Raw genomic sequence first — 52,586 nt, 5'->3', positions numbered from 1 at the left:
ATGTTCCCCATTTCTCCGCACATTCTTTTCGCTTTCTGTTGCCTGCGAGGGCTTCCAGGTTGCGCTTTCTGATCGCGTAAATATCCATGCGCTAATTATTGCAGCTCTTAGCTAAATGATAAATATTCTCCGAGCTAAACTCTTGCTTGCTAAATAATTTAGCTGGAGGATAAACTCTGTGCGAGATAAACGGAGAATACCCATGACCACCCAAATGCAAGAGTGGCTCAAGAAGGCGGCCGCACCTGAGCGCGGTCGAGTTGCGGCAGCGGCAGGCACCAGCGTCGGCTACCTCTACCAAATTGCGGGCGGTCATCGGAAGCCTTCACTGGAGCTTTCGAAAAAGCTTCAAGCCGCAACAAGTGGAGATCTGACCATGTCCGGCCTGCGGCCCGATCTGTACGAGCTTCTCACCGAATCAAAACCCCAAGTAGCCGCCTGACAGCCAGCACCGTCGCTGACCCGTTGAAGCCAGATTAGAAGAGAGTAGTCCCCATGAAAACGTCGAACTTGCGACACGAAACACGCGATGCGGTTTTGGTCGCGATTGCGCGCGACATGATCGCTCGGACGAGCATGAGTCAGGACGGCTTTGCAGAGCAGCTCAACCATCAGCTCTTTGACCGTGCGCCGGAGCGCTGCAAGGAAAAGGGCTTTCCTGATCTGCAGGGGATGACCAAAACCGCAGACATGCAGGCTTACGGTCGCGCCTTCAAGGCGTGGAGTAAGCGTGTTGAGCGCTGGCTCGATGACAGTGGTGACCGCATTGAAATCCCTTCGTGGATTGAAGAGTCGTGGGTCGGCGCTCTCGATCAGCCTTGGCGCGACCGCGCACTTATCGAGCTATCGAGCCGTTATGGCCTTCTCGCTGTGAAGCAGATCGGGTCGAACATCGATGACGCCCTTCAGGTGTTTGCAGGAATATCGACAAGCTTCGGTCTTGTCGCTGGCCTGGGCGGAAAGGTTTTCGCGGACGGTGTGTTTGACCACAAAGACAAAGGCTACGCCGGATCTTTCGAATCCTTCTGCCGTTCACTTGCCGCGCACGCGGTTGCTATGGCTGATCGAGCAGCCATTGTGGGTTCGCAGGTTCACTAAATTCGAGGCACAAAAAAGCCGGGACGCAATCCCGGCTTTTTCAACAGCAACACAACTTGTGGAATCGAGTATGCACACACAACTCAACACCGGCAATACCCAGACCAATGTCGCGACACGTTTTGTTAATTCCAAAAACGTGTCGCGGACCGAAATCGTCAGCCTTGTAGATGGCGAGGCGGTGACAGCTACTCTCGCCATCGCGGCAGGGTGCGAAGTGGATCATGCCAGCGTCATCAAACTGGTCCGTACCTACCAGTCCGATCTTCAAGAGTTCGGACTTCTGGATTTCAAATCCGAAAGTACAGGAGGGCGCCCCACAGAATTCGCCTACCTCAACGAGCAGCAGTCGACGCTGATCCTTACCTATATGCGCAACAGCACGATTGTTCGCGAGTTCAAAAAACGCCTCGTTAAAGACTTCTGGCGCCTGGTTCACACCAAGCCAACCTTCGATTATGCCGCCGCTCTGAGCGACCCGCGCACTTTGCTGGCCTTGCTCACCGACAACGTGAAGAAGGTCGTCGCCCTAGAAGCGGACAACACCGAGCTTTCCCACGAAAATTTGATGCTCGAGCAGAAGGTCGCCGCCGACGCGCCGAAGACAGCTTTTTTCGACGTAGTGACCGTCACTCACGAAATCTACTCGGTGGCCGAGGCCGCAAAGCTGATCGGCACTGGTCAGAACCGCCTGATGGCGTTCCTGCGTCAGCGCCGCTGGGTCACCATCCGGAAAAACGAACCGATGCAAGGCCCGATTGAATCCGGCTACCTGACCGCGAAGCTCAGCACCTTCGAACACCCCGAGAACGGCAAGACGATCGTTTCCACTCCACGGGTAACCGGTAAGGGGCTGACCAAGCTCCAGACGCTGTGGGCGCGCCGTGAAGCCGATCTGCTCGGAGGTGCGCTGTGATTACTACTGAACGCCTTCAACTGTCCCTTCGCGTTGCCGATCGCGCAATGGCCCATCAGCGTGCCATTGACGATCTGGCTGAAGCCCATCGCCGCCTGGATCAAGGCTATGTCGACTTCTTCGAAGAGCACGGCCGCCCATTTGAAGATCGCCGCCCGATCAATCCCGAAATCGAAGAGTTCCTTCCGGTCATCGAAGCGACTCGCCACCTCTATATCGCCCGCTGCAACGCCCTCCAAACCGCCAACACAGCCAAGCGCAAGCTCAAACTGGCCGTTCGTGCTGTCGAGCGTTACGACGCGGCCACCATCCAACAGGAGGCCGCTTGAGCACCGTAATCATGAGTCTTTGCTGGCCTTTGCAGGGCATGACCTGCACGCAGAAGTCCGTACTGATTTCGCTGTCGGACAACGCGAACGATGAGGGAGTTTGTTGGCCGTCAGTAGCCAAGATTGCTATCCGCACCTGCCTTTCTGAGCGGGCAGTGCAGGGGGCCATCAAGTGGCTGTGCTCAGTTGGGATTCTGTCGGTGCGTGAACGCATGGGCCGGTCGACCATGTACACCATAACCCCCGCAGCATATGCACCCCCGCAGAAGATGCACCCCGCAGATAATGCTGAGGCACCCCCGCAAGTGATGCGCCACCCCCCCGCAGCAGCTGCACCCAGAACCGTAATAGAACCGCCACTGAACCCAAAGTAGAACCGCAATCTTCTTTGCCAGCCCTGATCGGGCAGCCCACCGGCGAACTGGTGAACCTGGACGATGCGAAGCGTGCCAAGCAGAAACTCGAGAATGAGCGGCAGGAGGCTTGTCGGGGGATTTGGACTTCCTACGCCGCGGCATACTTCGAGCGCTACAAGACCGAGCCTGTCCGCAACGCTCGAGTCAACACACAGATCAACGACCTGCTGAAGCGTCTCGGCGCCGAAGAGGCTCGCTACGTCGCGGCCTACTACGTTTCGATCAACGACTCGTACCTGATCCGCTCCTGCCACGACATTGGCTCGCTCCTGGCGAAGGCGGAGTCATACCGAACCCAGTGGGCCACGAACACACAGGTCAACAGTGTGACGGCCCGGCAGATGGAAAGCACTCAGGCGAACCTGAGCGCGGCCGATCAGGCCAAGGCAATTATCCTGAACGGAGGTACGCAGAATGCTTTCCTCCGTCGATAAATTGAGTCTTGTTGATGCTCTGTGTGCGACCGCTGAGGCAATGGGCACGGCGTTGAGCGGCCCGACTGCGGCGATGATGGCGGGTGATTTGGAAGTCTACGACGTAGGGCCACTGATTGATGCGCTTCAGGCCTGCCGCCGCGAACTGACAGGAAAACTGACCCTTGCTGCCATTCTCCAGCGCGTTCAGGCCGCCGATGGCCGTCCGGGGAAAGACGAGGCCTGGTCTATCGCACTGACCGCAGGCGACGAATCCGAAACAGTCGTGATGACCGCCGAGATTCGCCAAGCGATGGTCGCGGCACAGCCGGTCTTGAGTCGTCGGGATGTGGTCGGTGCCCGAATGGCATTCAACAGTGCTTACGAGCGTCTGGTGTCTGCTGCCCGGGCTGAAGCCAAACCGACCACTTGGAGCGTTTCCCTCGGCCTCGATCCTGCGCGCCGTGTTACAGCGATCGAGTCGGCAGTCCGTATGCAACTGATCACCCAGCAGGCCGGTACCCAGTACTTGGCTGACCTTCGCATCCCGCCCATCACCACGGATGGCCAGGCCATAGCCGGGCTCATCACAGGTTCCACCACGGAGCCGTCACCGCACTTGCGAGAGAAGCTCGCCGAAGTGCGCCAGATCGTTGATGCGGCAAAGGCGCGGCAGAAGCGCGAGCGACTCAAGAAGGCTCAGGCAGATCGGGTCGACACATATCTTCGCAAGCGCAAGTTCCGTGCGGCCATCGTTGCTGCGCAACGCAAGGAGGCATCCCATGGGTAACGTAATCCTTAAACCGCGCCACTTCTGGTCAGCCGGCTCAAATCGCATTCGTGAAGTGTTCAAGGTCGCCTATCTGTTCGCCACCGAGCTTTCCGCCGTCGGCGCCGTCGAGATCATCGTCCGGCCCGTGAAGTCCCGTCGCACGCTGGAACAGAACGCCAAGCTCTGGGCAATGCTCGGCGACATCTCGCGCCAGGTGGAGTGGCCGGTCAACGGCCTGATGCAGCGCCTGGACAGCGAGGACTGGAAAGCGCTGATGACGGCGGCGGCCCGCCAAGAAATCCGCATGGCCCAGGGCGTTAATGGCGGGGTGGTGATGCTCGGCGTCAGCACCAAGCGCATGAGCATTCAGGAACTGGGCGACGTCATCGAATGCATGTACGTGTTCGGCGCCGAGAAGGGCGTCACCTGGAGCGAGCCGAAAGGGCAGATGCCTGAGCAGTGGGAGGCAGCTGCGTGATCAAGAAGTCAGGCATCGCTAAATCCCCGCGTGTGTTCCGGAAGAAGAAGTGCAAAAACGCCGAATGCAGGACCGAGTTTGTTCCGGTTAGAGAATTGCAGGCCGCCTGTGGCGTCCCGTGCGCCATTGCGATCACCAACGCCAACAAGGAGAAGGCCCGTAAATCACTGGCGCGCCAGGAGCGGGCAGAGATCCGCGAGAAGCGGGTAAAGCTCAAGACCCGGGCTCAGTACTTGAAGGAAACGCAGACCGTGTTCAACGAGTGGGTGAGGGCGCGTGACGCAGCCCTGCCATGCGTGAGTTGCGGCCGACACCACCAGGGTCAATGGCACGCCGGGCACTATCGCACCGTAGGAGCGAATCCGGAGCTTCGCTTCGAGCCGCTCAATGTCTGGAAACAGTGCGCACCCTGCAACAACCACAAATCCGGCGACATCGTGAATTACCGAATCACCCTGGTCCGGCGTATCGGCCTTGAACGTGTTGAGTGGCTGGAAGGCCCTCACGAAGCCAAGCGTTACACCATCCAGGATCTCAAGGAAATGAAGGCCGAATACCGGGCCATGATCAGAGAACTGAAGGGGGTAGCATGAAGATAAATTCCGCGCGCCAGGCATGGCACGACTGCAACTACAACCCGGCCCCAGGCCAGACTTCGGATGCAGCAGAGTTGGGGGTTGTCGTACAGAAGACCGAGCGCGGCCCGACTGCAAATCCAGCGATCCACGGCGCACTGGCTGGTCATATTCAGTCAGCAATAGCGCGGCTCCACTTTCAGTTGCGCGCCTTCGGCAATGCCATGTACGCGGCCGAGCCGACCGGTGATGACAGGGAGGAGGCCGAAGAGGCCGTATTCAACCTGGCTTGCTCGTGGGTAGAGCGTATGACCGCCAGTAAGCGGGAGCGGGCCGAGTATGTCGCCAAGGGTGTGTTTCGTCGTTACCGGTACATGCACCAAGGAGGGCAGTCATCTAACCTTGATCCGCTGATCAAGCCAGAAGTGTTCCGCGCCTGGATGAAAGAGGAGTATGGGATCGAGCTTCCATCCGTTGCATGGGGCAGAGATTGGGCGCCTTTCGTGCAGCTTTGTTTCGATGCCTGTCACGACATTGATGCTCGTGCTTTAAGCCCAATTGGCGGTGTAATTTACAAGATGAAACAGGCTGCTTGACTTCCCGCACGGCTGAGGGCATGATTTCCCCATAGTTAGTATTTTGCCTTCGGCAAGTTACTCAAGAAGCCGGCCACTAAGCCGGTTTTTTTATGCCCGCCAGAAAGCCAAAGGCCCCGACAAGTTCGGGGCTTTTTGTTACCTAAATAAAGCAATTTGCAAAAGGAATTTGCAGATGTTGAAAGAATGCAGATGTGGAAATTGCAAACGACTTCTCGCCCGAGTGGGTGAGTTTACCGAGCTCCAGATCAAATGTTCCCGATGCGGGACGTTGAATCATGAGAAGGCCACGAGCCTCGAGCGATCGCCTTTGAGCGACATGAAAGCGGAATCCTCCGCGAACAATCATTCGACTCTATAGGTACAAACATGAAAGTAATCAAAAACAGTTTTGCTCCGGTTGCACTGGCTGCTGCCTTACTGGCTTCGGGTAGCGCCGCTTTCGGCGCAGAGATGGTAGTGAACGGCAGCTTTGAAGCCCCTGGCTGCAGCAACGACTGCATCCTGAATACTCCTGCCCAAGCCGACTTCATCAATGGCTGGACGACCTTTCTGTCTGGTGTGGAGTACATGAATGTCAGAGCTGCGATCGGTAGCTCCGTGGCCGCTGATGGTGCGATGAGCGTTGACCTCGCCAACTACACCTATCTGAACGGCGGCGGCATTCAACAGAACATCAACACCGTTGTTGGGGCCCGCTACCGCTTGACCTTCAGCGCAGGCAACTCCAAGTATGTGAATCGCAGTGGCAACGGCATCATCAACGTCAAAGTGGCCGGACAAACGACTAGCTTCGACACTCCTGTCGCGACCAGTGATGCGACCGTCTGGGAAACCAAGACCTACGATTTCACTGCAACCACGCCTCAAACCACTCTGAGCTTCTGGAACGATCAAGATCCAAATGCTCACTTCGCCTTCATCGACAAGGTCAGTGTTGTTCCGCTCTAACTTGTTCTGCTGATCTAAGCAGAACTGGGACCTTGGCATTCTTCGAGGTCCTTACTTTTTCGGCTCCAGCGTACCCATAGCTCCGTGCAGAGTGCGCTGCTGGAGCTATCCAAATCCGCAGGGTAAGCCTGCACAAATTCATGACTCCCTGAAGGGGAGGAACCGAGATGCCAAACATGCCAGACAAACCAGACACATGGGCGATTGCGCTTGCGTGGTTGAGCCAGCATTCGCCGATCCTCTATGCGGCTGCGCTGTCCTGCGCGATGGCGGTCCTGCGCATCACTTACGGCGGCGGGACTCGTCGCCAGATGCTGGTGGAGGGCGCCATCTGCGGCGGCCTGACCCTGACCATCATCAGTGGGTTGGATTTCTTCGGACTGCCCCAGAGCATGGCCACCTTTGCCGGTGGCTGGGTTGGCTTCCTGGGTGTGGAGAAGATCCGCAACATCGCGGACCGGGTGACTGACTTTAAGCTGCCGAGCCGCAAGCCTGAATAATCCGCGACACGTTTCGTGAATCAGTAAATCGTGTCGCGACATTGGAGAAGGGCATGAGCAACGTTACCCGCCTGCGCCACGCTCTACCGATGAGCCCGGACATCAACAAGGCCATAGCCGATCTGGATAGCGCCATCGCCAAGGCGGTGAGTGATGCCAAGTCTGCCGGCCTACCTCAGGGCTTGGTCGTATCACTCTTGCACGGGCACGCCCAGGTGCAGACGAACATCATGGTGAGCTGACACGGGAATGCTCAGCAATCACGCTTTGATGGCGCTCGTCGTTTAACCGGTTGCATTCTGCATTTGCTTCTATGCGAGTTGGGTAGTTGGCTGGCAGCCTGCATTTGTCCTCGTTGTCATAAATGTTGAAGCCGATACGGTCGGTTGTGCAGTAGAAGCGCGATCCGTTGCGCGATGATCCTGTTTCCTTTGGAACTGCAGGGACAACAACGAATCTCGGAATCATGTTCTTCCCCTGTACTCCTCGAGCAATGTTGACCTTAAGGGATAGCGGCTACTGGCCACTGGATCAAGTGTGCGCCTTGAAAAACCGACGAGCAGTTTGATGAAACGAAACAGCATTCAGATGCAGGGGGGGCGAATGACGTTGAAGGTTATTGAATTCAAGCGCGAAGACTGGCAAGACGCCGTGAACACGCTGCGCAAGATCGCCGATGACCTTAAGTCGGGTGAGCGAAAAGCCTGTTCGGTTGGTGTGATCGGTATGCGCGCCGAGAGCGGTTGCATCGACGTGTTCGGGTTTGGCCCAAAGGCGGGCGATATGCAGTCGCTAGTCCTGTTCCGGCTGGGTGAGCAGAAGCTGATCGAAATTATTCTGGAAGACGCGGAAGGGTAAATGCGCGGCAGAGAGTAAGGGGTTTGGGCTACTTGATGTTGAGAGCAGCCTGGAGCCTATCTTCGTAGAGTGCTAGCTGTGAATAATCCAGTTGGTGCGTGATGTCAAAGCCCACCGCTGACCTTGCAATCAGGTCCTCAAGAGCACTGGTAACGACGTCCGCCGTTACTTGCAAGACGGTCAGACCAAAGCTGCTGTCTGCGATGATGAGATTTGGTAAGTCGTACATTCAGAATTCCAATATCAGCCTTTCATGTCATTTTGATATCAATATGCCATCCGCGCAATGGCCATTTATCGAGCTATCTATGACAACCAAACAACCCGACTGTGAGGCAATCGAATGCGCCTATCGGGAAATGTCGCAGCACATCACAACCATTCCGATCTCGGTCTTGTCGGTGCTAAATGGGATCTCGCCTAGCACTTCGAAGTCGAAGCCCTCGTAGAAGCGCCTCGCACTGGCGTTGGTTTTTAGTACGTCGAGCCAAATGAAATGCTCTTTACGATCTTCGGCAAGTTGGCGGATGAATTTCAGAAGCTGTTTCCCATAGCCTTTACCTGCTTGGGTCTTTAGGAAGTAAATTTTTTGGAGCTCCGCACCGGCCTTGCCGGAAATAGGCATCGGCTTCGACCAGTTAACCTTTGAGAACCCTACCGCTCTGTCGTCTTCATCGACGGCTATGAGCCAACAGTGATGTGCGGGTGCCCCTATCGACTCCTGAAGCGCCAGGACTGAAAAGTCTTCACTCAAGAAATGCTGCATGCCTGAGGGGGTCCAGATGTCGGAGAAGTGGTCTCGATACGTCTCTATGCCGATATCACGAAGTGCGTGGATATCTTCAGTGGTTGCCTCTCGAATTTTGATCACTGTCTCGCTCCTTGCGTTGAGTTGATCCCGACCAATACCCACAACGCTCCAGTATTTCAAGTATTAGGTAGCCCATGGACAGGCCACACCCCCCTGCGTCACTGCTTGAACTGTCTGACCTATCTGACTTCGGTATCCGCCTGACCCCAGCCCCAGAGATGTGGGAGTGGCTCCAAGCCGAGATCCTTGCCGACACCGGCAGCATTCACAACGAAGACCACGCCCATCTACTGGATGCAGACATCAGGATCATGTGGGCGTCCTCACACTTCGAGAAGCAGGGGCGCACAGTCCTGGGCCAGGCCGAGCAAGTAGCGTTCCGCGCTGGTGGTTGGCAGAAGGCTCGGATGGAACAACAGATGCGTGATTGGTTCGGCGATGTGCCGGCCTTCATCATCACACTGGCTGCCGATTACTGCTCGACCTGCAGCGATGCCGACTTCTGCGCGCTCATTGAGCACGAGTGCTATCACATAGCCCAAGCGACCGATAAGTACGGTCAGCCAGCCTTCACCGAAGAGGGCGCTCCCAAGCTGAAGCTGCGTGGACACGACGTCGAAGAGTTCGTCGGTGTGGTCCGCCGCTATGGCGCAAGTCCTGACGTACAAGCGTTGGTGGATGCAGCAAACAGTCCTGCTGAGGTGGGGAAATTGAACATATCGAGGGCCTGCGGAACCTGTCTGCTCAGATCGGCCTGACCCCTGACAGACCTAAGACGGAATTTACCCTATGGCAGCCCTGAACAATGAGGTGAAAGGCTTCATGGTTCAGGCCTTGGCGTGCTTTGACACTCCTTCGCAGGTTGCAGCTGCTGTCCGAGAAGAATTCGGCATCGAGGTCACCCGCCAGCAGTGTGAAGCCCAAGACCCGACCAAGCGTGCCGGGAGAGATCTGGCAAAGAAGTGGGTGACGCTGTTTCACGACACTCGCAAGCGCTTCCGCGAAGAGACGGCAGAGATCCCGATCGCGAACCGTGCCTTCCGCCTCCGCGCCATGAATCGGTTCGTAGAACGTGCCGAGACGATGAAAAACATCGGTTTGGCCATGCAGATTCTGGAACAGGCTGCGAAAGAAACCGGCGACATGTACGTCAACCGCAACCGCAAGGATGAGCCTGACGACGAGCCGGCAATCCCGACCCGCATCCAGGTCGACGTAGTGGATGCGAGGAAGCCGAATGCCGAGCCTTAACGTTCCGCAGTCGAAGTTCCTCCTGTTGCCCCACAAATTCCGCGCATTCGTTGCAGGGTTTGGCTCAGGCAAGACCTGGGTTGGATGCTCGGCGCTGTGCAAGCACTTCATGGAGTGGCCGGGCGTCAACGCTGGCTACTTCGCACCGACCTACCCGCAGATCCGGGACATCTTCTACCCAACGGTGGAAGAGGTTGCCTATGACTGGGGGCTGAAGACCAAGATCAACCAGGCGAACCATGAGGTTCACATTTACAGCGGCCGGCAGTATCGCGGCACTGTGATCTGCCGGTCGATGGAGAAGCCGCAGACGATTGTCGGTTTCAAGATTGGCCACGCCCTGGTGGATGAGCTGGACGTGTTGACGTCGATCAAGGCGCAGCAGGCTTGGCGCAAGATCATCGCCCGGATGCGCTACAACTTGCCCGGGCTGAAGAATGGGGTGGACGTAACCACGACGCCGGAAGGCTTCAAGTTCGTCTTCCTGCAATTCGTGAAGCAGCTCCGCGACAAGCCGAAGCTGAATGAGATGTACGGCCTGGTGCAGGCCAGCACGTTCGACAACGAGCTGAACCTGCCAAGCGACTACATCGAATCGCTGATGGAGTCGTATCCACCACAGCTGATCCTCGCTTACCTGAACGGTCAGTTCGTCAACCTGACATCCGGTTCGATCTACCACACGTACAACCGCAAGCTGAACAGCTGCTTCGATACCGTGCAGCCAGGTGAGCCGCTGTTCATCGGCATGGACTTCAACGTCGGCAAGATGGCAGCAGTGACCCACGTCAAGCGTGACCAGGGTCTTCCCCGCGCAGTGGATGAGCTGATGGATGGCTACGACACGCCGGACATGATCCGCCGCATCAAGGAACGCTACTGGGAGCACACCGGCAACGACTACAAGAAGACCTGCGAGATCCGGATCTATCCGGACGCCTCGGGTGATTCGCGCAAGTCGGTCAATGCCAGCGTGACCGATATCGCCATGCTCAAGCAGGCTGGCTTCACAGTTATCGCTCCGGCGGCCAACCCGCCAGTCAAGGACCGAATCAACGCCATGAACGCCATGTTCTGCAATGCGCAGGGCGAGCGGCGTTACCTAGTCAACCCGTTCACATGCCCGACTTACGCCGACGGCCTTGAGCAGCAGATCTGGGCGCCCAACGGCGAGCCGGATAAGAGCCAGGGCAACGACCACGCCAACGACGGCGGTGGTTACTTCATTCACCGCGAGTACCCGATTATCAAACCGGTCACCGCTATCAAAATGGGATACGCCCGATGAGCAACGACGTCTCCTTCAAGCGGGCGGACTACATCGAAGTGCTGGACCGTTGGGCAACTGTGCGTGATGTTTGCGCCGGCCAGCACCGGGTTGTTTCTCGATTGCCGTACATCAACGCGCACGACAAGTCGCCGGAAAACGTCGATCGGAACAAGGCCTACCGTGAGCGGGCAGTGTTCAAGAACGCCACCGGCCACACACGCAACGGCTTGCTTGGCTTGGCCTTCCACAAAGACCCGACGCTCACCGCGCCAAAGAAGTTGGAGTACTTGCAGGACAACGCCAACGGCTCCGGGGTGAGCATCTACCAGCACTCGCAAGGCACGCTGGAAAAGGTGCTCGAGGCAGGTCGTCACGGCCTGTACGTCGATTACCATCAGGACAAAGGCGTCGGCGGCCATTCGGTGATCCTGTCGTACTGCGCCGAGGACATCATCAACTGGCGCACCGGCATGGTGGATGGTCACAACGTGCTGACTCTGGTCGTGCTGCGAGAGATGTTAGAGATCGAGGATGGCTTCGGGTTCAAGGCTATCGAGCAGTTCCGTGAGCTTGCGCTTGAGGTTGATGGCTTTGTCTGTCGAGTCTGGCGCCGCTCTGGCCCAAGAGGTGGCGGCCCACTTGAGGTTACGGACACATTCACCCCGGAAGGCATTACGGGGCGCCTCAAGGAAATCCCGTTCACCTTTGTCGGCGCACAGAACAACGATCCAACTATCGACGAATCGCCGCTGTACGACATCGCGATGATCAATCTGGGCCATTACCGCAACAGTGCTGACTACGAAGACAGCGTCTTCTGGTGTGGCCAGGCTCAACCGTGGATCTCCGGTTTGGATGAGCAGTGGCGCGACTGGATGGAGAAGAACGGCGTTTACGTCGGTTCTCGGGCGCCGATGATGCTTCCGGTCGGCGGCGCCTTCGGCTATGCGCAACCACTACCGAACACACTTGTCAGGGAGGCAATGAACGACAAGAACCAGATGATGATCGAGCTGGGCGCCCGCATGGTCGTTGCGTCCCTTGCAGCCAAAACGGCTACCGAGTCCCGCGGCGATCAGTCTGCGTCAACCTCGGTGCTGGCCGGTTGCGTGGCCAACGTCAGCGAGGCCTATACCCGGGCGATTATGTGGTGCGGCCTTTACATGGGCATCACCGACAAAGTCGCGTACCAGGTCAATCAGGAGTTCGTCGAGCTGACGGCTGATCCGCAGATGATCACGGCCTTGGTTGGCTTGTGGCAGAACGGTGGATTTGCGAAGGCGGACCTGCGGGCCTATTTGCGCAAGCTGGGCTTGATTGCCCCAGAGCGCACAGACCAGCAGATCGACGGCGAGCTTCAAGAGCAGAGCGATGGCCTGGGCCTGGATGACGAGGTAACACCAAATGGCGGCAAACCAAGCGATCCTTGACGCCACGATCCGGCATGCGGTCTTCCTTGAAAAGCTGAAGGCGGGGGAGGTCGGCAAGTTCGCGCCGTTTCTCAAGGAGATTGACCGCTCGATCCGGGACCGGCTCACTCAGTCGGACCTGACTGAGTACAACGTCAAACGGCTTGAAGCGCTGCTGAAGGAGGTCGACAGCCTGCTGCTGGGCATCTTCGATCGCTACAGCGTGCAGCTGAATCTCGATCTGATCGACATTGCCAACTACGAGGCTGAGTTCGAGGCGACGAGCCTAGCCAGGTCCGCGCCAGTTGGTGTGTCGCTGGACGTTGCGGCGCCGACGGCGGTAGCCATCAGGGCGGCGGTGCTGACGAACCCGCTCAGCGTGCGCGGCACTGGCGGCGGGAAGCTACTGAAGTCGTTCATCAAGGGTTGGACCACTGCGGAGCGGGAGCGCGTTATCGGCACGATCCGGCAGGGCTTCTTCGAAGGTCAGACGAACTTTCAGGTCATTCGCAACATTCGCGGCACCAAGGCGGCGGGGTACAAAGACGGCATCCTGGCAACGACCAATCGCAACGCCAGCACCGTTGTACACACGGCGATTCAGCATGTGTCCTCCCAAGCGCGCATGGAGGTGGCCAAAGCCAATACGGATATCGTTTCCGAAGTTGAAATGGTCGCCACGCTGGACAGCAAGACCAGCCAGCAATGTCGCTCGATGGATAAACGGCGGTTCCCGGTTGATTCCGGCCCTCGGCCACCGTTTCACCCGAACTGCCGCACCACGTTCGTTTTGCTCACCAAACTCAGCGAGATGTTCGCCAAGGGCGCTACACGGGCTTCGGTGGGAGCTGATGGCGCAGGCCAGGTCAGCGCGAGCCTCGACTATTACCACTGGCTTCAGCAGCAGCCTGCGTCCTTTCAGGATGTCGCGATCGGGCCTGTTCGGGCGAAGCTATTCCGCGAGGGCGGCCTGAGTGTTCAGCGTTTCGCCGAGCTTCAACTTGATCGCAACTTTGCACCGCTGACGCTGGTGGAAATGAAAGGGCTTGAGCCGCTGGCATTCGAGCGAGCAGGGATCTGAGTCACTCACATTTTTGGCGCTGTTTATCCAGTGCGTTCAGCGCATCGTAAAAGGCGGAGTGCCACTTTCCAAAGGATTCATCGATTGTCCCCATTGCGGCGTCCTCGTCTAGCTTGTGCATTGAGGCGAGAGATCCCGCTCGAACTGAGTTGGAAATCATGATTGACCTGAGTCCAAGTTCCGGCGGGGCATATGCAGCCATTACAACCCCCGCCTTGATGAGCGGGCCAGCATTCTCTGCAAGCTCACGAGCGGTTGAGGTTTTTGGAAAAATTGAATAATTGAGCATGTCGCCCATTGCGGCAAGAAAAGCCTCACCTTTCTCCCGGAGAAGTTTTTCCTGTGTGTCTATCCGTTGAATACAAGCGCTTTTCTGACTCAGGGATGCCGTTTGATAGCTGGTTAGCCAGGTGAAGGTACTTGTGGCGAAGACTCCAATCAGCGTGCATGCGACGGGAAATATGATGCTGAATTTACTGGTGATAGCTGCTTCGCTCATTGGATTCCTATCCGAAAACTCGCTTTGCTAAGCGATAGTAAAACCGAGATTCTAATTAAATACGCCCGCACTTAGCGGGTTTTTTTGTGCCCGCAAAGCGGGTAAACCAAGCCCAAGGGGTGCATCAACGTGGCAGAAGAAAACGAAATCGACCTGGAAAACCCGGCAATCAAGGCCGCTATCGCGACTGCCGTTGAAGCCTCTGTTACCGGGCTGAAGTCGAAAAACAACGAGTTGCTGGGCAAGCTGAAGGAAACCTCCGGCAAGCTGACCCAGTTTGAAACCCAGTTTGAAGGCATCGACATCGACGCCGTCAAAGGCTTGCTCAGCCGCGCAGGTCAGGACGAAGAAACCAAGCTGCTAACAGAGGGCAAGGTGGACGAGGTGTTCAACCGCCGCACGGAGCGCCTGCGTGGCGACTACGACAAGCAGTTGAAGACCGTAACCGGTCGCGCCGAGAAGGCGGAAGCCTTCGCCGCGAAGTACCAGGGCAAAGTCCTGAGCGACTCAGTACGCGGCGCAGCACTGAAAGCCGGCGCTCTGCCGGAAGCAACCGACGACATCATCCTTCGCGCCAAGGGCGTGTTTTCACTGACTGAAGAGGGCGAAGCGGTCGCTGTCGATCAGTCTGGCCAGACCGTCCTCGGCAAAGACGGAAAAAACCCACTGACTCCGCTCGAATGGGCGGAATCACTGCGCGAAAGCGCACCTCACTTGTGGCCCAGGGCTACAGGAACAAATGCCCTGGAGCGGGTGAATGGTCAGGCCACGCCGAAACGCTCCGAAATGACCTCCGAGCAGAAGCGCAATTATCAGCGCCAGCACGGCCAAACCGCATATTTGCAATTGCCCAAGTAAGGGGATTCACCCATGGCTACAACCGTTAACAGCGATCTGATCATCTACAACGATGAGGCGCAAACCGCATACCTGGAGCGTGTTCAGGACAACCTGGATATCTTCAACGCATCGTCCAACGGCGCGATGGTGCTCGACAATGAGCTGATCGAAGGCGACTTCCGCAAGCGCGCGCTGTACAAGCTGAACGGCTCGCTGGAACACCGTGACGTCAATTCCGAAGGCAAAGTTTCCGCCAAGAAAATCAGCGCTGGCGAAGCAGTGGGTGTGAAGGCTCCGTGGAAATACGGCCCATACCAAACGACCGAGGAAGCGTTCAAACGCCGCGGCCGCCCGGTCGAAGAGTTCTCCCAGATCGTCGGCGCCGACGTAGCTGATGCAACTCTGGAAGGCTTCATCCAGTACGCCACGGCCGGCCTTCGTGCAGCCATTGGCTCTAACACCGACATGGTGGTTTCCGCCAACATCGAAACCGACGGCAAGAAGACACTGACTCGCGGTATGCGCAAGTTTGGTGACAAATTCGGCCGGATCGCGCTCTGGGTCATGCACTCCAGCGCCTACTTCGACATTGTCGACGAGGCGATCACCAGCAAGATCTACGAAGAAGCGGGCGTTGTGATCTACGGCGGCCTGCCGGGCACCCTCGGCAAGCCGGTGCTGGTGACCGATACCGCGCCTTCGGACGTGATCTTCGGCCTGCTGCCAAACGCTGTGACGATCACCGAGTCCCAGGCCCCTGGCTTCCGTTCCTACGAAGTGAACGACGAAGAAAACCTCGGTATCGGCTACCGCGCTGAAGGCACCGTGAACATCGATGTGCTGGGTTACAGCTGGAAGGCAGCGACTGGCGGCTCGAACCCAACGCTGGCCGCCGTTGGTTCCGCTGCAAACTGGGTCAAGCATGCTGGCAGCAATAAGGTCACCGCCGGCGTGATGATCAAACTGACCACCACGCCTCCAGTTGGCGGCTAACAACAACCCTTGGGTGCGGTCAGCAATGGCCGCCACGGAGAGCATCATGGAATTGACGTACAGCAATCAGCTTGATGGCTTCGATCCGGAAAAGCGTTACCGCAATCCCGATCTGTTTCGTTTGATTGAGCGCGACGCAACGACCGTTGTGATCATTGGCGACTATCCTGAGATCGCAGCTGCTTATGAGGCGGTGGGCGTCGAAGTAACGCTCTTGGATCATGGCAATATGCAAGGCGAGTTCGACGCCGATCCGTTAAAAATGGGTGTCGGCGAATTACGCGAGTGGTTGACTGCTCGAGGCATCGAATATGATGTCAAAGCTCCGAAGCTCGACCTTCTCAAACTCATTCCTGCGAGCTGATTCATGACTCTCATCATCGAGGACGGCACCGGCAAGCCAGACGCCGAAAGCTACGCATCTGCCGAGGACTTGGCCATGTACGCCGTGAAGTTCGGCGTGGTCATTCCTGCCGATGTTGTCGCGCAAGAAGCGCTGCTTCGCCGGGCCGCCTTGGCGATGGATGGCAAGACCTGGAAGGGGCGCAAGACGGATAGCGATCAGGCTCTGGCCTGGCCGCGCCGAGGTATCGAGCTGGATCAGCAGATCAAGCCCGACAACTACCTGCCTGCGCGAATCCAGTACGGCCAGATGGCCTTGGCCGCTGAGATTCATCAGGACGATATCGACCCAGTGGAGAAGCGCAAGGGCGCTGTCCTGCTGGACCGCGTCGAGGGGGCGGTAACGCGCCAGTACGCTGCAATCCCAAACACCAGCAACAGGCTGCTGCCAGCCGCGCCGGATCGTCCGAGCGCTACGCAGTTTGCTGACTACCTACAAAAGCGGGGCCTGTTCGCCGTCCGCGCATAGCTGAAACGGAGCTTTCATGGCCGCCTTCTACGACGAAATGGCCGTGATGGCTCTGGAGATGATCACAGAGTTCGGCCAACCCGTGATCATCCGGGCGACCACCGCCGGCAAGTACGACCCCGAAACCGGCACCGCAGGCCCTGACACCATCATCGAGCAGAGCGCCCAAGGAATCCTGCTCGACTTCACCGGGCAGGAGTTCCAAAACAATAGCCTCATCAAGCAAGGCGACAAGAAGCTCAAGATCGCCGCGCAGGGGCTTGAGTGGGCTCCCGGCCTGCTGAACAAGGTGGTCGTTCAAGGTCGCACCTGGTCAATCGTTCCGCCGCTGAAAGAGATCAACCCGGCCGGCACGCCAATTCTTTACGAGCTGCAGGTTCGGACATGAGCAAATACTCAGGCCTCAACGGCAGCTTCGCCGAGAACATCCGCCAGTTCGCCGAGCAGGCCCAGGCCGGGCTCGACGCCACCTTTCGCGAAATCGTTATCGAGATCGGCAGCAGCGTTATCCGCATGTCGCCCGTGGGCAATCCAGAGATCTGGGCGGCCAACGTCGCGCATCGCCAGGCCAACACTGCGGCGGCTGATTCCTACGACTTCAAGGTGGCCGTGCGCAATACGGTCATCAACCTCACCGACAGCAACTTCACCAAGGCCGGCAAGCTGAAGCGCGGCGTGAAGTACGCCAAGCCCCTGACCAAGACTGAGCGCGACCAGAACTACAACGTGAACGGCTTGGTCGCGGGCAAGAGCTACGTCGGAGGCCGGTTCCGCGGGAACTGGCAGTTCTCAATCGATTCACCGGCTGACGGCGTACTCGATCAGATCGACCCATCGGGCAACGTCTCGATTGCGGTACTGAGGACCCAGGTGCAGTCGCTGACCATCGGCCAGACCGCGTACCTGGTGAATAACCTTCCGTACGCTGTACCACTCGAGTACGGACATTCGAAGCAGGCGCCCGGCGGCATGGTTCGCATCACCCTGGCTCGCTTTCAACAGATCGTCGATGAAACAATCAGGAACAACCAAGTATGAGCCACAACATCATCGCCTCGATCTACGAGACCAAGCTGATCGCCTGGGCAAAGGCTTTGCCGGTACCGCTGAAGGTCGTCGTCGAGAACGAGGCCTACACGCCCGCTGACGGGGCGACTTATCTGAAGGCGTTCACGTTGCCCAGCGACACGGCAAGCAACACGCTCGGCGGCGACCACAAACTGTACACCGGCGTGTTTCAGGTCAGCATCGTGACGCCGTCGGGCAAGTATCGCGGCGCGGCCGGTGCGCTGGCCGACCAGATCGCGGTGCTGTTTCCGCTGTACGAGCGCAATACGAAGGGCGCGCTGACGGTGGTGACCATGAGCCCGGTAGACCCCGGCCCAGGCATTCCTGACGACACCACGTTTACCGTGCCTGTCTCGTTTCTGTACCGAGCCGACACTCAGTGAGTTACACGTTACTTCGGCGATTTCGGTACCGCTTGATTGAGTACCATGGAATTGCAAATATCAAAACAATAAGAGCTGTCATAGGCAAGGCGGCTACCCAAAGGCCTGCAAACAGGCCGATATCCCCTGCCCAGGTTTCGAGACCGAAGTGCGAGTTCGCTCCATAAGCTGAAAACGCAGCCAGCACCACTGTGAATATCGTTAACTTTTTAGCGATACGAATTACGTCCTGTTTCATTGTTGCTCCGGGTCGATATCTTAGATATGGCTAAAGCCGCAATGCTCGCAACGTACCATCTCTTGGGTCTATGCGATCAAAGTAATGATTTTCAACCTCCCTTAACGCGCCCGTTGGGCAACCCCAGAACCCGCCATTGAGCGGGTTTTGTCATTTCTGCAAAGAGGAAAAACCCATGGGCTACAAGATCCCCAACGGCGGCAAGTTCCAGCACGCCGCAACCTATGAGGTTGCGCTGCCGTTCACTGCCATTTCCAACGCATCCGAGGCGGTAGCCTCGGTCGTCGGCGCTGATTTCGACGCCGGCGATATCGTCCTGCTCAGTTCCGGCTGGAGCCAACTGGATAACAAGGTTGTTCGCGTGAAATCCGCAACCGCCTCGGCGGTTACCCTGGAAGCGATCGATACCACCGACACGCAGATATTCCCGGCTGGCAACGGCGCCGGAACCATGCGAAAGGTGCTCACCTGGGTGCAAATACCACAGGTCACTGACCTGGCTTTCTCCGGTGGCGAACAGAACTATCTGGACGTGGTGTTCCTTGAGGACGACCAGGGCAAACAGATGCCGACCGACAAGTCTGCCGCCAGCATGGTGTTGACCATCGCCGATGACCCGACTCAGGCCTTCAATGCGGTGCTGCTCAAGGCTGATGCGGGCAAGCAGGTGCAGGCGGCTCGCTTGAATCTTCCGGGCAATGACATGCTGCTGTACGGGGCCTACACCTCGTTCTCGAAACAGCCGGCCGTCTCCCGCAATAACCTGCTCACCCGTACCGTGAACTTGGCGTTGCAGTCCGAGCCAACCCGCTACCTGTCGGTGGTGTAACCCATGGCCAAGTTCACGCTTATCCAAAACCCGACCTTCAAGGCCGACGTCATGCTCCCGACAGTTGGCGGCGAACCGGTGAAGGTGGGGTTTGAGTTCAAGTATCGCGACCGAACCGAGTTGGCAGATTTGTACGCCGACTGGGGCGAGCGGCATAAGGCGCTGGGGCTGAAATCGGAAGAGGTGGGACTGAAGCAGTTCACTACCTTGCTGATCGATCTGCAGGTGGAGCAGCTCAAGGCAATCGTTGCCGGCTGGGATGTGGACGAAGAGTTCACCGACGAGAATCTCCGCATCCTGGTCAGCTCAATCAGCGCTACCCCAAGCGCGGTGCTGGGGGCGTACTCCGATGCATTCAGCAAGGCTCGCCTGGGAAACTCCTAAGCGCTGCACGCACCCTCTACGAGCAAGGGCCTTCAGCTGAAGAGCTGAAGACCTTCGGCTTCATGGTGGGTGATCTGACCGGGCAAGATTGTGAAATCTGGCCGGATAACTGGCAGGCCTTTCTTGTCTTCGAGGCGCTGAGCACCCAGTGGCGTACAGGCGCGTGCGGCGCTACCGGCCTGGATTACACATCAATTCGCGATGTCGCTGACTTCCTCGGGTTAACCCGGACCCAGACCACTGACATTTTCCCGGATCTCCGCATCATGGAAGCCGAAGCCCTGCAGGTGATGGCGGAACAGAGGGACAGTAAATGAGCACCAACTTCGCGTCCCTGGGCATCGAGGTCAATTCGTCGTCGGCGGTCAAGGCTGCTGACGATTTGGACAAGCTGGTCGATTCGGCTGTTGATGCCGAGAAGGCGATCGATGATCTCGGCAAGACCGGGGCCGAATTGGCCGGCACCGGCAAGAAGATCGTTCAGGCCGAGAAAGAAGTTGCTCAGGAGATCGACAAGGCCACTGAAGCCACACAGCGTCAATCCGATGCAAGACGGAAATCAGGCGCAAGCGCGACCAGTGAAATCGCCAACATTAGCCAGCTTGAAAAGGCGATGTCCAGTAACATCGGCAGCATCGAGCAGTTGGTTCAGGCGGAGGGGCTGCTTGAGCGTGCTCGCAAGGGCGGCCTGGTCACCATCGAGCAGCAGGAGGCTTATCAGGAACGGCTCGGCAAATCTTTTGACCGAATTGAGAAGGCTGAAGCCAAGGAGCTTGCGCAGAAACAGCGGCTGATTGATGCCGAGAACCGCCAGATTGAGGCGCTGAAGCGCACCGTCAATAGCATTGATCCGATGGTTGCGAAGCTGGCCAAGTTGGAGGCGCAGGAAAAGGCGCTCAACGACTTGCACAAGGCCGGCGGCATCGACGCCGAGGCTTACGCAGATCGGTTGGCAAAAATCGGTAAGGACAGATCCGGCCTAACCGCTACAGAAACTGCATTCGACAAGCTGAAACTCGGCTCGCGCCAGGCTCAGGAAAACGTCATGCAGCTGACCAACGCGCTGTCATCCGGCGATTTGGGTAGCGGGGCGAGGGCCATTGCTCAGCTCGGGGCCGGTGCTGGAGCTTCAGCCAAAAGCATGGCGACTTTGCTGCTTCCGGCAGGTCTTCTCGCTGGTGTGATCGGCGGGCTTGGATATGCCTACTTCGATGCGATGAAGCAGGCCCGGGCGTTCAATGCTGCAATCAACGGCGGATCGAACGACGCCAGCCAGAGCATTGCCAACCTAAAGTCCATGAGCGAATCGGCTGGTGTGCTGACGGGCAATCTGTCTGGTGCGCGCGAGGCAGTCATTGCGCTGGCTTCTGGCGCGGCCACCAGCGGCTTCCAGATGCAGAACCTGGCGCAAGCCGCGGCTGCCATCGGCGAGGTTACAGGGAAGGGGGCTGGCGATATCGCCAAGTCGCTGGCCAATGCGGGCGATACGGCTACCGAGGCGGCGGCCAAGATCAGCGATCAATATGGCCTGCTGACATACGAGCAATACGAGGTCATCAAAGGCATTGACGACCAGGGTGATCACCAACGCGCGCTAGATACCCTGAGCGAAAACCTGAATCAGTCGGCGCAGGAGCGGCTGAAGGCCTACCGCTCTTCGCTGTCCGACGTTGAGCGCGATTGGGACAACATCAAGATCGCGATCACCGGTGCCTATGGCGCCATCCGATCGGAAGTCTTCCCGGACCTGGCCAAGCAGATCGAGATCACTCAGCGAGTGCTCGACACACGCAAAGGCGGCGGTGTTGCTGGCGCGGTATCAAACGGCCTCAGTTCGCTCAACTCATTTCTGGGGCTGGGCGACGGTGAAAACGATGATTCCACCGCGGCGCTGGAGACCAAACTTGCCGGGCTAAAGGCTCGCCAGGCAGCCAGTGAAAGCCTTACCGCAACAACGGGAGAAACAACGCACGCGAACAAGGAGTTGATCGCAGTCCAGAAGGAACTGGACAAGCAAATGCAGGACCTGAACCCGCTCGCAAAGCGCCAGGAAGCCTACAAAAAGCTGAACGATCAGTTCACAAAGCTCTATCAGGACGCGGAGAAAACCGGGCAGAAAGCTTCAATACTGAACGGTGTGGAGTTCGACGGAAAGAAATTCTCCGGGGGCGCTTACGACAAGCTGAAAGCGGCTATCGATGACAAGGACAAGGATCCGAAGGCCGCGGCGGGCAGTGTTGATCTCACCGGTTTCAACGATGCCAAAAACCAGCTCACAGCAATTCTGGCCGAGTACAACAACGCCCAGAAGCAACTGGATGCAGCGCAGAAAGCCGGGCTCATTTCCCAGGCTGAGTACGCACAAAAACGTGAGGGCCTGATCGGCAACGAACGGGACGAAGTTGCAGCAGCGTACGAGGCCGAGATCGCGGCGCTGGAAGCCGTGAAGAACAAGTCCAGCACCATGGCAGCGCAGCGCATTCAACTGGACCAGAAGATCGCCGACGCACGCGCGGCCATGATCAAGGCGCAGAAAGACGCCGACAGCCAGCAGGAGGTGCTGGCCACCGCCGAGAAAGGACGCCTCGACAAGCAAACGTACGCAGTCAGCCAATACGTTGCAGCCCTCGGGCAGCAGCAGAAGGCGCTAGCGCTCGCCGGTCAGCGCGCCGTCAATGGCGTCGGCCAGGGCGATCGGCAGAATGCACTCAGTAGCGAACTGAACAGCCAGCAAGACCGGTTCGCGCAGCAGTCGCTAGAGCTGGAAAACCAGCGTTCTGACCCCTCCAGAAACATGGACCTGGAGGAGTTCAAGCAGAAGTCGCAGGCTCTCGCAGATGCGAACAAAGCAGCAACCGACCAGATCCGGCAGAACTATGCCGACGTCGAAGCGGCTCAGGGTGACTGGACTAAGGGCGCTACGTCGGCCTGGGCCAATTACTTGGATTCGGCGCGGGATGTTGCCGGGCAAACGCGGAGCCTGTTCGCGAACGCCTTCAGCTCGATGGAGGATTCGATCGTCAACTTCGCCATGACTGGGAAGCTGTCGTTTGCGGACTTCACCAAGTCGATCTTGGCAGACATGGCTCGCATTGCTACTCGGCAGGCCAGTTCGGCGCTACTGGGCAGTTTGGTGGGCGCCGCCACAAGCTATTTCACTGGTGGTGGAACCGGTAACGGATTGGCTGCCGGCTCCGCTGGCGCAGCCTCGTCAAACCTCGGGGCGTCCCAGGCCGGCTATTCGGGGTCTTACTTCCCGCAGGCTGATGGCGGCGCCTGGGGTGCAGGTGTGCAGCTATTCGCCGATGGCGGTGCTTTCTCCAACAGCGTGGTCAGTAAGCCGACAGCCTTCGGGATGGCCGGCGGGCAGACTGGCGTGATGGGGGAGGCGGGACCTGAGGCAATTATGCCGCTGACCCGGACTGCCAGTGGTGCGCTCGGTGTCCGTGCGCTGGGCGGTAGTTCTGGAGGCGGGACGCAGATCAATGTGCAGGTCACAGTGTCCAGCGACGGCTCGACCAGCTCCACGACCGACGATCCTGCTTACCAGCAGTTCGGCAAGGACCTGGCCGACTTCGTTGATCAGCGTTACCAGAAGCTGGTGAGCGTAGATCTACGCCAGGGCGGCAAAATCAACCGGGCCATCAAGGGGTGATCCATGGCAATTGAGCGCTTCACCTGGCCGATAGAGAAAGGTGCGACTGGCGAAATCAAACAGCGTACCCGGACCAAGCAATTCGGCGATGGCTATGAGCAGTCGGTCTCGGACGGCATCAACAACAAGACACAGTCCTGGCCTACCAGCCACACCGGGAACGCGGCGCGAATCAAGGAAATTATCGCCTTCCTCGATCGCCACAAAGGCGCGAAAGCGTTCCTGTGGGCGCCTCCTCTCGGCGAGCTTGGTCTCTACAAGTGCCCCAACGGCTACCAGCCATCCCACAAGGGCGGATCGGTTTACACGCTGACCGCCACCTTTGAACAAACCTTTCATCCCTAAGGGAAACCCTGATGGCACTGATTACGGACATCCAGAAGCTGGAGCCCGGCGGGGAAGTGCGGCTGTTTGAAATCGACGGCACGGAATACGGCGCGGACGTGCTCCGCTTTCATGCTCACGCGATTCCGCACACACCGGCCGAGCTACTGGCTTACGAAGGCTCTGCCGCCGAACTGCCGGCGAAATCGATCATCTGGCAGGGAAACGAATACGCGGCATGGCCGGTGCAGATTGAAGGTATCGGCGCAGACAGCAACGGTAGTGCGACCCGGCCAACGTTCATGGCCGCTAACGTCAACGGGCGAATCACCGCGTTATGCCTGGCCTTCGATGATCTGTTGAAATTTCAGCTCACCGTGCGCGAGACGCTGGCCCAGTACCTGGACGCTGTGAACTTCCCCGAGGGCAACCCGACCGCCGACCCGACGCAAGAGGCTCTGGAAATTTGGTTCATTGACCAGAAAACCAGTGAGGACGGCGAGGCCGTGCAGTGGGAGCTGTCGTCCCCGGGCGAGATCGACAACCACGGTTTGCCCGGGCGCCAGATGACGACCTTCTGCCACTGGGCCATGACTGGCGGTTACCGCGGGCCGAACTGTGGCTACACCGGCGGCGCCATGTTTGATGACGATGACGCCCCCACGGATGACCCGAGCAAGGACGAGTGCAAGGGCGGCCTGAAGTCCTGCAAGTTGCGCTTCGGCCAGAACAACGAACTTCCCCACGGCGGATTCCCGGCCGTTTCCTTGATAGCACGGAGCTGACCATGCGCAAACACATCCTGAGCGTGATGGAGGCGCACGCCGCCGAGCAATATCCGAAAGAGGCCTGCGGCCTGGTGCTGGCGATCGGGCGCAAGCAGAAGTACTTCCCGTGCCGGAACGTCTCGGCCGAGCCGACCGAAGAGTTTCGAATCGATCCCGAGGATTACGCCGCGGCGGAAAACGTGGGTGAGGTAATCGGGATTTTCCACACGCATCCGGACGCGACCAGCCGGCCGTCGCCGCGCGACCTGGCCATGTGTGAAGCCACGGCTTTGCCCTGGCACATTCTCAGTTGGCCGGAGGGCGATCTACGCACGGTCATGCCGACCGACGAAGTGCCGTTGCTCAAGCGGCCGTTCGTGCACGGGGCCTGGGACTGCTGGCAGGTCTGCGCAGACTGGTACAAGCGCGAATGGGGGCTGGAGTTCGAAGCGTTCAGGCGGGCTGATGGCTGGTGGGAAAGCGCCGAGGCTGAAAGCCTGTACGAATCGAATTACGAGGCCGCCGGATTCGCGAAGGTGGACCGACTACAGCGTGGCGACATGATCGTCATGACGGTCGGACGCACAGCGCACCCTAACCACGCAGGAATTTACCTGGGAACCGATCCAGCATTGCCCGGAGAAGAGGCGAACACCTTCGGCCCTGGGCCTTTCCTGCTGCACCACCTTTACGGGCGCCCAAGCGAGATCATCGTCTTCGGCGGGCCGTGGCTTGACCGAACACGCCTGATCCTCAGGCACAAAGATGCACAACCAACCACATGATGCGGCAGGGCCGCTGGAGAGAAATATGAAAAGTCTCCTTGGGCTTGCAGGCAAAGGACTGGGAAATCCTTCAATTCATTACTCGCTGCCCGCTCGGCAGAAGGAGGGCTGCTTGCAGCCAAGCCAGCGCTACATGCTGACAATTCAAGATCTGTTCACCACGTCCAGAGGTGCGCTCTGCGGCGCCGAGGCCGTGGTCGCCATTCTGGACAGCGGCACCGAGATCGATCGGTTGAATTTCAAGGGCAAAGTCGGGCCTGGCGGTGACGGGTATCACCGGATCTATAACGGCAAGCCGGGCCTGGCTGCGCAAATTGTCACCGGGCCTGGCAACATTAACTTCCAGGCGGTCTCGGTTGTGGACCTCACTCCGGCGGCGTGAGTCCGCTTACGAAATCGTCCGACCCCAGTTTGTGGGAGCCGTACTCCACGACGAACCAATTCCCGAGGCGCGTAGCTTCTACTTCGGCAGTCGATTTATCAGCATAGATATCGATGAATTGCCATGTTCCGGGAGCGTCCCTCAGCACGGCCCAGCCGATCACCCATCCTTTGTTGTCTGGGTCAGCAGGAAGATTTTTCGCAAGACTTCTGATTGACATGACCGCTCCTTGGTTTTTAGAGGGCCAAAAGCTACTACCGAGCTATTGGAGGGCGCCACTGGCTTTCCATCCACGCTGGATACCTAGACAGGAAACGAGTAAATTCGATTCCACAAGGGACGGGTAATGCAGGGAGTGCTTAAGTGCGCAAGTTTATGGGCTTGATTGTTTCGCTCGTTTTTTCGTACAGCCTGTCAGCCTACGCAGGGGATGGGGCTCTCAAAGTTACAACCTTTGGGGCTATTTTTACGTCGTCGCTTGCAGTGACCTTTTTCCCTACCTCGCTCACCGATGATAGCGAAGCAAGCACGCGAAACAGTCGTAAAAAACAAGATCAGAAGATCGTTGATGCGCGAAACGATGCGGCTGCATTTGTTGCAAGCGACGGCGGTATTCTCGGAGCACAGCTGGAATCTGCATTGTCGATGCTCGAAGCCTTTCGTGCAGAAAAATCGCTAGATGAGATGCAGTTGGCGAAGGCGATTTTGGCTTATCAATCACAACCCTAGAATTTGATGGTGGAGCGCGGCCGCAGCCCGGCGTAGCGCTGGACTTTTCGTTCCCGCCCCCCACTGAAATCGTGCACCCGTTCCCATAGGAGTGACCTGCATGAAATTATTCGTAGGAGCGTTGGCTGTTGCGTTGCTGGCTGGGTGTGCAACATCGCCCACACCATCGAGCGAGGCGAAGCCTGCACCAGCAAGCCAGTTGACTGCCTACCAGCAGAAACCTTCAGGATCGTTCGGAGTGCTCCAGGTCATTCGTGACTCTGGGCATACCGGCAGTCTGTGCTCAATGGCCATATTCATTGATGGCAAGCAGGCTGGGAGGCTAGATGTAGGTCAAAAAGCGTCCTTTTATCTGCCGCCTGAGACTTTCACAGTTGGAGCCGCTTACACCGGATCTGGGATCTGTTCGATGGGCGCCGATCGCGTAGAGCGAGAAGCCACTGTGAAAGATGGCGTGGTGAAGAAGTACCGAGTTTTCACTGGTGGTGATGGGCAAGTAGATATCCTTCCAACAACGCTATGAACGGAGCGGCTTCTGGGCTGCTTTCGTGTTGCCTCCACGTTGGTGCTAGAGTCCCGCCAAATCAAAGTGAGGGAACGACATGCGGATTTTGATAGGGGCGGTGGTGATGCTGCTAGCGGGGTGTGCGACATCGCCGATGTCTGCGCGGGATGCTGACCCGGTGCCAAACGATGAGCTGTATGCGTTCCAGAGTAAAACAGCGGGTACAACCTCCCATATCACCGTAGTTAGGGATGGTGGATTTGTAGGCTCGGGTTGTGATCTTGTCTTTTACATTGACGGTCGACGAGCAGCGAAGATAGGACCTGGTCAGCGCGCGAGCTTTTATGTTGAGCCGGGTGCTGTGAACCTGGGTACCGGGCTTGCTGAGTCAGGACTTTGTGCTGGTGCGGCAATCAGAACCATCAGTGCAAATCTCAAGCCTGGAGCGGAGAGTCAGTTCCGCATTAGTGGAGATATGAGCGGTTTCTTCTTGGCCCCATACGTGGACTATGGCGGCCGCTGAGATCAAAAACACAGAAAGCCGTCTTCGGGCGGTTTTTTATTGCCTGGAGAAAAGCTATGTCGGCATTAATCATCGATTACCAGCCAGTGACAACCATCAAACTGTACGGGGCTTTAAGGCAGTTCGGCAGGGAATTTAAGCTGTCCGTTCGATCGCCCGCTGAAGCCATTAAGGCGCTTTGCATCCAGATCCCAGGGTTTGAGCGGTTCCTGTCAAATGCAAAGTCTCGCGGACTGGAGTTCGCTGTTTTCCGCGGCTCAAAGAACATCGAGGAAAAAGAGCTTGGCTATCACGGAGTCGGCGAGATACGCATCGCGCCAGTCATCGTCGGACGTAAGCGCGCCGGGATACTTCAAACCATCGTTGGCGCAGTGATGATAGTTGCCGGTATTTTCCTGCTGGCAACCCCGTTTGGAGCGCCGTTAATCGCCGCAGGCATTGGGCTTGTAGCCGGCGGCGTTATCCAAATGCTCAGCCCCCAAGCCGGCGGCCTGAAAACCAGCGCAGCCCCCGAGAACACCCCAGGCTACGCCTTCGGTAGCGCCAAGAACACCACGGCATCCGGCAACCCGGTCCCGCTCTGTTACGGCAAGCGGCGTGTAGGCGGGGCGATTATCAGCGCCGCGATTTACGCCGAAGACCAGATGTAGCTAAACCTCGAATACCACAGCCGCCCTTGAGGCGGTTTTTTATTGCCTGGAGAAAAGCATGGGCGCAGCACAGCAGCTCGATATTTACGGCGCCAAAGGCGGATCGGACAAGCCAAAGACTCCGACCGAAGCACCCGATAGCCTGCGCTCGGTGGCCGTAGCCAAAATCCTGATCGCAATGGGTGAGGGCGAGTTCGCCGGCAACCCGACGGCGCAGGACATCTACCTCGACAACACGCCCCTGCAAGATCCTCAGGGCAACATGAACTTCCCGAACGTAAAGTGGGAGTACCGAAACGGGTCTGTGGAGCAAGGCTACATCCAGGGCATCCCGTCAGTAGAGAATGAAACCACACTCGGTATCGAGCTTCGCAGCGGCACGCCATGGGTGCGCGCAATCAGCAACACCGAGCTGTCGGCTGTGCGTCTGCGCTTCGCCTGGCCCGCACTGCAAGCGGTCGATGCCAGCGGCAACGTGAATGGTTACCGGATTGAGTACAAGGTTGAGCTGGCCACCGACGGCGGGGCCTATCAGCAAGTGATGAGCGAAGCCGTGGACGGCAAGACCACCAGCACCTACGAGCGTACTCGGCGCATTGACCTGCCGGTGGCCACCAGTGGCTGGCTGATCCGCGTAACACGTCTCACGCCAAACCAGAACAACAACAAAATCGCCGACACCATGCAGATTGCCGGCTTCACCGAGGTGATCGACGCCAAGCTACGTTATCCGAACACTGCGCTGCTCTACATCGAGTTTTCCGCCGAACAGTTCCGCAGCATTCCTGCGGTGACTGTCGACACCAGACTGAAGAAGATGCCGGTGCCGAGCAATTACGACCCGGACAGCCGGTCCTACACCGGCATCTGGGACGGCACTTTTAAGCAAGCCTGGACGGACAACCCTGCGTGGATGACCTACGACATCACTGTCAGTGATCGCTTCGGCCTGGGTCGTCGGATCAAACCGTGGCAGGTCGATAAGTGGGAGCTGTACCGAATCTCCCAGTACTGCGATCAGTTGGTACCGGACGGGAAGGGCGGCCAGGAGCCACGTTTCATCTGCAACCTCAACCTGCAAGGCAAGGCTGATGCCTGGTCGCTACTGCGCGACATCTCGGCAATCTATCGCGGCATGACCTACTGGGCCCAGGGCCAGATCTTCACTCTGTCCGACATGCCGCGCGCTACCGACTTCGACTTCGCCTATACCCGGGCGAACGTGATCGATGGCAAGTTCACGTACTCGAGCGCGTCGGAGCGCACCCGCTACAGTCGCGCGCTGATCAGCTATGACAACCCGGCGAACAACTACGATACCGATGTCACCGCGGTGACCGACGCAAAGCTTCAACGACGTTACGGCGACAACCCGCTGGAGATCAGCGCAATCGGTTGCACTCGCGAGTCTGAGGCGCAGCGCCGTGGTAAATGGGCGCTGCTCACCAACTCCAAGGACCGGGGGATCACATTCCGTGTTGGCCTGGATGGGCGAATCCCGCTGCCTGGCTACGTCATCCCTGTGGCGGATGAGCTGCTGGCCGGCAGGCCAATTGGCGGGCGGATCTCGTCGGTGAATGGCCGCGCCATTACCCTAGACCGCGACACCCAGGCCAAGGCAGGAGACCGGCTGATCCTGAACCTGTCCAACGGCAAGTGCGAAGGCCGCACCGTTCAGTCGGTAACTGGCCGCGTGGTGACCGTCACTGTCGCTTACTCGGCCGCACCCGAGCCGGAACTCGTTTGGGCCTTGGATGCTGACGATCTGGCCGTGCCGCTGTATCGGGTGACCAGCGTGTCCCGACCAGAGCCTGGTGTATTTGAAATCTCTGCCGTCCAATACGACCCGAGCAAGTTCGCGCACATCGACACCGGCGCCCGCTTGGAAGAACGGCCGATCAGCGTGATCCCGATCACCGTCGTTCCAGCGCCGGCCAGCGTGACTGTATCGTCGAATTCGGTAGTGTCCCAAGGCATCGCTGTCGCCACCATGACCATCACCTGGCCGGCAGTGAACGGCGCGGTCGGGTATGACGTCGAGTGGCGCAAAGACAGCGGCAACTGGATCAAGCTACAGCGCACCGGGATGACCAGTGTCGACGTCGTGGGTATTTATGCTGGTGCCTATGTGGCACGGGTCCGCGCGGTGAGCGCATTCGACATCTCGTCGATCTGGCGCGCCTCGATGCTAACCAATCTCAAGGGCAAGGAAGGCTTGCCGCCGGCGGTGTCGTACCTGACGGCCACGCCGTTGTTGTTCGGCATCTATCTCAAATGGGGCTTCCCGGCTGGAGCCGAAGACACGCAGCGTACGGAAATCTGGTACGGGCCAACGACCAGTTTGGAAGCTGCCACCAAGCTGACAGACCTCTCGTATCCGCAAAGCGACTTCTCGATGTTGGGCCTACGGGCGGGCGCGACCTTCTACTTCTGGGCGCGCCTGGTGGACCGGATCGGCAACATCGGGGCGTGGTATCCAGTCGGCATGGGCGTGCAAGGTCAGTCGAGTTCCGACGCTACCGCGATTCTGGCGATGATCGCCGGCCAGATTGGCGAAACTGAGCTGGGCCAGGACTTGCTGGACGAGATCAATAAAATCCCGGGCCTACAGGCGCAGATCGATGCGCTCGACGGCCTCAAAGGCTACGACCAGGACGCCACTTATGTGGAGTACGACCTTGTCGTGGTCGGCAAGCGGATCTACCAAGCCACTGGCGCGGTGCCAATCAACACACCACCGCCGAACGCCGCGTACTGGCTGGATGTTGGGCAGACCGTTCAGACGGCAAACGGGCTGGCGCAGCAGGTCGCTACCAACACTGCGGACATCACCGAAATAGACGGTGTAGTCACCGCGCAGGTAACTGCGTTTCAGGCCTTGCGCGCATCGTATCGCGATGATGGCGGTCAAGGGGAACTCGACGATGCACTGCAAGGCTGGAACAGCACGGCCAGCATTGCCGTCGAATCAAAAGTTAGAGCGTCGGAAACCGCTGCGGCAGCTCGCGAGCTGAAGACCTACGATGCCAAAATTACGTCCAATACCGACAACATCACAAAAATCTCCGCCAATGTTACTGACCTGACAGAGGTGGTGGCCACTAACAACACGGCAACTGCAACTAGGGTTGAGCAGTTAAATGTCGCGGTCGGCAGCAACTCGGCCGCAATACAGCAGACATCTACGGCCTTCGCAGATTTGAATGGCAACCTGAAAACGATGTGGTCTGTGAAGATGTCGGTGACAGCGAACGGGCAGTACGTCGCGGCCGGCATAGGCCTCGGCATCGAGAACGTGAATGGCGTGTTCCAAAGCCAGTTCCTGGTCAGCGCCGATCGGTTCGCCATCGTCAACACCATTGCCGGCGGCGCCATCTCAGTGCCGTTTGCGGTGCAGGGCGGCCAGGTGTTCATGAACTCGGCGTTTATCGCTGACGGCACCATCACCAACGCCAAGATTGGCGATTACATCTGCTCTACGAATTATGTGATGGGTCAGACCGGCTGGGCAATTTTCAAAAATGGGGGGTTTGAGATGAACGGACAGGGCGCCGGATCGGCAAGGATCGCCATCAATAACAGCAGCGTGAAGCTTTACCACCCCAATGGCGTCCTGGCCATCAACATGAGCGTCTGACATGACCGGACTGACCACGTACGACTCTGCTGGGCGCCTGCTGGTCGACATGACCATGAACATCAGCCAGATGCAGGGCTTTGTCGATACGGGCGGGGCCAATGGCTCGGCCGCTATCCCTGGGCCTCCTGCGGGGAAGACGCAGTACTACATTGTTGTCCCGCTAGTGGATTTGCAGCTTGAGAAAGGCAAGAAGCCGGGCGTCACGCTTATGCCAGGCTCTTTGTCATGGGTTTACTCATACGCAACGAACGGCTGGGGATACTTTTCGGCCAACTGCCGAATATTTTACGGGTATTACTAATTGGAAACTTTCCAGGCATTTAAAGATAATGGCCAAATTCTCTTTGACACCAACCTGATTTGTTACGGGCTGGTAAAGAGCGGGTATATGGCCTTACAGTCTTATTGGACGCGAAAACAATTGAGATCAGCCCAGCTTGACCCTAACGATGGTGCGAACTGGACCGTGTCAACCGCCAGCGCATCACCTTCTTTCGGTGACGGGCTGTGGGGCTTCACGGTATCTAACGCCATATCGCCCATTGTTTTTATTACCGGAACAGGAATTTTTAACGGGACCTCCGTATCAGGTAGCAGCATTACTTTTCATTATTCGAGCGCATCTACAAGTACAAAGTTCTACTGTTTCGATCTGATGGCCGACAATATGTCCGGGACCACGTTTCTAAAGACGTACGACACCAATGGTCGAATCACTTTCAACTCTTTGCAGCCGCCACTAAATATTATTGCGGCAATACAAGCGGCCGGACCTGGGGCGACCGATAAATATGGTAGATACTTAACCTGCTACTCAGGGGGGGCGAATCGAGTTCGCCAAATTTATCAGGTCGTAGGGGGAATTGTTTACACAGGTCAGGTCGATTCGTTTGTTGATATTCCTATCAATTCAGGTGTTGAGTATGCAGCGTTTTTGCCATGGTCGCGCGGCGTGATGTATTGGGACTTTCTATCTCGAAGCGAGTTCTACTCATTCTTAAATTACTCTGGCTTGGAGGGTGCCTACGGGCGTAGTGGTGGGATCTCCTTTATGTTCGGAGCCTCGCCTGCAACTACACAGGCCCATCCATTCAATCAAGGGTACTCACTTCCCATCTCGTTCTCTAATCTCCCCGTACTGCTGCCTACAGCACTGGTGATAACAACCGAAAACCTACCTTTCCCTTTCAATTAACCCGCCTTTACCAATCCATCCCATCACGGGTTTCTTATTCAGATCCAAGGACCACCCTATGCCCTGGTACAAAGCCGGGACGGTTTCCGTCGTCCAAAATTCGAATGCCGTGATCGGCACCAACACCGCATTTATTGCCAATAGCCGTGTTGGCGATGCGTTTCGCGGTCCCGACGGCGGCTGGTACGAGGTAACCAATATCGCCAGCGATACTGCGCTGTCGATTGCACCGCCGTACCAGGGCGCTACCAATTCCGCGGGAGCGTATGCGCTGGCGCCGATGCAGGGCTACGTCAAAGACTCAGCGGACGCCCTGCGCTCAATCGTCAATCAGTATGGTGCTAAGTTGGCCGCGCTTGGCACGACCGGCAACTACGAAATCCTGCCGATCACCAAAGGCGGAACGGGCGGGGCTACCTCGGGTGATGCGCTGACTGGGCTGGGCTTCTCTGATTTCATGAAGACTCTGGTAGATGATCTTAGTGCTCTTGCCGCGCGCACGACTCTGGTCGCCGCGAAAAGCGGTCAAAACTCTGATATCACTGAAATTACAGGCCTTACTAAACCGCTTACTAACGCTCAAGGTGGAGTGTCGGTCACCTTTATTGATGGTCTTATTATCTCGTGGAATAGCGCTACATCCATTTCAGTATCGGCGGGAAGTGCTTATGTCCTGAGTACTGGTAAAGTACTGCCAGTATCCGCAACCCTAACTTTAAGTGGTATGAGTCTCGCCACAAGTACGTGGTACCATATTTATCTATACGATAACTCAGGTGTGGCCGCTATCGAGGCCGTAACTACTGCGCCTACATTCGTTTATTTTGGTAAGGCTAGAGCAAAGATCGGAGATAATTCCCGTAGATACCTCGGTTCGATGGTTACCAACTCATCGGGTCAGCTGTACAAGGTGATTCACCTTCAGAACAACACAGTCTTTTATCTGGAGTCATTGAACTTGGCGCCGTTTCTGGTTGTAGCCGGCTCAGCAACTTCGTTCACCTCCGTCGATTGCGGTGCGGTCGTGCCAGTGACGGCCAGAGAGGCGAAGACCAGCTACCTATTAACGACCAACGTCGGCAACGCGTTCATTGCAAACTCGGAGGTGAACTTTACGCCCAACGCGAACAACTATCTTTTGGCTATTCCGATCGGAGCTGCAGGGTCTGCGGACTTTGTAATGGATGCGAGTCAACGATTTACATACGCTCTTGATGCAACGCCTGGTAGCGGCCTGTTCCGGGTTCGGGTTTCTGGATATCGGTTTGAGAGGTAAAAATGCCATACGCAATTACTAATTCAGGCTGGAGAGCAGTTGGTGCCGGATTTACCGAGGCGGAACTTGCGCCTGGCGAAAGTCTGGTTGCCGAAATCCCACAGTCGTTGGTCGACGCGATCGCCGAACAGGAAGTTTCGTGGGCGGCCACCGCCGACCTCAATGCACGTACGCGCTTGGCAACAGCCCAGGTGTCGGCGCTGCAAGGTCGAGTAGATGCAATCAATGACGCCATTGAGGGTGAGTACGCGCTGCCGGAAGAAGTGGAAGAAAAGGCCGGCCGGCTGACGGAGTTGGCAGCCTGGAAGAAGTACCGGGTCTTTCTCGGTCGCGTCACCGGTCAGCCGATCTGGCCGACTGCGCCAACCTGGCCAGAACAGCCTGAGCCCTACACCAGCGAGACGTCTTCCAGCCGGTCGACCACTCCGGTCCTTTAAAAGCCATCTGACTACCGGCCCGCCATCGAGCGGGTATTTTTTTGCCTGGAGAAAAGTGATGACTGCAATCGAGACTCGTGGGGTGCGCAACCGCAACCCCGGAAACATAGACTACAACCCAGCCAACCAGTGGCAGGGCCAGCTCAATCCAGACCCCGCTATCGAGAAACGCTTTGCCAGATTCGACGTTCCCGAGAACGGCATTCGAGCCTTGGGCAAGTTGTTGCTGACGTACCAGCGCAAGCACGGACTGAAGACGGTGAAGGCCATTATCAGTCGCTGGGCACCATCGGTAGAAAACGACACTGCCGCTTACGTGCGCGCCGTCGAAGCGAACACCGGTACCAAACCTGGCGCTGAGATTGATCTGGCCGTGCCGGCGGTGATGCAGGGCTTTGTCAAAGCGATCATCCATCACGAGAACGCCGGGTTTGCTTATCCGGACGCTGTGCTGGTGGAAGGCGTGTGTAGGGCGTTGCAGTGAACGTCGTGGCGTGGCGTCTGATCGGCATGCTCGTTTTGGTAGGGTGTTCCGTTTTTTCCACATGGAAAGTGGACGCTTGGCGTTACGGCCAGCAACTGGCGGAGCAGGCGAAACTCCACGACGAGACGCTGAATGAGTTGACCTTAGCCGCCGCGACCCAGCAACGGAACGAACAGGACAAACGGCTCGCACTCGAGCAGCGCCTGTCGGCCAGCGACCAAACCCACCACAAGGAGCTGACCGATGCTCAAACCAATCAGGCTCGCCTGCGCGATCGCCTTGCCACTTCTGATCTGCGGCTGTCAGTCCTCCTCGACGCGAGTTCAGCCGATGGCTGTTCAGTGCCAGCCGGTACCCGCGCCAGCGGCGTGGATCATGCAGTCGTACGAGCCAAGCTTGACCCAGCGCATGCTCAACGAATTATCGGAATTACCGACGCCGGCGACCAAGGATTGATTGCGCTGCAGGCTTGTCAGGCCTACATTAAAGAGATCAATGGTCGCTGATGCAGTGATATCTTCTAATCCCTTCTGCAGCGATGAGTTATTGGCTGGACGCGCAGGGCTAGGCTTTGTGGGAAATTCCTATAGCTGGAGCCATTTTTTTCAGTTATTTTGCCATCGTCTAAGGTGTCAAGCTTGGACTCCCATAGTGATAGCTCGGATATTGCTTTAGGCAATAGGCCCTTATTCTGTTTTATGGCTGGCAAGAGCGTGGCCTGCCAGGTTGAAACAGGTAGCGGTCAAAGGACTATTTTTATGCGCTTCGGCGCACAACGGACGATTCATGATTAACAAATATCTGATGCTTGGTACGACCGATCACACCCCAGTCAACGCTCCATGCTCAGGATGCAGGTGCGATAGGCAACATGAAGTTCTGCGTTCTGTTAGACAAAAGATTGTCGATGATATGGACTCGATAACTACGGACTACCAGATTGTTTTATGTCTGACCTGCAAGTCGCCGTCTTTAAGAATGCAAGTTGTCGACACTGACCTGTTTTTCTTTGATGAGCAAAGAGGGGAGTCTGTTACTCATAACGTGGTTAAGTCATTCTCGTGACTGGCGCAATGTGCTGAATGTTACTCGAACGTGACCGATCGCCTAGCATGAGCCTGTCAAAAGATCGCCTTCGTCTGAGGCGTCAGGCCCTCAAGCATTCCGCGAAAAGCCCTGACCTTTTTCTTATATGCATTCGCCGATGTGCGTAGGTCGTACATTTTCCTGCGGATCATGGCTGTCTCTGCCGACTTTTCACGCAGAGACGCCATGGTTTCGTCTTTCAGGCGGACTGCTTCGGCATGCATCTCGACCAGCTTGAGTATCTGCTCACGCTCTTGGCGCAACTACAAAGTCCGTTCCTCAAACTCGTTTTCGTAAAATCGGAACTGGTGCCGACAGGTTTCGAGTGGAGTCGGGCATCCAAGCCAGTCGCTGGTGTCTTCGATTTCGAGAGGGTCCACGGTCATGCCTTATTTATACTGTTCGAATATACAGTAGTCGAGGCGCGGGAGTCGGGCGAGGGTGAGGCGACGAGCTGTAGGAATTTGGGTGGTGTACAGCCTTGAAGGGCTGAGTTGCATTCTTGCTGTTGGCCGAATGCTGCCTGTTGCGAAGGACTGCAATCGACCCAAAGCAGCCCTTCATGAAGGGCAGAGTTCGGCCAAGAGCCGACATTACAAAACAACAGTGATCCTTGGCTGTTTCTGTAATGTCGGAGACATTGCTGCCGCCCTAAAGCGTTGCAGCCGTAACGTTGAGGGCTCGCCTCGATATCAAGGAGAGGTCGACCACACGGCTAGCTCATAGCCATCAGGGTCGATGAAGTGGAAACGGCGACCACCCGGAAACGAAAAAACTTCACGACTAATGGTCGCACCCGCTGATTTGATCCTTAGCTGGGTTTGCTCAAGATCATCCGCATATAGGATGATCAAAGGCCCACCCGTTCGCACTGACTCTCCTGTAGTGAATCCACCACTCATGCGTCCGTCGCTGAACTCGGTATAAGTCGGGCCGTAGTCAACGAAACTCCAGCCGAATATGCTTCCGTAGAAGGTCTTGCTTCGATCGATGTCAACGACATTGAACTCAATGTTGTCGATCTGACGGTCTTTTCCTTGCATGCCCATTGACGCTTCCTTGGTTGATTGGGAGGAAGCGAGTTTAGGACATTTGGCCATTCCAGCGTTGAGGCAGATGTCTATTGCCGTCGCTACATCATGAGTGACCGCCATGGGTCGACTGCTGTCCTTTGTGACAGGCAGAGAACGCCCAAAGCGGTCTGTCAGCTGCTTAAAGATCGGCCAAATCGACGATGGTGAGGGACCGCCCTGTGAACTCACTTGCTTATCTGCTTGGCGTTACAGCACGATGCTGGCTCAAGAGCAAGGACAGGCCCGATGACCAAGCCCCTCGAACAAGAAATCTCAATGTGAATTCACCAGACTATACGGCTAAGGGCGAAGACCTCGGCAACCGCATGATGAAGGTCGACCATGCGGGCGAGCATGGTGCGATCTGTATCTACAGCGGACAGTTGTTTATGGCCCGGCTTTTCGTCCCGGGCATGGTGGATGAACTTAAGGAGTTCCTCTCCCACGAGCGCCGCCATCGGACGGTTTTTCAGGAGGAGCTGCAACGTCGCAATTATCCCCGCTGCCGTAGTTATTGGTTGTGTGGCATCGGCGGTCTGGCGTTGGGTCTGGTTACTGGCATCTGTGGCCGCAAAGCAATTGTCGCCACTACCGTCGCGGTTGAAAGTGTGGTGCTTAAGCACCTGGCTCATCAACTTGATGTGCTGGGCAATATCGATCTCCACGCGGTGGCGGCCATTACTTCGATTGTGGAGGAGGAGCAGCACCATCATGACCACTCAGCAGTGCAGATTGATGTGCGCGATCCCTGGTTTAGGGTACTGACACCGATGGTGACTGCATGGACTGAAGCGGTAATCTGGATGGGTATGCGATCTTAGAAAGCAGGTGTAATTATCCCGTTTCACTGCCGCAATCTTTTAGACAAATGACTGACCGTTTCTGGCCGTTTTTTGCCTGTCGTGACCGGCTCAAAACGGCCGAGGTTGTGTAAAAACGTTTTAGAGCAGGTTTGACGGTCAAAACCAGAACGAAAATCGCGTTCCTACGCAAATTTCAGGTCTTCCGACTAGCCAAGCGCTGGCAGATTTTACGTAGCAACGCGGACTTCAAAACGGCGCATGCGTTTTTACACACTCTGGGCCATGAGCGGCCTCTCGAACACATCACCTGATCGGCTGTTTTGTAGGACCACGCAGTCACCGATGTTCCGCTGCCAACATTGACCTGAACTGAGAAGTGATCTCTGAAGATAGCCCGGCACCTTCAAACACTGCGCAGGTGAAGCTAACGGGTGCAGGGCCTGGAGCAGTTATGATGCGGTCTGCAACCACAGCCACTGGACTGCTTCGATAAAGCGTGCGCCCCTCATAACCTACGGCATTCTGTTGTAAGAAGTCAGCGCTGTTCGAGGTATGAGGAACCGTGTCGAGAAGCCCGGCCCTCGCAAGTGCCAGAGTTCCCCCACAGATACCGGCAATTGTCGCTCCACTTGAACGACTAGCATGAAGAAATTCTCGAATATCCGGTGCTTCTGCGCGTTCCCAGACCATTCCTCCAATGACGACAACAACGTCCGGTTTCCAGTCCAGACATTGTTGCAAACTGCTATCGACAGTTACAGCCAATCCACCCTGCGAGCGGAACTGCCCCGTAGCAGAAGCGAAAAACCTGACGTCGATCCCGTAAAACGGAGTCGCAGTTCCAGCAATGAAAGAATATTCCCAGTCCGCAAAACCGGGTGTCAGTATCAATCCCACGCGTGCCATCAGTCAGAATCCTCCATGAATGCCAATAACATATGGCGACAACAAACATACATCAGGGGCTGCTTTGGGTCGATTTTTGCCTATGACGTGGGGAAGCGTGCGACCCAATGCGGCCGTTTCGTTGCTTACTAAGGCATGTCATAGCTCAACGAGCTGCAAACATCCCTGTTGACAGGCTGTGAGAATTTCTTGCGCCAATTGGTCATCGGCCACAGCTCGAGCTAGTGCCAAGCCCCCAATCATCCCTACGGCAATTTGCAGAGCATGCTGGCGTGTATCCGTCTCTGTCGTCGATTTCAGTCCGGACTCTAGACGTGTGATGAAAGCTGCGAGCACTTGGGTGTAGCTCTCCTGGATGGCTCCGTCCTGCTGAGCAGCATCATTGACCATGAAGGCTAACGGACAGTGCATGCGGCTTGCATCCCGATGGTCCATGCGGAGATAGTCTTTCACCACCTGCTGCAAACCGTCTTTACCAGCCTCTTCCAGTATCGCACCCCCCGCGTTCGCGGCATTTCTAATAGCTTCGGTGTAAAGCTCCGTTTTGGATGCGAAGTGACTATAGAAGGCCCCCCGGGTCAATCCCGCACTCTCCATAATTGAGTCGATACTGACTTTTTCGAAACCTTCCAGTGCGAAGAGGCGCGATGCGCTATCCAGAATCATCTGTCGAGTGGTTGCGCGCTGTGTAGCAGGCCAGGGCATACGGCTTCTCCTCAGTAAAGCGTGAGATGGAGTATGACAAAACGGGACTTTATGTTCTTGAACATAAAGTCATACCGACCAGAATTGCCGACTCTTCCCCCTCAAGGAGCTACACATGAGATTGCACATACTGGGACCTGGATTTAGTACCTTCGTACGTAGTGTCAGACTTTACTGCGAAGAGAAAGCGCTCGATTACACACACGGGATGCACGTGGATGGTAAAACGATCACGCTCCACAACCCTGAACACAAGGCACTGCATCCTTTTGGCAAGGTCCCGGTATTGCTGCATGGAGAGCGGAGCGTAATCGAAACAACCACCATTTGCCGCTACCTAGATGAAGCCTTTGCGCGCACTTCTCTAAGACCCGCAGACTTGGCCCAGAGGGTAAAGGTCGATCAGTGGTCCGCTGCCTTGGCGACGTATGCCGATGATCGACTGATACGTCGTTATCTTTTATTGCTGGTTTCACCTGCGCAACCGTCACGCCCTATCGATAGAGAAGCTGTGGCTACCGCCGAGCCAATGGCTACCCAAACACTTGGGCTGCTGGAGACGCATTTGGGCGGGCAGCAATTTTTCTGCGGGGCGGACTACAGCATGGCGGACGCCATCCTGACGCCTATGCTCGATTATTTGGAACGTGTGCCCGAAAGTGCGCAATGGCTGAAAAAAACATCAAATCTTCGTGACTATCTTTTTCGCATGCGATTGCGCCAGTCAGGGCGCAACGTGTTGACCGAGCCGAACTTTAGTTAATGCGGAAAATGCTGGGCTTATCGTTCACACAAGGGCCGCTTTTGGCCGATTCTTGCCTGTCGTCAAGGGCTGCAATCGGCCATAAGCAATGGGATGGACTCCTCCTCACTTCGGCATCTTGAGTGCCAGACTGAAGGTGCAAACCACAGTCAACCGTGAGAAGGAGTCCACACATGAAGCTTATGCGCATTGGGGTCGACCTGGCCAAGAACGTGTTTCAGATCCACGGAGTGGATTGTCATGAACAACCAATCTGGCGGCAGTGCCTGCCGCGCGATCGCTGGCTGCAAACGGTGCTGGAGAAAATCGAACCCGGCTGTGAAATCGGTATGGAGAGTTGCGGTGGAGCCCATCATTGGGCGCGACAACTACAGGCACGCGGATTTCGGGTGAGGCTGATCGCGCCTCAGTTCGTCAAACCGTACGTCAAGAGCAACAAGAACGACGCCAACGATGCCGAAGCAATCTGTGAAGCCATGAGCCGCCCCAGCATGCGCTTCGTCGCCATCAAGACGATTGAGCAACAGGATATCCAGGCGACGCATCGCATCCGAGCCGGCTTGATCGAACAGCGGACGGCCAAAGCCAATCAGATCCGTGGGCTGGTTGCCGAGTACGGCCTCGTCGCTCCGAAAGAGTTACTGATGCTACGTCGTGCCATACCGTGCTGGTTGGAAGAGGCGGATAACGGTTTGACCGTACGCTTTCGTCATTTACTGGATGGCTTGTGGGGCGACCTTCGCACACTGGATGAACGCGTGGGCGAACTCGACAGCGAGATCTCGGCAATCGCGGCAAGTGAACCAACTGCCGTCCGCTTGCAGCAGCTACGCGGGGTCGGCCCGATGATAGCCACCGCACTCGTTGCTGCCATTGGTGATGCTCGACAGTTTGCCAATGGCCGGCAGTTAGCCGCCTCGCTAGGCCTGACGCCGAGGCAACACAGCTCCGGCGGTAAAGATCGACTGCTTGGCATCAGCAAACGTGGCGATGCTTATCTGCGAACGCTGATGATCCACGGTGCACGATCAGCACTACGCACGGCCAAATTCAAAGACGACCGGCTCAGCCAATGGGCCGTTCGTTTAGCCGAGCGCTCACATCCCAATGTGGCCGCTATTGCCCTCGCCAACAAAACTGCACGCATGGCTTGGGCGATGCTACGCAACGGCACTGATTACCAACCGGATCGGGCCGCGGCCTGACCCATTCATCCAAGGAGAAGCACCTCTACACCACGATTGCGAAGCGACCCGAACAATGGCAAACCGGTCGAACCGGCGTTGGCAAAACCCTCTAATGACCAGGTGCGTAAAGCACGTAAAAGCAATTGGGAGCCGACGCGCGAATAGCCCATCATGGCCCTGCATCGAATCGATGCTGAAATCAGAGGCCGAATATACGTGTGCAGTCGGCACGGGCGCCAAAGCGAAGGGGGCTTGCAATGAGGAGGAGTCCATATACAGTCATTCGTGAGTGGTCGTTTTCGACCCAAAGCTGCCGTTCAGCACCGGCAGTAAACGGCCATGACCTGAAGGCAGAGCGCGGCTCCGAAGCTGTCGAGTTTTGGCTCTGCGCAGTGTCATCCGGGTAGCCGATCTCCTACATATCGGCAAGTTGGACTTGATCTCTACCACTTGATTTAGCACTGTACATCGCGGTATCGGCACGCCGAATGAAGGCGTCAAACGATTCTGATGGAATCCAGGTTGCAACGCCGAAGCTACAAGTCGCCTGCCCAATATCATCAAATGGTAGGTCGCTTATCAGAGCTCGAAGCTTCTCTGCCAGCAGCCTTGTATCGTTTAGTTTGCTATCCGGGCAGATCAATGCAAACTCTTCTCCGCCTGTTCTGCACAGCAGATCGGTTTTGCGTGTTGCCGAACGTATTCGTGTGCACAACGACTTCAGAATGTTATCACCACACTGATGGCCCCAGCGGTCGTTGATGTGTTTGAAGTGATCGACGTCAAACATGATCAGCGACAGAGGGCGGTATTGCACGTTAGCCTCGATGAGCAGGCGCTCCATCAACTCTTCGAAGTATCGGCGGTTATAGACTCCGGTCAGGTGATCGGTAATGTTCAACAAACGCAAGTCTTGCGTGCGTTCATCAACCAGCGAGAGGGCACGGGCGCGCTGCGTAATCAGCAAGTACACCATCAAGGTCAGCAGCAGCGTCAACCCTGCACCGAACACGATAATCAGGCTGATGGACAGTGCGTAGCTGTTGGCGACCAGAAATGTTGAGCTGGGTCTAAACTGGATCAAGTAATTTTGGTCGGCTACTTTCAACAGTCGCTGGGCGTACAGCGCTGAAGGGGCAGCAGGGGCCAAGCTCTGATAAATGTTTTCACCTTGATGCTGCGTGTCGATCAATGAAAGCGTCACGTTCAGTCGTTGCAGACTTGGTAATGGAATGCCTTGTTCCATCAAAGAAGCCAAGCGTACGGTGGAGACAACGAAGCCCTGCAAATTATCATCGTTCGATGGAACTTCAGGGGACTCCTGGAATACAGGTGCGACAAAGAAAATCCCCGACTGCCCGTTGGTCATTTTCAACGGTTCCGACACAACAATTTGACGTGTTTCTCGTGCCTTGCTCATCAAGGCTTGGCGACCCGGGCGAGCCAGAACATCCATGCCCGGTATGATCTTTACGTCATCGCGCTTCAATAAGTAGAGCAATATCCAGTGTTCCGGCCGGCTGGCGAGGGGGACTCTTTCGCCGGTGACGGGATTAATTTCATGATATGAAAAATCACTGGTGCCGTTGAGAAGCGCCTTAGTGCGAAACGCTTGGAGATCCTTCTCGAGAATCCTGGATACCCAGCTATAGGCTTCGTCCTCTCCGACCAGAGGCGTGACGAATCCCAGAAACTCCTTTTCAGTGACATCGTCGGCGTTGATAAAGAAACGCCTCACAACGTCTAGTTTTAAGACCTGAGTATTAAAGCGTCGTTGCAGGCGACTGAATCGTTCGTCGACCTCCAGTTGGAACGCAACGTTGACGGTGCGTTGCTCTGACCCAACGAACAGAATCAGTACCAAGACCGTGACGGCGACACCAGCTAGGCACACCAGACCGCAAAGGGTCACGTCTGATGCTTTGAGTGCGTTCTGACGAGTAGACATCATGTTGTGTTCCTTGCTCATCGCCAAAAACAGCGTGCAGTGACCTGGAGTACCTTTGGAGTATCGGCACGCTTGTCGTTATCTTTATAAATCAGGCGTTAGAGAAAGGGGCTTATATGAAAGATTCCAACCAGTTAACGGTTCAAATCTCGAACTGTCGTGGCAAATGGGTCTGCGAACAGTTATAGACACGTTCGCCGACCCTCCGCAGGCTTCGGCTGATAGGCTACGTCAGCCAGTCTGGCAGCGCTCAGGCGAGCCCAAGCTGGCGAATGGCAATGTCGCGCAACCCGCTTTTCTGGATATTGCTCGACCGGCTGCTTTTGGCCCAGGCTGTGTAAAAACGCAGGCGCCATTTTGAAGTCTGCGTCGCTACGTTAAATCTGCCAGTGTTTGGTTATGCAGCGGACCTGAAATTTGCGTAGGCGCGCGATTTTCGTTCCGATTCTGACCGTCATACTTGCTCTAAAACGTTTTTCCACATCCTCGGCCGATTTCTACCTGCCACGACCGGCTGAAACCGACCCAAGTCGGACCGACTTTCCGTCCTATCTGAATGACCTGCGTAACCCCTCGATGACCTGATTGATCGTTGGTCCTTGGGCTGCCGGTGGCTCCGGTTTCTCGCCAAATTCACGCCAGATGAACAGCGTCAGTTCCGCTCCATCAGTCAGCGACTGCGCATTCTCGTTTGTTGCGAGGGTTTCCAGAACTCTGTATCTCCCATCCTTCCAGAATAGATCTTCGACCCAGTGGTACACCGGAATGAAGTGAAAATGGATAGGGAAGCTAGGGTCATGGCCGAATCGACTGATGTAGAGCCACTTCGGCTTTAACTCCGACTCAATGGTCTTCTGAATGGTGGCGAGCAGGCCGCCCAGTTCTGCGAGTGCACCGTCAGATAGCTCAGCCAGCGAGTTGACGTGAGTCCTCGACCCCAGCATCAGGTAGCCGGGGAGGGCGGACGACAGGTGATGATTGAGTATCCAGTGAGCGGTTTCATGGATGATGAAGTGTGGTGCCAATTCCATGCGCTGGGGTCCATGATCGATCGATCATACAGACTAGCAAGGCATCACAGTGTCGTCAGTTTTTGGTCGATTCCTGTCTGTTACGACCGACCGAAATCGACCCTGAGCGGCCATCTGCCCCTTTGACCATGTAGCGTCCGCTTAGCAACTTGCAGCTGTCACTGGTCTGAGCTTGAACAGGGCACAAGTTTGCATGTCAAGCAGTTGGGGACTATAAATCCTATCATCAATATCTATGTTATGCGGGCACCACTGTCCGTATAAATATTGCTAGGCCCGTTCCCACAGCAGGTTGCGTTCGCGGGACGAACGACGCTGTGGGTAGAATCACAATGCGCTGAAGGAGGCCCCCATGCTGAGTGTTTTCCCCCGGTTCCTCGTATCCTTGCTTGCGGCCGTTTCATTGTGCGCGGGTGCTCAGGACCCTGGTCCAAAACAGCAAGAGTTCCTACCAAAGTCAGGTAGTGGACGCGTCGTCGTCCTTGTTTCTGGCCAAACAGGCATGCCTGGCTACGCGATGACCGCGCAGCAGATCGCCGACGCTGGTTTCGATGTCGTTCTGGTCGACGGCAATGAATTCTGGATCAAAGACACGAGCCGTGCCGGGAACATGCTCAAAGAGGTGATTACGCGGGCTCAGGCGGGTGCGCACGCGCTGCCAGGCAAGGTGGGCGTCGTTGGCTATTCGCTCGGCGGAGCGACCGCGCTGACCTACGCGGCACGGATGCCAGAGCTCGTCGCAACGGTCGTTGTAGGCTATCCGTACACCGCATTCATCAAGGCCCCGGCCGACTTTGTCGCCAAGATCAAGGTTCCAGTGCAAATGTTTGCCGGTACGGCAGACACCTACAAGGATTGCTGCCTAATCGAAACGGCGCGTCAACTCGCCAACGCTGCCAAGGCAGTTTCCCCACCCATGCTGACGCTGCATGAGTACGACGGCGCCGGTCACGGGTTCAACTTGGCCACGGCCGCGCGTAAGGATCAGGCCGCAGGCCAGGACGCAATCAAACGGACGATCGCACAGCTGAAACAAGCATTGCCGGCGGAAGGGGCGAAGTAGCAACGGTGCGAGGCGTGTCAAGTGCGCCCTAATCACTCATTCAACCGGACGCGCCAATTCATGCCATTAACTTGGCAATCGTCGGTGGCGGCGCGCCGGTTAACTTGATCGTTGACGGCAGCTTTCAAGTTAACATCGGCCGTTCATCGACTGAATAATTGAAGCTCCCATATGTCGGCTCCTAGCCGATTGCTGCCTGTCGCGACTGGCAGGAAGCGACCCAAAGTTGCCAGCGATAATTCGCTGAAGCCGGTCAGAACGAGAATTTTACAAAAATAAATTCGCCTTATTTGTACCATTTGGAAAGTCAGCCGCCTTGCTGCGACTCATAAATATTAATTAACTGCTTATAATCTAAATTTTCTCCTGGCCATAAGCTATGGATCTTAATAAGGTCAAACTCTAGCTCATCAGCTTTTGCTAGCTCAATAATTTCGTCATCTGATATGGCGGCGTATTCTGGCCATTGATCAATGAGTCCTCTTGCATTCGCAACAGCCTCTTCTTCGGTTCTGCCTATGTATAACTCTTCAATTTGAGTCAAGCCGTAGGTGATCATATAAAAAGACATCATTTATCCTGAGTTTCAGTGAGTCGTAGTTATGGAAGACAAAGAGAGCATAAGAGGCTTCAGCTCACGAACATATCCTTGAGTAAAGCTCAAGTAGGCTTGTCGTAAGTAGTCCGGCCATGGGGGCTTCCTTGCGGCGTTATAATCTCGATGATTTCTCGGTGTGGCGAGGAGCGTGGAGTTAATTTTATTCGGATAGGGCGGAGGAGTCTCGTACCAAAATACGTACCACTATGCGTGTTTGAATGCGATAAAGTGGGTGGTTCTGCGTACAGAGTTCCCGGTTTCACTGCCTCTGATCCCTTAGCAGAATCCACCCTGCATAGCGGTGTAATTCTGCTCCGGCAGAGTTTATAGAGCATTCGTTGTTCGCTTCACACCGAAAGTGGCCGACAGGGACGCTGAATGATGCGTGATTAGGGCTTAGTATTGCTCGGTGCTAGCTGAGCTTCTTTTTCCTTTCTGTGATTGTCGATGTCTAGCTTGGCCCCCCAAGCGATGACGACGACTCCAAAAACGACCAACAGAATCAGTTGAGTAGTAGTCATGGCAGTACCCCTGCAAAAAGGCTCATTGAACCTGCCTGCGCAGCCCGTGCCAAATTGACGCTGTTACTTAATATGTCTGCTGCCCACGAAATTTAGTCCGGCGCCATCATCACCGCCAGCGTCATCTTGATGAACTCCTCGTTCTTGTCGATGGTGTCCAGGGCGCCGCGGACATTGTCGGCGACATCGGCTGAGCCACGTGCCTCTACCCAGTTGGAAAGCTCCGTGATGGCAGCCTCAAGGGCGAGTTGGTTCTCGTTGATCTTGTACAGCAGGGAAGGGAGCAGGTCTGAGTTTGGCATCGCGATTCCTCTGTGGAAGATCGCAGCGTAGCAGGGGCGAAACTTGAGTGGGAAAGATGGGTTTCAGTTCGGCAGGACGCCTAAGAAGGGAATGAAGCTTGTACCAATTTTTGTACCAATGACCATGTAATGAGGGTGTAACGAGGTGATGCTGCTGAACCTGTGCCTGCCGGGAAGTTCACCGAGGATCTGTTTACCCGGTCGCAATCAGTTGAGGCAACGAAGGTAATGTCGGTGCTTGATGCGATCAACGACCGATGGGGCCGAGGCACGCTGCGGGTAGCGAGCGCTCCCGCTACTCCAAACTGGGCTATGCGGCGCCAGTTGATGAGCCAGAGCTATACGACCCGACTGGATAAGCTATGGCATATCTCTTGCCATTGACGCGGGAATGTTTTGGCGTAAATCAGTATGCGTGAGCTACTCTTCGAAGACTGAGTACGCACTTATGCAGGGACGCGCTATGCCAACTAGAGAAGAGTTCAATAATGGTATATGGGTAGCTGGGAACTATCAGGGTGGGCCGGCTACAGCGCCTATTCTTAGAAGTTCAGCGGGGATACCTAGAAATTCAGATTTAGACGCAAATGGAACTCATTATTCATTGAGTTTTAATGCGTTAGTCGCGCCACCTCTTGGTGGAGTACCTGCGCCAATAGTGGCAACTGCGGCCACAACCCCTTACCTGGCTGAGTCTGGTATAACTGCTATCGATGGTGTCTCTTCTGGCAATAGAATAAACTTTGTACCGCCATCACCTCCACCACCGGCAAGCCCAAGAGTGGCGTACTTACCTTTTTATCAAAATGCAATTACCTCAATGATAATACCGCGTGCCGGTGATTTAAATGTAAATGCATTTTTTACCGATGCTCTTTCCGGATGTTCAATATTCATTGATAGAGTACACGGCACTGGCGACTTGGTGGTTTATCATGCCAATCGTATTCAACAGCTTCCATTAGATGCAGCGGAGAGAGAAGAATATTTTAGAATAACCGCTTTTGACGATCTTATGGCGGAAGCTCAAGCCTCAATGAGGGCAGATAAAGATCTTGCACAAGCGCAGATGCTTGGCGCGATAGGGTTTCCACTGACTGAAGTTGCAAGTTTGCACAGGCGTCAATATCTTCAATGTATTGAAAATGAGCGAGTGCGAAAAACAGCTGATGGAAGAACGAATTTTGATTACGCCGCTGGAACTAATGTCATGGGGTTTCATGGCGATGGTGGAACTTGGGAGTTCTGTTGGCAAACATGGGCGAGGATCTCATATGATCGCACATACAAAAACGCATTGTTTTCTATTACGAAGCACAGAGAAAAAGCATTGCGCTTAATCGGTCGTGGTAGTTTTTACACCGGAGTCTAATTACACAGGATTTAGTTGTGATGCATTGACCGGTTGAATCCACAGCCGATTGTAGTCACTCAGGCGCCATCAACACCGCAAGCGTCAGCTTTATGAATTCTTCGTTCTTGTCGATGGCTTCCAGTGCGCCCCGGACGTTGTCGGCGACGTCGGCCGAACCTCGCGCCTCGACCCAATTCGAAAGCTCCATGATGGCCGCCTCAAGGGCGAGTTGGTTCTCGTTGATCTTGTACAGCAGGGAAGGGAGCAGGTCTGAATGTGGCATCGCGAATCCTCGGTTATGAGGTCAGCGTAGCAGAGGGGGAAACTTGATTGAGGGGGGGTGACTCAGCTCGGTAGGACGCCGGGATGCAGGGACTTTCTCGTCGAAAGCGTGTAGGGACTTTTGCGGGGATTCGTAAAACACGGTTAGTCACGGTGCGGCATCGATTGCAGTGGGCGCCGTTCCAAAGGACTGTACCGTATAGCTTTTTAGCGCCCCTGCAAGCATGGGGTGCTAGGGGTCGAGTGTTCGAATCACTCCGTTACGACCATATTTCCTGAATAAAATCAGATACTTAAGCCGATCATCTAGATCGGCTTTTTTGTGCCTGCGCAAAACCCGTGCAAAACTGGCGCAAAACTACCCGGTGATTTCGCTGATATTCAGGTCCGGAATTGCCTCGGACCAGACGATTTCAGCGTGGTCCTTCTGGTGGTTTTTGGCGGCGGCAGCACGTCGGGCTCGTAGGTGTCGGGGGAAGCCGGCGAACGATTCAAATGAGCTGCCCATCACTGTGCCGATCAAATCTGCACCGCGCATGAACTCCAGATTCAACTGCTTCGCGGCATCTATCTCGACGCCACCCGAATTCAACCGCTTCCTGCTTGCTTCGGTGGAGCTCTGGCTCTGTATAGGTACGTCCTTCAGCGCTTACATACCGACCGGTTTTGACCCCGGAGTCGCTCCCGGGTCTTACGAGCTTGACCTTTTTTGCTTTGAAATCTTTGGTGAGCACCCAGGCTGCATATGGATAGGATCTGGACATGCAAAAACTCCTCGCCCGCCGTTCACCGGCAGGCTGTGAGTTGTAAGGTTTGGGTTTACAGCTGGATTAGTTCGGCGGGGACGCTGACGGTTTTGCCATGCTTGGCGAAGACTACGGCGCGGAACACCGCGATGGTTCGGGTTTCACCGGGCTGGCGGTTGCAGGGATCGTTGGTTAGGTCGGCCAGCCATGGGTATCGATGGCCGCGCTCACACCAGACGCCAGTTGCTCGGCGATGACCTGAGCGAGTGGCAGTTGCAGCTGGCCGGCGGCGGCGGGCGGCGGGCGGCGGGCGGAGCGCCTTCGATGGATTCGATTGCCCAGGCCAGAGCTGGGCCGGTCAGTTCCTCGGTGCGGACGCTGACCATTCGGCTCATCGCCACCTCCGGGATTCAGCAGCGGCTGGTTCGCACTCTGCGGCGAGCTTCAACAGACGCTTTGTAGGTCATTTCAGAAGGTGCCTTCGGCGCGTCGAACCATAGGTCACTGAGGTCTGCTTTTCGTTACTTTCTAGAACGACGTTGTACCTCGACGGCGCATCTCGCTTAGTGATGGAAATGGTAGATATTCTAAATGTCACATTGACCTTCAGGTCATTAACGCACCGAAATTGGCGCAATCCCAGTCCTTGGGCTTGCAGGCAAAGGACTGGGAAATCCTTAAAATGCCGGACATATCAGCCGGACTTGGAATCCCAGCCGGTTACTTCTTCGTTCTCTACAGTAATGCGTAGTCCATATCTATTTGCGCTTCGGTGGAGTTACTGGGGATTCGTACAGGGGCAAACCGGTGATATGGTTGGCGACTTTCCACAGGAGTGATTTGCATGAAATTGTTCGTAGGGGTTCTGGCCCTGGCGCTGCTTTCTGGCTGTGCTGATAGCGGCCCAATAAAGGTCGGCCCAGACACCTACACGATTTCAACGCGCGTCCCCTTTGGTGGCCCGGCATCTGCAAAAGGTCAGGCCCTGAAAGAAGCAAACGTATTTTGTGAATCTCAGGGGCGAGAAATTCTCCTCGACCACATGCAAGCCAGCGAGTGCGCCCTGCATGGCGGATGCGGTGAGGCCGAGATCTATTTCTTCTGCCTGGCTGCTGGCGATCCGCAGTTGAAGCGTCAGAAATACAGTCCTGATCCGACGCAGAAGATTGAGATCGACCAGCGTTGATGTGACGGCCTTGCTGCCCGCTGAATTGGGCGGCTGCTATAGTCGCGACCTTTCAGGACGAGGAAGAATCATGCGGATTTTGAATGGACTGGCGCAATGGCTGATGGCGGCTGGAATCGGCCTTGTTGTGACGATGAGCAGTGCGCAGGCTCAAACTACGCCGCAGGCTACCCAAGAGATAAAAGGCTTACTGGATTTTGTTGAGCACAGCGAATGTCAGTTTGTGCGCAACGGCAGTGAATACCCTGGACCCGAGGCTCGAGCACATCTCGAAAAGAAACTGAACTACCTCGAAGGCAAGAACTTGGTGAGTAGTGCAGAAGATTTCATCGATCTCGCTGCCACCAAAAGCAGCATGAGTGGTAAAGCCTATGAAGTGCGTTGCGCAGCAGGTGTTCAACCGACGAACACCTGGCTGAAGACAGAGCTACTGAGGCAGCGCCAGCTTCATTGAGCCCGCCTCGTAACGATAAAACCCAGCCCCGCGCTGGGCTTTTTGCATCTAGCCCTCTAGTGCTACAGTCCCGCCAAATCAAATGAGGGAACGACATGCGGATTTTGATAGGGGCTGTAGTGGTGATGGTGTTGGCGGGGTGTTCGACTTTTTCCGAAACCTTTGGTGATCGCCCAGGCTGCGGCGCTCATCCCTATTGCGGATCTTCCACCGATATTGAGCTGATCAAGGCCACAACAGACGAAAGCGCTGGAGCCTTGCGCGCCTTGGTACCGCTGGCAGTAATCGACCTACCATTCAGCATGGTCGCCGATACGTTATTTCTGCCATATACCGCCTTCCATGCAGAGTCTGCTCAGAAGTAACTGCCCCGACCAGATGTGAAAAAGCCCAGCCTAGTGCTGGGTTTTTTGCATCTGGCGGCCATGACGACGCCCGGCGGGCTGGGCTATTCCTGGATTACTTCAGGCCGGGGATCAATAATCTCGAGTAGCATCTTGTCGTGCGATGCCCGCGTGGCGGAGTAGAACATGCACCGATCTAGAAGAATCCTCTTCATACTTCGGGCTGAGGCGAGGTGCCTAGGCTCGACAGAGATCGTCACAGCCCTGCTGCTCCGGGTATCGGTCACTTGCAGGTGGTAGCGCCCAATCAGGCCGTCGTCTCGTTTGGTGTGGCCGAGGCATATGAAGGTGAGGGTGGGTTCTGACACGCTGATCTCCGATTAGGCTGGGGGCTGAAGCCCACATACATAAAACTCCATTCTATAAGATATAGAATGGGCGTTTGTGTATGTGGTTAAAGGCAACACCGGTACGCCGGGCTTTAATTGGCGGAAAAATTTTTAGAGTCGCAGCTGTTGTCGACCTGACATTTATTGACTGGTACCCAAGGGCCCTTTGGCTCCACTGCATCAAGTCGACATATCGTCAGAACCGCGGCGTAGTAGCTTCCAGGTACTCTCGGAAAGCCGGCTTTCTGACCGTCTTTGAAGCGCCCTTCATAAATTGGAACGATCTAGCCGCTTTGCGGAGCAAGACTTACCGAAACACTGTCTAGTTGAGAAATTAATCTCACTGAGAAAAAACTTTCAGGCATGAAGGGCTGCAATCGGCCAAAAGCAGGCGCTCCGATTTATCTTCTTTCTGTAAGACATATCCAAATTGGTAAATACAGCTTTGTCGTAAGAATCGCTACTGCGACATCTGGGAGGGCAAATGCCTGGCCTTCCAGGAAAGTTCTGTTAATTTCTGACGCGAATGGCCAAGCTTATATAGTAATGGTTTGTTCTAATTTTCCGTATCTTGCCCACCGTAAATATTGGCTTTGCTTTCCGACGTGCGGCCATCGCTATAGTTGATGTCTTGCCCACCGTAAATATTGGCTTTGCTGGAAGA

Annotated in this window: 70 protein-coding genes and 1 pseudogene (2 of these 71 running past the window's edge); 54 read left to right on the top strand and 17 right to left on the bottom strand. The window is 56.1% G+C overall.

What is annotated here, in order from left to right; genetic code table 11:
- Window positions 1–88, bottom strand: the 5' portion of a protein-coding gene (locus AC1MEW_RS25955) for a S24 family peptidase (protein WP_480424117.1). Its footprint begins 647 nt before the window's first position; only the first 88 of its 735 coding nucleotides appear in the window; the start codon lies at window positions 86–88; the stop codon falls past the left edge of the window.
- A gap of 114 nt (window positions 89–202) precedes the next feature.
- On the opposite strand from AC1MEW_RS25955, the gene AC1MEW_RS25950 reads away from it, so the two are divergent.
- The 15 genes from AC1MEW_RS25950 (at window position 203) to AC1MEW_RS25880 (ending at window position 7,902) form a co-directional block, all read left to right on the top strand.
- Window positions 203–442: a hypothetical protein gene (locus AC1MEW_RS25950; RefSeq protein ID WP_480424116.1), complete on the top strand. Its 240-nt coding sequence runs from the start codon at window positions 203–205 to the stop codon at window positions 440–442.
- A gap of 53 nt (window positions 443–495) precedes the next feature.
- Window positions 496–1,098 carry a hypothetical protein gene (locus tag AC1MEW_RS25945; RefSeq protein WP_480424114.1) on the top strand — a complete coding sequence of 201 codons (603 nt, stop codon included), beginning with the start codon at window positions 496–498 and terminating at the stop codon, window positions 1,096–1,098.
- Window positions 1,099–1,168: 70 nt separating this feature from the next.
- Window positions 1,169–2,014, top strand: coding sequence for a phage antirepressor KilAC domain-containing protein (locus tag AC1MEW_RS25940; protein WP_480424112.1), 846 nt, complete (start codon window positions 1,169–1,171; stop codon window positions 2,012–2,014).
- Window positions 2,011–2,343: a hypothetical protein gene (locus AC1MEW_RS25935; RefSeq protein ID WP_480424110.1), complete on the top strand. Its 333-nt coding sequence runs from the start codon at window positions 2,011–2,013 to the stop codon at window positions 2,341–2,343. The genes AC1MEW_RS25940 and AC1MEW_RS25935 overlap by 4 nt, the downstream gene beginning before the upstream one ends.
- Window positions 2,344–2,354: 11 nt before the next feature.
- Entirely contained in the window at window positions 2,355–2,717 is a 363-nt protein-coding gene (locus AC1MEW_RS25930) for a helix-turn-helix domain-containing protein (RefSeq protein ID WP_480427343.1), read from the top strand.
- Between the two features lie 14 nt (window positions 2,718–2,731).
- Window positions 2,732–3,193 carry a hypothetical protein gene (locus tag AC1MEW_RS25925; RefSeq protein ID WP_480424109.1) on the top strand — a complete coding sequence of 154 codons (462 nt, stop codon included), beginning with the start codon at window positions 2,732–2,734 and terminating at the stop codon, window positions 3,191–3,193.
- Window positions 3,174–3,962 (top strand): hypothetical protein, encoded by a 789-nt coding sequence (locus AC1MEW_RS25920; RefSeq protein WP_480424107.1) that lies wholly within the window; start codon window positions 3,174–3,176, stop codon window positions 3,960–3,962. Before AC1MEW_RS25925 ends, AC1MEW_RS25920 begins: the two co-directional genes overlap by 20 nt.
- Window positions 3,955–4,422, top strand: coding sequence for a recombination protein NinB (locus AC1MEW_RS25915; RefSeq protein ID WP_480424106.1), 468 nt, complete (start codon window positions 3,955–3,957; stop codon window positions 4,420–4,422). Before AC1MEW_RS25920 ends, AC1MEW_RS25915 begins: the two co-directional genes overlap by 8 nt.
- Window positions 4,419–5,015 carry a recombination protein NinG gene (locus AC1MEW_RS25910; protein WP_480423619.1) on the top strand — a complete coding sequence of 199 codons (597 nt, stop codon included), beginning with the start codon at window positions 4,419–4,421 and terminating at the stop codon, window positions 5,013–5,015. The genes AC1MEW_RS25915 and AC1MEW_RS25910 overlap by 4 nt, the downstream gene beginning before the upstream one ends.
- Window positions 5,012–5,593 carry a hypothetical protein gene (locus tag AC1MEW_RS25905; RefSeq protein ID WP_480423618.1) on the top strand — a complete coding sequence of 194 codons (582 nt, stop codon included), beginning with the start codon at window positions 5,012–5,014 and terminating at the stop codon, window positions 5,591–5,593. The genes AC1MEW_RS25910 and AC1MEW_RS25905 overlap by 4 nt, the downstream gene beginning before the upstream one ends.
- Window positions 5,594–5,768: 175 nt before the next feature.
- Entirely contained in the window at window positions 5,769–5,954 is a 186-nt protein-coding gene (locus tag AC1MEW_RS25900; protein WP_480424104.1) for a Com family DNA-binding transcriptional regulator, read from the top strand.
- An 8-nt stretch (window positions 5,955–5,962) separates the two neighbouring features.
- A complete protein-coding gene (locus tag AC1MEW_RS25895; RefSeq protein WP_480424102.1) occupies window positions 5,963–6,544 on the top strand; it encodes a DUF642 domain-containing protein in 582 nt (193 codons plus the stop codon).
- A 167-nt stretch (window positions 6,545–6,711) separates the two neighbouring features.
- A complete protein-coding gene (locus AC1MEW_RS25890) occupies window positions 6,712–7,044 on the top strand; it encodes a phage holin, lambda family (RefSeq protein WP_150634722.1) in 333 nt (110 codons plus the stop codon).
- 53 nt (window positions 7,045–7,097) lie between these two features.
- Entirely contained in the window at window positions 7,098–7,286 is a 189-nt protein-coding gene (locus AC1MEW_RS25885; RefSeq protein WP_480424101.1) for a hypothetical protein, read from the top strand.
- A 325-nt stretch (window positions 7,287–7,611) separates the two neighbouring features.
- Window positions 7,612–7,902, top strand: a complete 291-nt coding sequence (locus AC1MEW_RS25880; protein ID WP_480424100.1) for a hypothetical protein — start codon at window positions 7,612–7,614, stop codon at window positions 7,900–7,902.
- Between the two features lie 28 nt (window positions 7,903–7,930).
- Here AC1MEW_RS25880 and AC1MEW_RS25875 read toward each other — a convergent pair whose 3' ends face one another.
- Both AC1MEW_RS25875 and AC1MEW_RS25870 read right to left on the bottom strand, forming a co-directional pair.
- Complete coding sequence (locus AC1MEW_RS25875; RefSeq protein ID WP_480424099.1) at window positions 7,931–8,131, bottom strand: hypothetical protein; 201 nt, start codon at window positions 8,129–8,131, stop codon at window positions 7,931–7,933.
- Between the two features lie 120 nt (window positions 8,132–8,251).
- Window positions 8,252–8,773, bottom strand: coding sequence for an N-acetyltransferase family protein (locus AC1MEW_RS25870; protein WP_480424098.1), 522 nt, complete (start codon window positions 8,771–8,773; stop codon window positions 8,252–8,254).
- A gap of 74 nt (window positions 8,774–8,847) precedes the next feature.
- On the opposite strand from AC1MEW_RS25870, the gene AC1MEW_RS25865 reads away from it, so the two are divergent.
- From AC1MEW_RS25865 to AC1MEW_RS25845, 5 genes are read left to right on the top strand one after another with little or no spacing between them, the layout of a single operon-like run.
- On the top strand, window positions 8,848–9,471 hold the full coding sequence (locus AC1MEW_RS25865; protein ID WP_480424096.1) for a putative metallopeptidase: 624 nt from the start codon (window positions 8,848–8,850) through the stop codon (window positions 9,469–9,471).
- 31 nt (window positions 9,472–9,502) lie between these two features.
- Window positions 9,503–9,964 (top strand): DUF2280 domain-containing protein, encoded by a 462-nt coding sequence (locus tag AC1MEW_RS25860; protein ID WP_429543889.1) that lies wholly within the window; start codon window positions 9,503–9,505, stop codon window positions 9,962–9,964.
- Complete coding sequence (locus tag AC1MEW_RS25855) at window positions 9,951–11,252, top strand: terminase large subunit domain-containing protein (protein WP_480424095.1); 1,302 nt, start codon at window positions 9,951–9,953, stop codon at window positions 11,250–11,252. The genes AC1MEW_RS25860 and AC1MEW_RS25855 overlap by 14 nt, the downstream gene beginning before the upstream one ends.
- Window positions 11,249–12,664: a DUF4055 domain-containing protein gene (locus AC1MEW_RS25850; protein WP_480424093.1), complete on the top strand. Its 1,416-nt coding sequence runs from the start codon at window positions 11,249–11,251 to the stop codon at window positions 12,662–12,664. Before AC1MEW_RS25855 ends, AC1MEW_RS25850 begins: the two co-directional genes overlap by 4 nt.
- Window positions 12,639–13,724: a minor capsid protein gene (locus AC1MEW_RS25845; RefSeq protein ID WP_480424092.1), complete on the top strand. Its 1,086-nt coding sequence runs from the start codon at window positions 12,639–12,641 to the stop codon at window positions 13,722–13,724. The genes AC1MEW_RS25850 and AC1MEW_RS25845 overlap by 26 nt, the downstream gene beginning before the upstream one ends.
- A gap of 1 nt (window position 13,725) precedes the next feature.
- Here AC1MEW_RS25845 and AC1MEW_RS25840 read toward each other — a convergent pair whose 3' ends face one another.
- On the bottom strand, window positions 13,726–14,223 hold the full coding sequence (locus AC1MEW_RS25840; RefSeq protein WP_480424090.1) for a hypothetical protein: 498 nt from the start codon (window positions 14,221–14,223) through the stop codon (window positions 13,726–13,728).
- A 129-nt stretch (window positions 14,224–14,352) separates the two neighbouring features.
- Between AC1MEW_RS25840 and AC1MEW_RS25835 the strand changes: the two genes are divergently transcribed.
- Genes AC1MEW_RS25835 through AC1MEW_RS25805 form a run of 7 tightly spaced genes read left to right on the top strand, consistent with a single transcriptional unit; the run spans window position 14,353 to window position 18,378 of the window.
- A complete protein-coding gene (locus AC1MEW_RS25835; RefSeq protein ID WP_480424088.1) occupies window positions 14,353–15,081 on the top strand; it encodes a hypothetical protein in 729 nt (242 codons plus the stop codon).
- Window positions 15,082–15,093: 12 nt separating this feature from the next.
- Entirely contained in the window at window positions 15,094–16,056 is a 963-nt protein-coding gene (locus AC1MEW_RS25830; protein WP_480424087.1) for a major capsid protein, read from the top strand.
- Between the two features lie 46 nt (window positions 16,057–16,102).
- A complete protein-coding gene (locus tag AC1MEW_RS25825) occupies window positions 16,103–16,420 on the top strand; it encodes a hypothetical protein (RefSeq protein ID WP_480424085.1) in 318 nt (105 codons plus the stop codon).
- Window positions 16,421–16,423: 3 nt separating this feature from the next.
- Entirely contained in the window at window positions 16,424–16,927 is a 504-nt protein-coding gene (locus AC1MEW_RS25820) for a DnaT-like ssDNA-binding protein (protein ID WP_480424084.1), read from the top strand.
- A 16-nt stretch (window positions 16,928–16,943) separates the two neighbouring features.
- Entirely contained in the window at window positions 16,944–17,315 is a 372-nt protein-coding gene (locus AC1MEW_RS25815) for a hypothetical protein (protein ID WP_480424082.1), read from the top strand.
- Window positions 17,312–17,965 (top strand): hypothetical protein, encoded by a 654-nt coding sequence (locus AC1MEW_RS25810; RefSeq protein WP_480424081.1) that lies wholly within the window; start codon window positions 17,312–17,314, stop codon window positions 17,963–17,965. Before AC1MEW_RS25815 ends, AC1MEW_RS25810 begins: the two co-directional genes overlap by 4 nt.
- Window positions 17,962–18,378 (top strand): phage tail terminator-like protein, encoded by a 417-nt coding sequence (locus AC1MEW_RS25805; protein WP_480424080.1) that lies wholly within the window; start codon window positions 17,962–17,964, stop codon window positions 18,376–18,378. Before AC1MEW_RS25810 ends, AC1MEW_RS25805 begins: the two co-directional genes overlap by 4 nt.
- Window position 18,379: 1 nt before the next feature.
- On the opposite strand, the gene AC1MEW_RS25800 is transcribed toward AC1MEW_RS25805, so the two are convergent.
- Complete coding sequence (locus AC1MEW_RS25800) at window positions 18,380–18,616, bottom strand: hypothetical protein (protein ID WP_480424078.1); 237 nt, start codon at window positions 18,614–18,616, stop codon at window positions 18,380–18,382.
- Window positions 18,617–18,791: 175 nt separating this feature from the next.
- On the opposite strand from AC1MEW_RS25800, the gene AC1MEW_RS25795 reads away from it, so the two are divergent.
- The 8 genes from AC1MEW_RS25795 (at window position 18,792) to AC1MEW_RS25760 (ending at window position 25,742) form a co-directional block, all read left to right on the top strand.
- Complete coding sequence (locus AC1MEW_RS25795) at window positions 18,792–19,445, top strand: phage tail protein (protein ID WP_322269059.1); 654 nt, start codon at window positions 18,792–18,794, stop codon at window positions 19,443–19,445.
- 3 nt (window positions 19,446–19,448) lie between these two features.
- On the top strand, window positions 19,449–19,829 hold the full coding sequence (locus tag AC1MEW_RS25790; RefSeq protein ID WP_480424076.1) for a phage tail assembly chaperone: 381 nt from the start codon (window positions 19,449–19,451) through the stop codon (window positions 19,827–19,829).
- A gap of 62 nt (window positions 19,830–19,891) precedes the next feature.
- Window positions 19,892–20,146, top strand: coding sequence for a DUF1799 domain-containing protein (locus AC1MEW_RS25785; protein WP_480424074.1), 255 nt, complete (start codon window positions 19,892–19,894; stop codon window positions 20,144–20,146).
- Window positions 20,143–23,484 carry a phage tail tape measure protein gene (locus AC1MEW_RS25780; RefSeq protein ID WP_480424072.1) on the top strand — a complete coding sequence of 1,114 codons (3,342 nt, stop codon included), beginning with the start codon at window positions 20,143–20,145 and terminating at the stop codon, window positions 23,482–23,484. Before AC1MEW_RS25785 ends, AC1MEW_RS25780 begins: the two co-directional genes overlap by 4 nt.
- A 3-nt stretch (window positions 23,485–23,487) precedes the next feature.
- A complete protein-coding gene (locus AC1MEW_RS25775; protein WP_480424070.1) occupies window positions 23,488–23,829 on the top strand; it encodes a phage tail protein in 342 nt (113 codons plus the stop codon).
- A gap of 11 nt (window positions 23,830–23,840) precedes the next feature.
- Window positions 23,841–24,593, top strand: a complete 753-nt coding sequence (locus AC1MEW_RS25770; protein ID WP_480424068.1) for a phage minor tail protein L — start codon at window positions 23,841–23,843, stop codon at window positions 24,591–24,593.
- A gap of 2 nt (window positions 24,594–24,595) precedes the next feature.
- Window positions 24,596–25,360 carry a C40 family peptidase gene (locus AC1MEW_RS25765; RefSeq protein WP_480424066.1) on the top strand — a complete coding sequence of 255 codons (765 nt, stop codon included), beginning with the start codon at window positions 24,596–24,598 and terminating at the stop codon, window positions 25,358–25,360.
- A gap of 112 nt (window positions 25,361–25,472) precedes the next feature.
- Window positions 25,473–25,742: a hypothetical protein gene (locus tag AC1MEW_RS25760; protein WP_480424064.1), complete on the top strand. Its 270-nt coding sequence runs from the start codon at window positions 25,473–25,475 to the stop codon at window positions 25,740–25,742.
- On the opposite strand, the gene AC1MEW_RS25755 is transcribed toward AC1MEW_RS25760, so the two are convergent.
- Entirely contained in the window at window positions 25,726–25,962 is a 237-nt protein-coding gene (locus AC1MEW_RS25755) for a hypothetical protein (protein WP_480424062.1), read from the bottom strand. The genes AC1MEW_RS25760 and AC1MEW_RS25755 overlap by 17 nt on opposite strands.
- A gap of 143 nt (window positions 25,963–26,105) precedes the next feature.
- Here AC1MEW_RS25755 and AC1MEW_RS25750 point away from each other — a divergent pair, with 143 nt between their 5' ends.
- The 10 genes from AC1MEW_RS25750 (at window position 26,106) to AC1MEW_RS25705 (ending at window position 35,687) form a co-directional block, all read left to right on the top strand.
- Window positions 26,106–26,471: a DUF2388 domain-containing protein gene (locus tag AC1MEW_RS25750; protein WP_480424060.1), complete on the top strand. Its 366-nt coding sequence runs from the start codon at window positions 26,106–26,108 to the stop codon at window positions 26,469–26,471.
- A gap of 100 nt (window positions 26,472–26,571) precedes the next feature.
- Entirely contained in the window at window positions 26,572–26,994 is a 423-nt protein-coding gene (locus AC1MEW_RS25745; protein ID WP_480424058.1) for a hypothetical protein, read from the top strand.
- A gap of 561 nt (window positions 26,995–27,555) precedes the next feature.
- The gene (locus tag AC1MEW_RS25740; protein ID WP_480424056.1) at window positions 27,556–28,149 is read left to right on the top strand and encodes a tail assembly protein; all 594 of its coding nucleotides are present in this window, start codon (window positions 27,556–27,558) and stop codon (window positions 28,147–28,149) included.
- A 58-nt stretch (window positions 28,150–28,207) separates the two neighbouring features.
- Window positions 28,208–31,786, top strand: coding sequence for a TipJ family phage tail tip protein (locus tag AC1MEW_RS25735; RefSeq protein ID WP_480424054.1), 3,579 nt, complete (start codon window positions 28,208–28,210; stop codon window positions 31,784–31,786).
- A 1-nt stretch (window position 31,787) separates the two neighbouring features.
- Window positions 31,788–32,090, top strand: coding sequence for a hypothetical protein (locus AC1MEW_RS25730; protein ID WP_322269050.1), 303 nt, complete (start codon window positions 31,788–31,790; stop codon window positions 32,088–32,090).
- Window positions 32,091–32,984 (top strand): hypothetical protein, encoded by an 894-nt coding sequence (locus AC1MEW_RS25725; protein ID WP_480423581.1) that lies wholly within the window; start codon window positions 32,091–32,093, stop codon window positions 32,982–32,984.
- Between the two features lie 58 nt (window positions 32,985–33,042).
- Complete coding sequence (locus AC1MEW_RS25720) at window positions 33,043–34,260, top strand: hypothetical protein (protein ID WP_480424052.1); 1,218 nt, start codon at window positions 33,043–33,045, stop codon at window positions 34,258–34,260.
- Between the two features lie 2 nt (window positions 34,261–34,262).
- Window positions 34,263–34,697: a tail fiber assembly protein gene (locus tag AC1MEW_RS25715; protein WP_480424050.1), complete on the top strand. Its 435-nt coding sequence runs from the start codon at window positions 34,263–34,265 to the stop codon at window positions 34,695–34,697.
- A gap of 58 nt (window positions 34,698–34,755) precedes the next feature.
- On the top strand, window positions 34,756–35,181 hold the full coding sequence (locus AC1MEW_RS25710) for a structural protein (RefSeq protein WP_480424048.1): 426 nt from the start codon (window positions 34,756–34,758) through the stop codon (window positions 35,179–35,181).
- 26 nt (window positions 35,182–35,207) lie between these two features.
- Window positions 35,208–35,687 carry a lysis system i-spanin subunit Rz gene (locus AC1MEW_RS25705; RefSeq protein WP_480427341.1) on the top strand — a complete coding sequence of 160 codons (480 nt, stop codon included), beginning with the start codon at window positions 35,208–35,210 and terminating at the stop codon, window positions 35,685–35,687.
- A 615-nt stretch (window positions 35,688–36,302) separates the two neighbouring features.
- Here the strand turns inward: AC1MEW_RS25705 and AC1MEW_RS25700 are convergent.
- The gene (locus tag AC1MEW_RS25700) at window positions 36,303–36,530 is read right to left on the bottom strand and encodes a hypothetical protein (protein ID WP_480424046.1); all 228 of its coding nucleotides are present in this window, start codon (window positions 36,528–36,530) and stop codon (window positions 36,303–36,305) included.
- Between the two features lie 429 nt (window positions 36,531–36,959).
- On the bottom strand, window positions 36,960–37,316 hold the full coding sequence (locus AC1MEW_RS25695; protein WP_201257080.1) for a VOC family protein: 357 nt from the start codon (window positions 37,314–37,316) through the stop codon (window positions 36,960–36,962).
- A gap of 302 nt (window positions 37,317–37,618) precedes the next feature.
- On the opposite strand from AC1MEW_RS25695, the gene AC1MEW_RS25690 reads away from it, so the two are divergent.
- The gene (locus AC1MEW_RS25690; RefSeq protein WP_322268856.1) at window positions 37,619–38,161 is read left to right on the top strand and encodes a 3-demethoxyubiquinol 3-hydroxylase; all 543 of its coding nucleotides are present in this window, start codon (window positions 37,619–37,621) and stop codon (window positions 38,159–38,161) included.
- A gap of 318 nt (window positions 38,162–38,479) precedes the next feature.
- On the opposite strand, the gene AC1MEW_RS25685 is transcribed toward AC1MEW_RS25690, so the two are convergent.
- The gene (locus tag AC1MEW_RS25685) at window positions 38,480–39,049 is read right to left on the bottom strand and encodes a DJ-1/PfpI family protein (protein ID WP_480424043.1); all 570 of its coding nucleotides are present in this window, start codon (window positions 39,047–39,049) and stop codon (window positions 38,480–38,482) included.
- Window positions 39,050–39,187: 138 nt separating this feature from the next.
- Window positions 39,188–39,754: a TetR/AcrR family transcriptional regulator gene (locus AC1MEW_RS25680; RefSeq protein ID WP_201257091.1), complete on the bottom strand. Its 567-nt coding sequence runs from the start codon at window positions 39,752–39,754 to the stop codon at window positions 39,188–39,190.
- Between the two features lie 115 nt (window positions 39,755–39,869).
- On the opposite strand from AC1MEW_RS25680, the gene AC1MEW_RS25675 reads away from it, so the two are divergent.
- Window positions 39,870–40,517, top strand: a complete 648-nt coding sequence (locus tag AC1MEW_RS25675; protein ID WP_242486401.1) for a glutathione S-transferase family protein — start codon at window positions 39,870–39,872, stop codon at window positions 40,515–40,517.
- A gap of 173 nt (window positions 40,518–40,690) precedes the next feature.
- Window positions 40,691–41,722 (top strand): IS110 family RNA-guided transposase, encoded by a 1,032-nt coding sequence (locus AC1MEW_RS25670; RefSeq protein ID WP_347907140.1) that lies wholly within the window; start codon window positions 40,691–40,693, stop codon window positions 41,720–41,722.
- 397 nt (window positions 41,723–42,119) lie between these two features.
- Here AC1MEW_RS25670 and AC1MEW_RS25665 read toward each other — a convergent pair whose 3' ends face one another.
- Together AC1MEW_RS25665 and AC1MEW_RS25660 are read right to left on the bottom strand one after the other, a co-directional pair.
- Window positions 42,120–43,655, bottom strand: coding sequence for a diguanylate cyclase (locus tag AC1MEW_RS25665; protein WP_480424041.1), 1,536 nt, complete (start codon window positions 43,653–43,655; stop codon window positions 42,120–42,122).
- A gap of 545 nt (window positions 43,656–44,200) precedes the next feature.
- Window positions 44,201–44,683 (bottom strand): HIT family protein, encoded by a 483-nt coding sequence (locus AC1MEW_RS25660; protein WP_201256756.1) that lies wholly within the window; start codon window positions 44,681–44,683, stop codon window positions 44,201–44,203.
- A gap of 352 nt (window positions 44,684–45,035) precedes the next feature.
- On the opposite strand from AC1MEW_RS25660, the gene AC1MEW_RS25655 reads away from it, so the two are divergent.
- Window positions 45,036–45,746 (top strand): dienelactone hydrolase family protein, encoded by a 711-nt coding sequence (locus AC1MEW_RS25655; protein ID WP_480424038.1) that lies wholly within the window; start codon window positions 45,036–45,038, stop codon window positions 45,744–45,746.
- 307 nt (window positions 45,747–46,053) lie between these two features.
- On the opposite strand, the gene AC1MEW_RS25650 is transcribed toward AC1MEW_RS25655, so the two are convergent.
- The gene (locus AC1MEW_RS25650) at window positions 46,054–46,317 is read right to left on the bottom strand and encodes a hypothetical protein (protein WP_201256758.1); all 264 of its coding nucleotides are present in this window, start codon (window positions 46,315–46,317) and stop codon (window positions 46,054–46,056) included.
- Window positions 46,318–46,957: 640 nt separating this feature from the next.
- Window positions 46,958–47,167, bottom strand: coding sequence for a hypothetical protein (locus AC1MEW_RS25645; protein ID WP_480424036.1), 210 nt, complete (start codon window positions 47,165–47,167; stop codon window positions 46,958–46,960).
- A 142-nt stretch (window positions 47,168–47,309) separates the two neighbouring features.
- Here AC1MEW_RS25645 and AC1MEW_RS25640 point away from each other — a divergent pair.
- Window positions 47,310–47,551, top strand: a pseudogene (locus AC1MEW_RS25640) (DUF4113 domain-containing protein); the annotation flags it as partial.
- A 79-nt stretch (window positions 47,552–47,630) separates the two neighbouring features.
- Window positions 47,631–48,539: a hypothetical protein gene (locus AC1MEW_RS25635; protein WP_480424034.1), complete on the top strand. Its 909-nt coding sequence runs from the start codon at window positions 47,631–47,633 to the stop codon at window positions 48,537–48,539.
- A gap of 55 nt (window positions 48,540–48,594) precedes the next feature.
- Here AC1MEW_RS25635 and AC1MEW_RS25630 read toward each other — a convergent pair whose 3' ends face one another.
- Window positions 48,595–48,804 carry a hypothetical protein gene (locus AC1MEW_RS25630; RefSeq protein WP_480424032.1) on the bottom strand — a complete coding sequence of 70 codons (210 nt, stop codon included), beginning with the start codon at window positions 48,802–48,804 and terminating at the stop codon, window positions 48,595–48,597.
- Between the two features lie 357 nt (window positions 48,805–49,161).
- Window positions 49,162–49,395, bottom strand: a complete 234-nt coding sequence (locus AC1MEW_RS25625; protein ID WP_480424030.1) for a hypothetical protein — start codon at window positions 49,393–49,395, stop codon at window positions 49,162–49,164.
- 998 nt (window positions 49,396–50,393) lie between these two features.
- On the opposite strand from AC1MEW_RS25625, the gene AC1MEW_RS25620 reads away from it, so the two are divergent.
- The 3 genes from AC1MEW_RS25620 to AC1MEW_RS25610 all read left to right on the top strand — a co-directional run bounded on the left by AC1MEW_RS25620 (window position 50,394) and on the right by AC1MEW_RS25610 (window position 51,554).
- Window positions 50,394–50,735: a hypothetical protein gene (locus tag AC1MEW_RS25620; protein ID WP_480424028.1), complete on the top strand. Its 342-nt coding sequence runs from the start codon at window positions 50,394–50,396 to the stop codon at window positions 50,733–50,735.
- Between the two features lie 70 nt (window positions 50,736–50,805).
- Window positions 50,806–51,189: a YfeK family protein gene (locus tag AC1MEW_RS25615; protein ID WP_480424026.1), complete on the top strand. Its 384-nt coding sequence runs from the start codon at window positions 50,806–50,808 to the stop codon at window positions 51,187–51,189.
- Between the two features lie 95 nt (window positions 51,190–51,284).
- On the top strand, window positions 51,285–51,554 hold the full coding sequence (locus AC1MEW_RS25610; protein WP_480424024.1) for a YceK/YidQ family lipoprotein: 270 nt from the start codon (window positions 51,285–51,287) through the stop codon (window positions 51,552–51,554).
- Window positions 51,555–52,478: 924 nt separating this feature from the next.
- Here AC1MEW_RS25610 and AC1MEW_RS25605 read toward each other — a convergent pair.
- On the bottom strand, window positions 52,479–52,586 hold the 3' end of the coding sequence (locus tag AC1MEW_RS25605) for a hypothetical protein (protein WP_480424022.1). 126 nt of this gene lie beyond the right edge of the window; the window shows 108 of its 234 coding nt (coding positions 127–234); its start codon lies beyond the right edge, outside the window — the gene reads right to left on this strand; its stop codon occupies window positions 52,479–52,481.

This window comes from Pseudomonas sp. ASL4 (assembly GCF_056680395.1).
The sequence above is the reverse complement of the archived record's forward strand: the minus strand, read 5'-3'. Positions and strand labels throughout refer to the sequence as shown.

Bases quoted from the DNA above. Each gene is read 5' to 3' on its own strand.
- AC1MEW_RS25950 (WP_480424116.1), top strand. From the start codon at position 203: ATGACCACCCAAATGCAAGAGTGGCTCAAGAAGGCGGCCGCACCTGAG.
- AC1MEW_RS25945 (WP_480424114.1), top strand. From the start codon at position 496: ATGAAAACGTCGAACTTGCGACACGAAACACGCGATGCGGTTTTGGTC.
- AC1MEW_RS25940 (WP_480424112.1), top strand. From the start codon at position 1,169: ATGCACACACAACTCAACACCGGCAATACCCAGACCAATGTCGCGACA.
- AC1MEW_RS25930 (WP_480427343.1), top strand. From the start codon at position 2,355: ATGAGTCTTTGCTGGCCTTTGCAGGGCATGACCTGCACGCAGAAGTCC.
- AC1MEW_RS25920 (WP_480424107.1), top strand. From the start codon at position 3,174: ATGCTTTCCTCCGTCGATAAATTGAGTCTTGTTGATGCTCTGTGTGCG.
- AC1MEW_RS25915 (WP_480424106.1), top strand. From the start codon at position 3,955: ATGGGTAACGTAATCCTTAAACCGCGCCACTTCTGGTCAGCCGGCTCA.
- AC1MEW_RS25905 (WP_480423618.1), top strand. From the start codon at position 5,012: ATGAAGATAAATTCCGCGCGCCAGGCATGGCACGACTGCAACTACAAC.
- AC1MEW_RS25900 (WP_480424104.1), top strand. From the start codon at position 5,769: ATGTTGAAAGAATGCAGATGTGGAAATTGCAAACGACTTCTCGCCCGA.
- AC1MEW_RS25895 (WP_480424102.1), top strand. From the start codon at position 5,963: ATGAAAGTAATCAAAAACAGTTTTGCTCCGGTTGCACTGGCTGCTGCC.
- AC1MEW_RS25890 (WP_150634722.1), top strand. From the start codon at position 6,712: ATGCCAAACATGCCAGACAAACCAGACACATGGGCGATTGCGCTTGCG.
- AC1MEW_RS25885 (WP_480424101.1), top strand. From the start codon at position 7,098: ATGAGCAACGTTACCCGCCTGCGCCACGCTCTACCGATGAGCCCGGAC.
- AC1MEW_RS25880 (WP_480424100.1), top strand. From the start codon at position 7,612: ATGAAACGAAACAGCATTCAGATGCAGGGGGGGCGAATGACGTTGAAG.
- AC1MEW_RS25875 (WP_480424099.1), bottom strand. From the start codon at position 8,131: ATGTACGACTTACCAAATCTCATCATCGCAGACAGCAGCTTTGGTCTG.
- AC1MEW_RS25865 (WP_480424096.1), top strand. From the start codon at position 8,848: ATGGACAGGCCACACCCCCCTGCGTCACTGCTTGAACTGTCTGACCTA.
- AC1MEW_RS25860 (WP_429543889.1), top strand. From the start codon at position 9,503: ATGGCAGCCCTGAACAATGAGGTGAAAGGCTTCATGGTTCAGGCCTTG.
- AC1MEW_RS25855 (WP_480424095.1), top strand. From the start codon at position 9,951: ATGCCGAGCCTTAACGTTCCGCAGTCGAAGTTCCTCCTGTTGCCCCAC.
- AC1MEW_RS25850 (WP_480424093.1), top strand. From the start codon at position 11,249: ATGAGCAACGACGTCTCCTTCAAGCGGGCGGACTACATCGAAGTGCTG.
- AC1MEW_RS25845 (WP_480424092.1), top strand. From the start codon at position 12,639: ATGGCGGCAAACCAAGCGATCCTTGACGCCACGATCCGGCATGCGGTC.
- AC1MEW_RS25840 (WP_480424090.1), bottom strand. From the start codon at position 14,223: ATGAGCGAAGCAGCTATCACCAGTAAATTCAGCATCATATTTCCCGTC.
- AC1MEW_RS25830 (WP_480424087.1), top strand. From the start codon at position 15,094: ATGGCTACAACCGTTAACAGCGATCTGATCATCTACAACGATGAGGCG.
- AC1MEW_RS25825 (WP_480424085.1), top strand. From the start codon at position 16,103: ATGGAATTGACGTACAGCAATCAGCTTGATGGCTTCGATCCGGAAAAG.
- AC1MEW_RS25820 (WP_480424084.1), top strand. From the start codon at position 16,424: ATGACTCTCATCATCGAGGACGGCACCGGCAAGCCAGACGCCGAAAGC.
- AC1MEW_RS25815 (WP_480424082.1), top strand. From the start codon at position 16,944: ATGGCCGCCTTCTACGACGAAATGGCCGTGATGGCTCTGGAGATGATC.
- AC1MEW_RS25810 (WP_480424081.1), top strand. From the start codon at position 17,312: ATGAGCAAATACTCAGGCCTCAACGGCAGCTTCGCCGAGAACATCCGC.
- AC1MEW_RS25805 (WP_480424080.1), top strand. From the start codon at position 17,962: ATGAGCCACAACATCATCGCCTCGATCTACGAGACCAAGCTGATCGCC.
- AC1MEW_RS25800 (WP_480424078.1), bottom strand. From the start codon at position 18,616: ATGAAACAGGACGTAATTCGTATCGCTAAAAAGTTAACGATATTCACA.
- AC1MEW_RS25795 (WP_322269059.1), top strand. From the start codon at position 18,792: ATGGGCTACAAGATCCCCAACGGCGGCAAGTTCCAGCACGCCGCAACC.
- AC1MEW_RS25790 (WP_480424076.1), top strand. From the start codon at position 19,449: ATGGCCAAGTTCACGCTTATCCAAAACCCGACCTTCAAGGCCGACGTC.
- AC1MEW_RS25785 (WP_480424074.1), top strand. From the start codon at position 19,892: ATGGTGGGTGATCTGACCGGGCAAGATTGTGAAATCTGGCCGGATAAC.
- AC1MEW_RS25780 (WP_480424072.1), top strand. From the start codon at position 20,143: ATGAGCACCAACTTCGCGTCCCTGGGCATCGAGGTCAATTCGTCGTCG.
- AC1MEW_RS25775 (WP_480424070.1), top strand. From the start codon at position 23,488: ATGGCAATTGAGCGCTTCACCTGGCCGATAGAGAAAGGTGCGACTGGC.
- AC1MEW_RS25770 (WP_480424068.1), top strand. From the start codon at position 23,841: ATGGCACTGATTACGGACATCCAGAAGCTGGAGCCCGGCGGGGAAGTG.
- AC1MEW_RS25765 (WP_480424066.1), top strand. From the start codon at position 24,596: ATGCGCAAACACATCCTGAGCGTGATGGAGGCGCACGCCGCCGAGCAA.
- AC1MEW_RS25755 (WP_480424062.1), bottom strand. From the start codon at position 25,962: ATGTCAATCAGAAGTCTTGCGAAAAATCTTCCTGCTGACCCAGACAAC.
- AC1MEW_RS25745 (WP_480424058.1), top strand. From the start codon at position 26,572: ATGAAATTATTCGTAGGAGCGTTGGCTGTTGCGTTGCTGGCTGGGTGT.
- AC1MEW_RS25740 (WP_480424056.1), top strand. From the start codon at position 27,556: ATGTCGGCATTAATCATCGATTACCAGCCAGTGACAACCATCAAACTG.
- AC1MEW_RS25735 (WP_480424054.1), top strand. From the start codon at position 28,208: ATGGGCGCAGCACAGCAGCTCGATATTTACGGCGCCAAAGGCGGATCG.
- AC1MEW_RS25730 (WP_322269050.1), top strand. From the start codon at position 31,788: ATGACCGGACTGACCACGTACGACTCTGCTGGGCGCCTGCTGGTCGAC.
- AC1MEW_RS25720 (WP_480424052.1), top strand. From the start codon at position 33,043: ATGCCCTGGTACAAAGCCGGGACGGTTTCCGTCGTCCAAAATTCGAAT.
- AC1MEW_RS25715 (WP_480424050.1), top strand. From the start codon at position 34,263: ATGCCATACGCAATTACTAATTCAGGCTGGAGAGCAGTTGGTGCCGGA.
- AC1MEW_RS25710 (WP_480424048.1), top strand. From the start codon at position 34,756: ATGACTGCAATCGAGACTCGTGGGGTGCGCAACCGCAACCCCGGAAAC.
- AC1MEW_RS25705 (WP_480427341.1), top strand. From the start codon at position 35,208: ATGCTCGTTTTGGTAGGGTGTTCCGTTTTTTCCACATGGAAAGTGGAC.
- AC1MEW_RS25695 (WP_201257080.1), bottom strand. From the start codon at position 37,316: ATGGGCATGCAAGGAAAAGACCGTCAGATCGACAACATTGAGTTCAAT.
- AC1MEW_RS25685 (WP_480424043.1), bottom strand. From the start codon at position 39,049: ATGGCACGCGTGGGATTGATACTGACACCCGGTTTTGCGGACTGGGAA.
- AC1MEW_RS25680 (WP_201257091.1), bottom strand. From the start codon at position 39,754: ATGCCCTGGCCTGCTACACAGCGCGCAACCACTCGACAGATGATTCTG.
- AC1MEW_RS25675 (WP_242486401.1), top strand. From the start codon at position 39,870: ATGAGATTGCACATACTGGGACCTGGATTTAGTACCTTCGTACGTAGT.
- AC1MEW_RS25670 (WP_347907140.1), top strand. From the start codon at position 40,691: ATGAAGCTTATGCGCATTGGGGTCGACCTGGCCAAGAACGTGTTTCAG.
- AC1MEW_RS25665 (WP_480424041.1), bottom strand. From the start codon at position 43,655: ATGATGTCTACTCGTCAGAACGCACTCAAAGCATCAGACGTGACCCTT.
- AC1MEW_RS25660 (WP_201256756.1), bottom strand. From the start codon at position 44,683: ATGGAATTGGCACCACACTTCATCATCCATGAAACCGCTCACTGGATA.
- AC1MEW_RS25655 (WP_480424038.1), top strand. From the start codon at position 45,036: ATGCTGAGTGTTTTCCCCCGGTTCCTCGTATCCTTGCTTGCGGCCGTT.
- AC1MEW_RS25650 (WP_201256758.1), bottom strand. From the start codon at position 46,317: ATGTCTTTTTATATGATCACCTACGGCTTGACTCAAATTGAAGAGTTA.
- AC1MEW_RS25645 (WP_480424036.1), bottom strand. From the start codon at position 47,167: ATGCCAAACTCAGACCTGCTCCCTTCCCTGCTGTACAAGATCAACGAG.
- AC1MEW_RS25635 (WP_480424034.1), top strand. From the start codon at position 47,631: ATGCCAACTAGAGAAGAGTTCAATAATGGTATATGGGTAGCTGGGAAC.
- AC1MEW_RS25630 (WP_480424032.1), bottom strand. From the start codon at position 48,804: ATGCCACATTCAGACCTGCTCCCTTCCCTGCTGTACAAGATCAACGAG.
- AC1MEW_RS25620 (WP_480424028.1), top strand. From the start codon at position 50,394: ATGAAATTGTTCGTAGGGGTTCTGGCCCTGGCGCTGCTTTCTGGCTGT.
- AC1MEW_RS25615 (WP_480424026.1), top strand. From the start codon at position 50,806: ATGCGGATTTTGAATGGACTGGCGCAATGGCTGATGGCGGCTGGAATC.
- AC1MEW_RS25610 (WP_480424024.1), top strand. From the start codon at position 51,285: ATGCGGATTTTGATAGGGGCTGTAGTGGTGATGGTGTTGGCGGGGTGT.